General features: G+C 65.3%; 46 protein-coding genes (1 of these 46 running past the window's edge). 28 read left to right on the top strand and 18 right to left on the bottom strand.

The annotated features are described in order from the left end of the window. Positions 1 to 2,389 carry the 5' portion of a TM0106 family RecB-like putative nuclease gene (locus tag BH95_RS12340; protein WP_037182511.1) on the bottom strand. Its footprint begins 1,034 nt before the window's first position, so the window shows 2,389 of its 3,423 coding nt (coding positions 1-2,389); its start codon is at positions 2,387 to 2,389; the stop codon falls past the left edge of the window. 56 nt (positions 2,390 to 2,445) lie between these two features. On the opposite strand from BH95_RS12340, the gene BH95_RS12335 reads away from it, so the two are divergent. After that, positions 2,446 to 3,060 carry an alpha/beta hydrolase gene (locus BH95_RS12335; RefSeq protein ID WP_020113087.1) on the top strand — a complete coding sequence of 205 codons (615 nt, stop codon included), beginning with the start codon at positions 2,446 to 2,448 and terminating at the stop codon, positions 3,058 to 3,060. Positions 3,061 to 3,103: 43 nt separating this feature from the next. Here BH95_RS12335 and BH95_RS12330 read toward each other — a convergent pair whose 3' ends face one another. Further along, a complete protein-coding gene (locus BH95_RS12330; protein ID WP_037182509.1) occupies positions 3,104 to 4,891 on the bottom strand; it encodes an AMP-dependent synthetase/ligase in 1,788 nt (595 codons plus the stop codon). A 450-nt stretch (positions 4,892 to 5,341) separates the two neighbouring features. Here BH95_RS12330 and BH95_RS12320 point away from each other — a divergent pair, with 450 nt between their 5' ends. From BH95_RS12320 to BH95_RS12300, 5 genes are all read left to right on the top strand, one after another. Continuing rightward, entirely contained in the window at positions 5,342 to 7,033 is a 1,692-nt protein-coding gene (locus BH95_RS12320; RefSeq protein WP_170945279.1) for a DEAD/DEAH box helicase, read from the top strand. A 133-nt stretch (positions 7,034 to 7,166) separates the two neighbouring features. Next, positions 7,167 to 8,645, top strand: coding sequence for a carboxylesterase/lipase family protein (locus BH95_RS12315; RefSeq protein WP_020113084.1), 1,479 nt, complete (start codon positions 7,167 to 7,169; stop codon positions 8,643 to 8,645). 90 nt (positions 8,646 to 8,735) lie between these two features. Next, a complete protein-coding gene (locus tag BH95_RS12310) occupies positions 8,736 to 9,230 on the top strand; it encodes a 2Fe-2S iron-sulfur cluster-binding protein (protein ID WP_019665325.1) in 495 nt (164 codons plus the stop codon). Next, a complete protein-coding gene (locus tag BH95_RS12305; RefSeq protein WP_020113083.1) occupies positions 9,227 to 10,222 on the top strand; it encodes an FAD binding domain-containing protein in 996 nt (331 codons plus the stop codon). The genes BH95_RS12310 and BH95_RS12305 overlap by 4 nt, the downstream gene beginning before the upstream one ends. After that, positions 10,219 to 12,270, top strand: coding sequence for a xanthine dehydrogenase family protein molybdopterin-binding subunit (locus BH95_RS12300; RefSeq protein ID WP_037182507.1), 2,052 nt, complete (start codon positions 10,219 to 10,221; stop codon positions 12,268 to 12,270). Before BH95_RS12305 ends, BH95_RS12300 begins: the two co-directional genes overlap by 4 nt. A gap of 40 nt (positions 12,271 to 12,310) precedes the next feature. Here BH95_RS12300 and BH95_RS12295 read toward each other — a convergent pair whose 3' ends face one another. Genes BH95_RS12295 through BH95_RS12275 form a run of 4 tightly spaced genes read right to left on the bottom strand, consistent with a single transcriptional unit; the run spans position 12,311 to position 15,598 of the window. Beyond that, positions 12,311 to 13,057 carry an amino acid ABC transporter ATP-binding protein gene (locus BH95_RS12295; protein ID WP_019665322.1) on the bottom strand — a complete coding sequence of 249 codons (747 nt, stop codon included), beginning with the start codon at positions 13,055 to 13,057 and terminating at the stop codon, positions 12,311 to 12,313. Beyond that, complete coding sequence (locus tag BH95_RS28285) at positions 13,054 to 14,538, bottom strand: ABC transporter permease subunit (RefSeq protein WP_080733889.1); 1,485 nt, start codon at positions 14,536 to 14,538, stop codon at positions 13,054 to 13,056. The genes BH95_RS12295 and BH95_RS28285 overlap by 4 nt, the downstream gene beginning before the upstream one ends. 9 nt (positions 14,539 to 14,547) lie before the next feature. Next, the gene (locus BH95_RS12280; RefSeq protein ID WP_020113080.1) at positions 14,548 to 15,030 is read right to left on the bottom strand and encodes a RidA family protein; all 483 of its coding nucleotides are present in this window, start codon (positions 15,028 to 15,030) and stop codon (positions 14,548 to 14,550) included. Position 15,031: 1 nt separating this feature from the next. Continuing rightward, entirely contained in the window at positions 15,032 to 15,598 is a 567-nt protein-coding gene (locus tag BH95_RS12275; protein ID WP_019665319.1) for a histidine phosphatase family protein, read from the bottom strand. Between the two features lie 77 nt (positions 15,599 to 15,675). Between BH95_RS12275 and BH95_RS12270 the strand changes: the two genes are divergently transcribed. Further along, positions 15,676 to 16,851 carry an acyl-CoA dehydrogenase family protein gene (locus tag BH95_RS12270; RefSeq protein WP_019665318.1) on the top strand — a complete coding sequence of 392 codons (1,176 nt, stop codon included), beginning with the start codon at positions 15,676 to 15,678 and terminating at the stop codon, positions 16,849 to 16,851. 10 nt (positions 16,852 to 16,861) lie between these two features. Next, on the top strand, positions 16,862 to 17,959 hold the full coding sequence (locus BH95_RS12265; protein WP_037182505.1) for an acyl-CoA dehydrogenase family protein: 1,098 nt from the start codon (positions 16,862 to 16,864) through the stop codon (positions 17,957 to 17,959). 53 nt (positions 17,960 to 18,012) lie between these two features. Here the strand turns inward: BH95_RS12265 and BH95_RS12260 are convergent, their stop codons facing one another. Further along, on the bottom strand, positions 18,013 to 18,807 hold the full coding sequence (locus BH95_RS12260; protein ID WP_019665316.1) for an alpha/beta fold hydrolase: 795 nt from the start codon (positions 18,805 to 18,807) through the stop codon (positions 18,013 to 18,015). Between the two features lie 190 nt (positions 18,808 to 18,997). Here BH95_RS12260 and BH95_RS12255 point away from each other — a divergent pair, with 190 nt between their 5' ends. After that, positions 18,998 to 19,903, top strand: coding sequence for a phosphodiesterase (locus BH95_RS12255; protein WP_019665315.1), 906 nt, complete (start codon positions 18,998 to 19,000; stop codon positions 19,901 to 19,903). 1 nt (position 19,904) lies between these two features. Here BH95_RS12255 and BH95_RS12250 read toward each other — a convergent pair whose 3' ends face one another. The 4 genes from BH95_RS12250 to BH95_RS12235 all read right to left on the bottom strand — a co-directional run bounded on the left by BH95_RS12250 (position 19,905) and on the right by BH95_RS12235 (position 23,701). Beyond that, the gene (locus BH95_RS12250; protein WP_019665314.1) at positions 19,905 to 21,335 is read right to left on the bottom strand and encodes a stealth family protein; all 1,431 of its coding nucleotides are present in this window, start codon (positions 21,333 to 21,335) and stop codon (positions 19,905 to 19,907) included. 229 nt (positions 21,336 to 21,564) lie between these two features. Then, positions 21,565 to 21,924 (bottom strand): VanZ family protein, encoded by a 360-nt coding sequence (locus BH95_RS12245; protein WP_020113078.1) that lies wholly within the window; start codon positions 21,922 to 21,924, stop codon positions 21,565 to 21,567. Positions 21,925 to 21,934: 10 nt separating this feature from the next. Continuing rightward, complete coding sequence (locus BH95_RS12240) at positions 21,935 to 22,567, bottom strand: class I SAM-dependent methyltransferase (RefSeq protein WP_019665312.1); 633 nt, start codon at positions 22,565 to 22,567, stop codon at positions 21,935 to 21,937. 69 nt (positions 22,568 to 22,636) lie between these two features. Next, positions 22,637 to 23,701 (bottom strand): NADPH:quinone reductase, encoded by a 1,065-nt coding sequence (locus tag BH95_RS12235; RefSeq protein ID WP_080738102.1) that lies wholly within the window; start codon positions 23,699 to 23,701, stop codon positions 22,637 to 22,639. Positions 23,702 to 23,734: 33 nt separating this feature from the next. On the opposite strand from BH95_RS12235, the gene BH95_RS12230 reads away from it, so the two are divergent. Continuing rightward, positions 23,735 to 24,247 carry a mycothiol transferase gene (locus BH95_RS12230; protein WP_033188085.1) on the top strand — a complete coding sequence of 171 codons (513 nt, stop codon included), beginning with the start codon at positions 23,735 to 23,737 and terminating at the stop codon, positions 24,245 to 24,247. Here BH95_RS12230 and BH95_RS12225 read toward each other — a convergent pair. After that, positions 24,217 to 25,623 (bottom strand): MFS transporter, encoded by a 1,407-nt coding sequence (locus BH95_RS12225; protein WP_080738014.1) that lies wholly within the window; start codon positions 25,621 to 25,623, stop codon positions 24,217 to 24,219. The genes BH95_RS12230 and BH95_RS12225 overlap by 31 nt on opposite strands. 66 nt (positions 25,624 to 25,689) lie before the next feature. Here BH95_RS12225 and BH95_RS12220 point away from each other — a divergent pair, with 66 nt between their 5' ends. Beyond that, positions 25,690 to 26,340: a TetR/AcrR family transcriptional regulator gene (locus BH95_RS12220; RefSeq protein ID WP_037141296.1), complete on the top strand. Its 651-nt coding sequence runs from the start codon at positions 25,690 to 25,692 to the stop codon at positions 26,338 to 26,340. On the opposite strand, the gene BH95_RS12215 is transcribed toward BH95_RS12220, so the two are convergent. Both BH95_RS12215 and BH95_RS12210 read right to left on the bottom strand, forming a co-directional pair. Further along, entirely contained in the window at positions 26,322 to 26,822 is a 501-nt protein-coding gene (locus BH95_RS12215; RefSeq protein WP_019665296.1) for an SRPBCC family protein, read from the bottom strand. The genes BH95_RS12220 and BH95_RS12215 overlap by 19 nt on opposite strands. Next, a complete protein-coding gene (locus BH95_RS12210) occupies positions 26,819 to 27,640 on the bottom strand; it encodes an SDR family NAD(P)-dependent oxidoreductase (protein WP_037182501.1) in 822 nt (273 codons plus the stop codon). The genes BH95_RS12215 and BH95_RS12210 overlap by 4 nt, the downstream gene beginning before the upstream one ends. Positions 27,641 to 27,712: 72 nt before the next feature. Here BH95_RS12210 and BH95_RS12205 point away from each other — a divergent pair, with 72 nt between their 5' ends. Next, positions 27,713 to 28,735: an iron-siderophore ABC transporter substrate-binding protein gene (locus BH95_RS12205; protein ID WP_019665294.1), complete on the top strand. Its 1,023-nt coding sequence runs from the start codon at positions 27,713 to 27,715 to the stop codon at positions 28,733 to 28,735. Between the two features lie 5 nt (positions 28,736 to 28,740). Here BH95_RS12205 and BH95_RS12200 read toward each other — a convergent pair whose 3' ends face one another. After that, positions 28,741 to 29,208, bottom strand: coding sequence for a GbsR/MarR family transcriptional regulator (locus BH95_RS12200; RefSeq protein ID WP_020113066.1), 468 nt, complete (start codon positions 29,206 to 29,208; stop codon positions 28,741 to 28,743). 35 nt (positions 29,209 to 29,243) lie between these two features. Next, positions 29,244 to 30,722: a cryptochrome/photolyase family protein gene (locus BH95_RS12195; protein WP_019665292.1), complete on the bottom strand. Its 1,479-nt coding sequence runs from the start codon at positions 30,720 to 30,722 to the stop codon at positions 29,244 to 29,246. Positions 30,723 to 30,779: 57 nt separating this feature from the next. Here BH95_RS12195 and BH95_RS29795 point away from each other — a divergent pair, with 57 nt between their 5' ends. From BH95_RS29795 to BH95_RS12150, 10 genes are all read left to right on the top strand, one after another. Next, positions 30,780 to 30,914, top strand: coding sequence for a ParA family protein (locus BH95_RS29795; protein WP_167336906.1), 135 nt, complete (start codon positions 30,780 to 30,782; stop codon positions 30,912 to 30,914). 55 nt (positions 30,915 to 30,969) lie between these two features. Beyond that, positions 30,970 to 31,710 carry a GNAT family N-acetyltransferase gene (locus BH95_RS12190; protein ID WP_019665290.1) on the top strand — a complete coding sequence of 247 codons (741 nt, stop codon included), beginning with the start codon at positions 30,970 to 30,972 and terminating at the stop codon, positions 31,708 to 31,710. 62 nt (positions 31,711 to 31,772) lie between these two features. Beyond that, positions 31,773 to 33,443: an alkaline phosphatase D family protein gene (locus BH95_RS12185; RefSeq protein WP_037182497.1), complete on the top strand. Its 1,671-nt coding sequence runs from the start codon at positions 31,773 to 31,775 to the stop codon at positions 33,441 to 33,443. A 92-nt stretch (positions 33,444 to 33,535) separates the two neighbouring features. Continuing rightward, positions 33,536 to 34,378: an oxygen-dependent tRNA uridine(34) hydroxylase TrhO gene (trhO, locus tag BH95_RS12180; protein ID WP_020113064.1), complete on the top strand. Its 843-nt coding sequence runs from the start codon at positions 33,536 to 33,538 to the stop codon at positions 34,376 to 34,378. Continuing rightward, positions 34,371 to 35,267, top strand: a complete 897-nt coding sequence (locus BH95_RS12175) for a pseudouridine synthase (protein ID WP_037182495.1) — start codon at positions 34,371 to 34,373, stop codon at positions 35,265 to 35,267. Before trhO ends, BH95_RS12175 begins: the two co-directional genes overlap by 8 nt. A gap of 95 nt (positions 35,268 to 35,362) precedes the next feature. Then, positions 35,363 to 35,734: a hypothetical protein gene (locus BH95_RS12170; RefSeq protein WP_037182491.1), complete on the top strand. Its 372-nt coding sequence runs from the start codon at positions 35,363 to 35,365 to the stop codon at positions 35,732 to 35,734. Then, positions 35,724 to 37,253, top strand: coding sequence for a sensor histidine kinase (locus tag BH95_RS12165; protein ID WP_244164952.1), 1,530 nt, complete (start codon positions 35,724 to 35,726; stop codon positions 37,251 to 37,253). Before BH95_RS12170 ends, BH95_RS12165 begins: the two co-directional genes overlap by 11 nt. Continuing rightward, positions 37,250 to 37,909 (top strand): response regulator transcription factor, encoded by a 660-nt coding sequence (locus BH95_RS12160; RefSeq protein WP_019665284.1) that lies wholly within the window; start codon positions 37,250 to 37,252, stop codon positions 37,907 to 37,909. Before BH95_RS12165 ends, BH95_RS12160 begins: the two co-directional genes overlap by 4 nt. Further along, positions 37,906 to 39,405 carry an SLC13 family permease gene (locus tag BH95_RS12155; protein ID WP_037182489.1) on the top strand — a complete coding sequence of 500 codons (1,500 nt, stop codon included), beginning with the start codon at positions 37,906 to 37,908 and terminating at the stop codon, positions 39,403 to 39,405. Before BH95_RS12160 ends, BH95_RS12155 begins: the two co-directional genes overlap by 4 nt. Before the next feature lie 28 nt (positions 39,406 to 39,433). Continuing rightward, positions 39,434 to 40,654, top strand: coding sequence for a glycerate kinase family protein (locus tag BH95_RS12150; protein ID WP_033188091.1), 1,221 nt, complete (start codon positions 39,434 to 39,436; stop codon positions 40,652 to 40,654). 146 nt (positions 40,655 to 40,800) lie between these two features. Here the strand turns inward: BH95_RS12150 and BH95_RS12145 are convergent, their stop codons facing one another. Next, positions 40,801 to 46,269, bottom strand: coding sequence for an ATP-binding protein (locus BH95_RS12145; RefSeq protein WP_037182487.1), 5,469 nt, complete (start codon positions 46,267 to 46,269; stop codon positions 40,801 to 40,803). 801 nt (positions 46,270 to 47,070) lie between these two features. On the opposite strand from BH95_RS12145, the gene BH95_RS12140 reads away from it, so the two are divergent. From BH95_RS12140 to BH95_RS12130, 3 genes are all read left to right on the top strand, one after another. Further along, positions 47,071 to 51,768 (top strand): AAA domain-containing protein, encoded by a 4,698-nt coding sequence (locus BH95_RS12140; protein ID WP_037182485.1) that lies wholly within the window; start codon positions 47,071 to 47,073, stop codon positions 51,766 to 51,768. Positions 51,769 to 51,839: 71 nt separating this feature from the next. Further along, the gene (locus BH95_RS12135; RefSeq protein WP_052060189.1) at positions 51,840 to 52,490 is read left to right on the top strand and encodes an NAD(P)-dependent oxidoreductase; all 651 of its coding nucleotides are present in this window, start codon (positions 51,840 to 51,842) and stop codon (positions 52,488 to 52,490) included. After that, the gene (locus tag BH95_RS12130) at positions 52,483 to 53,676 is read left to right on the top strand and encodes a metallophosphoesterase (protein WP_037182480.1); all 1,194 of its coding nucleotides are present in this window, start codon (positions 52,483 to 52,485) and stop codon (positions 53,674 to 53,676) included. The genes BH95_RS12135 and BH95_RS12130 overlap by 8 nt, the downstream gene beginning before the upstream one ends. On the opposite strand, the gene BH95_RS12125 is transcribed toward BH95_RS12130, so the two are convergent. Next, complete coding sequence (locus BH95_RS12125) at positions 53,673 to 54,548, bottom strand: aldo/keto reductase (protein WP_037182478.1); 876 nt, start codon at positions 54,546 to 54,548, stop codon at positions 53,673 to 53,675. The two genes, BH95_RS12130 and BH95_RS12125, sit on opposite strands and share 4 nt — an antisense overlap. A 46-nt stretch (positions 54,549 to 54,594) precedes the next feature. Here BH95_RS12125 and BH95_RS12120 point away from each other — a divergent pair, with 46 nt between their 5' ends. From BH95_RS12120 to BH95_RS12110, 3 genes are all read left to right on the top strand, one after another. Next, the gene (locus BH95_RS12120; RefSeq protein ID WP_037182477.1) at positions 54,595 to 55,470 is read left to right on the top strand and encodes a Cof-type HAD-IIB family hydrolase; all 876 of its coding nucleotides are present in this window, start codon (positions 54,595 to 54,597) and stop codon (positions 55,468 to 55,470) included. Beyond that, positions 55,467 to 55,997, top strand: coding sequence for an LpqN/LpqT family lipoprotein (locus BH95_RS12115; RefSeq protein ID WP_037182475.1), 531 nt, complete (start codon positions 55,467 to 55,469; stop codon positions 55,995 to 55,997). The genes BH95_RS12120 and BH95_RS12115 overlap by 4 nt, the downstream gene beginning before the upstream one ends. A gap of 69 nt (positions 55,998 to 56,066) precedes the next feature. Beyond that, a complete protein-coding gene (locus BH95_RS12110; RefSeq protein ID WP_037182473.1) occupies positions 56,067 to 57,395 on the top strand; it encodes an IS1096 element passenger TnpR family protein in 1,329 nt (442 codons plus the stop codon). The last annotated feature ends 276 nt before the right edge of the window (positions 57,396 to 57,671 follow it).

Below are 57,671 nucleotides of genomic sequence, written 5' to 3'. Positions count from 1 at the left end.
CGATACGCCAGTGGTGATCGCGGACGAGCGAGGAGATGACCGCGGCCGCGGTGTAGGTCTTGCCGGTTCCGGGTGGTCCTTGCACGGCGAGGTACGAGTTGTCGAGATCGGTCAGTGCGCCGAGGATCGCGCCGATGTAGTCGCTGCCGACGACGGCGGGAAGCCCGGAGCCGGACCGCGTGCGAGGAGCCGACCGTGATGTCAGATCGGCGACTGCCGTTGCAGGGAGGTCGGGCAACGATGCCGCGAGTTCCTCGGCGGCAGTGACGATCGCCGCTTCGATGCTGACCGTGGGGATGGGTGAGACCGGCGCTGCGGCCATCGGCAGCGCCGACCACGGGTCCGCGCCTGCTGTCAGCTTCTCCTCGATCACGACGACGTCGTCCTCGGCCTCGACCAGGTCGCCTCGGCTGCACGCCCGGTACGACGGGTGAGGCTGTTCCAGGCCGTCGGGTGCGGGTGTGTCGTAGAGCAACCGGACCGACTTCTCGACGCTTCCCGCGCCCGTCAGTCTCAGTCGCCGTCGCAGCAACTTCTGCCGCGGCGTGGTCTTCGCCCATTCGCTCTCGGCTTCCGCCGAGTCGACGGTGAACACTCCCGGGGCGTCGGCCCACTCGTCGACGGGGCTCTGCAACCGGTCGAAGTGTGCCCACCAGAACGGCTTTCGTTCGCGTCGGTGGTATCCGATGGATCCGCCGTAGAGTGCGACGGCGTGCTGGAGATCGGACCTGTCGCCGGTGAGTCCGGCGAATTCGCGGAGCGATTCTTCCAGCGGGGTGGCTTCTTCCTCGGTGTCGGCGCCGATGTCCGCCGCGTGGCGGGGTGGGATTCCTGCGTCGGATGCCCTCTCCAGCAGCCAGTCTCGTAGTTTCAGGGTTGAATCGCAGTCGTAGCGGTTGTAGTCGGCGATCTCGTTCAGTAGTGCATCGGCTTCCTCGGCCCTGCCCTCGTCTCGGAGGTCGCACCAGTTGGCGTATTCGACGATCGACGCCGCGGCGTTGGTGACGTCGCCGTCGCGACCCGCGGGCATGTAGAGGGGTTCGAGTTTCTTGATGCTGTAGGAGCGTTCGCCGATGCGTAGCGATGCTCGTACGACGGGGTAGAGGTCGACGAGCACGTTGTCGCCGAGGAGGTCGTCGACGACCTCCTCGCCGACGCCGTATCGCCCGGCGAGCCTGAGCAGCGCGGTCTTCTCGTAGGCGGCGTAGTGGTAGACGTGCATGCCGGGAAATTGTTTCCGGCGTTCGACGACGTAGGCGAGGAAGTCGATCAGGGCCTGGCGTTCCTGTACGCGGTCGTGCGCCCACAACGGAAGAAACTGCCCGTCGGTGTCGAGAACGCCGAACAGATATTCCAGGCCCCACTCGGTGGATCCTGCCGGGAGTGCAGCCCGCGGATCGGCTCCTGAGGTTGGTTCTGCCCAGAGTGGGTCGCCTTCGAAGTCGAAGAAGATGTCGCCGGGATTCGGTTCGGGGATGGCGCCGAGCGCGTCGGCGTCGAAGATCTCGTACTCTGTTCTGCCGCTTGCGGACTGGGTGATCTGCAGACCTGCTTGCGCGCGCAGGTTGCCGAGGATGCGAGCCGAGATGCCGTCGATCGGGCCGTCGCCGGATGCCAGTTGGACGGTTGTGGTGACGTCGGCGTCGTGCAGATGCGCTCGGTGGCCTCCGGTCAATCCGGCGACGAGGAGGAGGTCGTCCCGTGCGACGACTTGCTCGTCGCACATCTCGCAGCGCCCGCACTTGGTGAAGCGAGGGTCGGCCCAGTCGACGGCGTCGCCGTCGCGCACGTGTTCGTCGAGGATGTCTTCGAGGTGGGCACGTTGGCGACGGTAGATCGGGAGTAGGTTCCGCCGGGCGTGGTCTGTGGTCGTTCCGTCGCCCAGCATGAGGTGCAGGGTGTCGGCGACATCGATTCCGCTCGATCCGAGTGCGTCGGCGTAGGCGGCGAGTTGCAGTAGTGCCGGGACGCGTGCGTGGCGGGACAGCTTGGTGTCGTACACGGAGTACCCCGCGTCCTCCTTGACGAGGAAGTCGCAGAATCCGAGGAACCGGCCGTCGAAGAATGTCGCCTGGTACAGGACGTCGTACCCCCACAGCGCGGTTTCGATGGTGGCGGCGTGCGCGTCGGCGAGGCCCTGCATGGTTCGTTCGGGGCGCGGCATGATGGACACGCCCGCGCCGAACCGTTTCCGGAACGCGTCGAGTTGGCGTCGTTCGTGGGCGAATCCGAGTTCCGACGTGCGTTCCAGCATCGGGTCGGGTGCGGTGGGGACCGGCTTCGTCCGGCCGAGTTTGGCGTCGAGGGTGCGCAGCAATGCGTATTCGCATTCGGCTGCGGCCGACAGGTCGCTGGCGCTGTAGATGACCTGATCACCGAGTACGAACACGCGCCCAACTGTAGGTGAATGCAGCGACAGGTCCGTCGAGAAGGCAAAATAGTCGAATGCCGTTTTTCGAAGGAGTCACCGGGGCCGTGCACTATCGGTCCTGGACCACGCCGCATCCCCGTCTCGTACTGGTGTTTCTGCACGGCTTGGGCCAGAACAGCGGCAATTATCATCGGTTCGCCCGCGTCATGAACACCGAGAACATCGACGTGTGGGCGGTCGATCACGTCGGTCACGGGCTGACCGAGGGCGAGTTGTCCGACGCGTCGCAGATCACCGGTCTTGCCGACAATGCCCTGCAGCTCGCGGACATCGCACGCTCCGAGCGTTCGGGTGTCCCGGTCGCGCTGATGGGCCACTCGCTCGGTGCCGCGACGGCAATCTCTGCGCTCGGAAAGAACCCGGACGGTTTCGCGTCGGTCGTACTGTGCGGAACTCCCAAGTCGACGACGGGCAAGCCGACCGATCTGAGCGATTCCACCTTGCCGCTGCTGGCGATGCACGGTGTCGACGACCGCATGGCGCCCATCGACGCAGTCCGGTCGTGGATCCCGAACGTGCCGGGCGCCCGCCTTCGTGAATTCGAGGACGCGGGCCACGATCTACTGCACGAGAAGGTTCACCGGACGGTTTCGCTCGAAGCCGCGGAGTTTCTCCTGACACACGTGTGACGGGCGGCCCGGTCCGGGTCCGCCCGCCACACGCAGAAACTGTCTACTTGGCGTAGATCGACTCGATCTCCGAGCCGCGCTCCTGGTGGATGATGTTCCGCTTGAGCTTCATCGTCGGGGTCAGTTCTCCCGATTCGACGGTGAAGTCCTGCTCCAGGATCTTGTACTTCTTGATCTGCTCGGCGTTGGACACCTTCTTGTTGGCGTCGGCGACGGCCTTGTCGATCTCGGCGACCAGTTCGGGGTGCTTCTTCAGGTCCTCGAACGAGATGTCGGTGAGGTTGTGCCGTTCCTTCCACCCGGGCAGGGCTTCGGGATCGAGGGTGAGAAGCGCGCCGATGAACGGCTTGGCGTCTCCGACGACGAGGGTCTGGCTGATCAGGGCGTGCGCGCGCAGTGCGTCCTCGAGCACGGCAGGTGCGACGTTCTTGCCGCCGGCCGTGACGATGATTTCCTTCTTGCGGCCGGTGATGGAGACGTATCCGTCCTGGTCGATGGCACCGAGGTCGCCGGTGTGGAACCACCCGTCGACGATGGACTCCGCAGTCGCCTTCTCGTTGTGCCAGTAGCCACCGAAGACGACCGGGCCCTTGAGCAGAAGTTCGCCGTCCTCGGCGATCTTGGCGGCGTGGCCGTTGAGCGGTTTGCCGACGCTGCCGATGCGCTGCTCGGCGGTGGTGTTGACGGTGATGGCCGCGCTGGTCTCGGTGAGGCCGTAGCCCTCGTAGACGGGGATTCCCACGCCGCGGAAGAAGTGACCGAGGCGTGCGCCGAGGGGGGCGCCGCCGGAGATTGCGCGGTCGCAGTTGCCGCCGAGTGCTGCGCGCAGCTTGGAGTAGACGAGCTTGTCGAACACGGTGTGCTTGATGTTCAGGAGCAGTCCGGCGCCGCCCTTGTCCTGGGCTTCGCTCCACTCGATCGCGGTGGCCGCGGCCTTGTCGAAGATGCCGCCCTTGCCGCCGTCGTGTGCTTTCTGTTTGGCCGAGTTGTAGACCTTCTCGAACACACGCGGGACGGACAGGATGAAGTCCGGCTTGAACGTCGCGAACTGGTCGAGCAGCGTGGTGATGTCCGAGGTGTGGCCGATGGTGGCCTTCGACTCGAATGCGCCGAAGGAGACAGCGCGCGCGAACACGTGCGCCATCGGCAGGAACATCAGGGTGCGGTTGCCCTCTTTCATCGAATCGTGCAGAGCGAGCTGTGTGGCCTGCACCTCGGCGTAGAAGTTGGCGTGCGTCAGCTGGACACCCTTGGGGCGACCGGTCGTTCCGGAGGTGTAGATCAGCGTTGCGGGCGCCGACGCCTTCACCTGGTGACGCCTGGTGTCGAGGTCCTCGTCGCTGATCCCTGCACCGCGGGTGGTCAGTTCGTCGATGGCGCCTGCGTCGATCTGCAGCACCTCGCGCAGGTCTGCTGCGCCTTCGGTGACCTCCTTCAGTGCCTCGGCATGTGCGGGAGTCTCGAGAATCAGCAGTTTGGTGGCGGAGTCCTCGAGGATCCACTGAGCCTGATCGGCTGCGGAGGTCTCGTAGATCGCGACGGTGCAGCCGCCTGCGGTCCAGATGGCGTAGTCGAGGACGACCCACTCGTAGCGGGTTGCCGACAGGATCGCGACGCGGTCGCCCAGCTCGACGCCGGAGGCGATCAGGCCCTTGGCGACGGCCTTGACCTCCTTGGCGAACTGCGCTGCGGTGACGTCGGTCCAGGTTCCGCCGACGAGACGCTGGAACGGTACGAGGTTCGGGGACTCCTTCTCGTACCGGAAAACGGTATCGGCCATCGAAGCATCGTCGGGAATGGTGAATGACGCCGGCACAGAATATTCGCGCACTGTAGGACCCCTCCGGGAAAATGACGTAACAGGTGTGCATTTCATCACATTCGGGGCCGTGTTGCACTACCGAGGGTGTCCGGTTTGCGAATTTTTCCGACCAGTCGTGTGGAGTTAGGTGTGACTCGCAGTGCACAATAACTGTTGCGACCGTCGATTTCGACAGCGAGTGTCGCCTCGGTCACCACGACACCGACGATGCTGGTCGGCGGGACGGGGCGTGGGAGGTGACGTCGACCGCTGATTTGCGACACTCGTCTGTCCGAGTCCGTGACAGGGACTAAGCTCGGCTGTATATGAGCACAATCGACTACTTGTTCAACACTGCCGAATCAGGATGCCGCTGTGACGACTGACGAGTCCACTTCGAGCGGGTCGGCATCGGCGTCCTCCGAAGCGACCCCCTCCGCCGAGTCCCCTTCCGAGTCTCCCACCACCACGTTCGCCGATCTGGGTATCGACGAGCGCGTGCTGAAGGCTCTGCATGCCGTGGGCTACGAGAGTCCGTCGCCGATTCAGGCGGCGACGATTCCGCCGTTGATGAACGGCAGCGACGTCGTCGGCCTCGCGCAGACCGGCACCGGTAAGACCGCCGCGTTCGCCGTGCCGATCCTGTCGCGTCTGGACGTAGAGCGGCGTGTTCCGCAGGCGCTCGTCCTGGCGCCGACGCGTGAGCTGGCGCTGCAGGTGGCCGAGGCGTTCGGCAAGTACGCGGCCAACATTCCGGGCCTGCACATTCTTCCGATCTACGGCGGCCAGGCCTACGGTATCCAGCTGTCCGGGTTGCGCAAGGGCGCGCAGATCATCGTCGGAACGCCCGGTCGTGTCATCGACCACCTGGAGAAGGGCACGCTCGATCTGTCGCATCTCGAGTACCTGGTGCTCGACGAGGCCGACGAGATGCTCAAGATGGGCTTCCAGGAGGACGTCGAGCGCATTCTCTCGGACACTCCGGAGTACAAGCAGGTTGCGCTGTTCTCCGCGACGATGCCGCCTGCCATTCGCAAGATCTCCAAGCAGTACCTGCACGATCCGGTGGAGATCACCGTCAAGACCAAGACGTCGACGGCACCGAACATCACCCAGCGGTACGTCCAGGTGGCGCATCAGCGCAAGCTCGAGGCACTCACTCGCATCTTCGAGGTCGAAGAGTTCGAGGCGATGATCATGTTCGTCCGTACCAAGCAGGCCACCGAGGAACTCGCGGAGAAACTGCGGGCCAGGGGCTTCTCGGCAGCGGCCATCAACGGTGACATCGTCCAGGCTCAGCGTGAGCGCACCATCGGTCAGCTCAAGAACGGCACCATCGACGTTCTGGTCGCGACCGATGTCGCGGCCCGCGGACTCGACGTCGACCGAATTTCGCACGTCATCAACTACGACATTCCGCACGACACCGAGTCCTACGTGCACCGCATCGGTCGCACCGGGCGAGCGGGACGTGCAGGCGAGGCACTGCTGTTCGTCGCACCGCGGGAGCGTCACCTGCTCAAGGCGATCGAACGTGCGACGCGTCAGCCCATCACCGAGATCCAGTTGCCGAGCGTCGACGACGTCAACGCCCAACGTGTCACCAAGTTCGGCGACTCCATCACCGAGAGCCTGAACTCGCCGAACCTGAGCTTGTTCCGCAAGCTCATCGAGGATTACGAGCGTGAGCACGACGTCCCGTTGGCGGACATCGCAGCGGCTCTGGCCGTTCAATCCCGTGACGGCGAGGAGTTCCTGCTCAAGCCCGAGCCTCCTGCCCCGCCGCGCGCACCTCGCGAGAAGCGCGAGCCGCGGCCGGCGCGGACGTTCGACGACGATGCCGCAAGCTCGCACCACCGCAAGACCGGCCAGGCGATGGCGACGTACCGCATCGCCGTCGGCAAGCGTCATCACGTCGCTCCCGGTGCCATCGTCGGTGCCATCGCCAACGAGGGTGGGCTCCGGCGCTCGGACTTCGGGCACATCAGCATTCGTCCCGATCACTCGCTCGTCGAGCTGCCCGCCGATCTCGCCGACGAGACGGTCGAGGCGTTGCGGCGCACCAGGATCAGCGGTGTGTTGATTCAGCTTCAGCCTGATTCGGGTCCTCCCGGTGGCCGCGGTGGCCCCCGCGGCGGCGGCAAGTTCAAGGGCCGTCGTCCCCGGGACTGACACGAGCACACGAGAAACCCCCACCCGCACGTCGGATGGGGGTTTTCTCGTGTCCACCGGGCCGGTGGTCCGCACCTCGAGAATTCGATCGACTTGTCGGGACGACGCACCGCCGGCAGGGGATCATGAGTCGGTGATCGCGCAGACACTGTATGGACAGGTGCAGGGAATCGTCGACGACGGTGTGGCCGTGTGGAAGGGAATTCCCTACGCGGCGCCCCCGGTGGGCGATCTGCGGCTGCGGGCACCGCGGCCGCCGACGGCATGGTCGGGCGTGCGCGACGCGACCGAGTTCGGGCACATCGCGCCGCAGACCGAGCACGGCCCCCTGCCCATCGACCCGGGCCTGACCGTCGGCGAGGACTGCCTGACGCTCAACGTGTGGAGCCCGGCCGGCGCCCGAGGCTTGCCGGTGATGGTGTGGATTCACGGCGGCGCGTACTACCTGGGCAACTCCGCGCAACGGGTGTACGACGGCAGGACGCTGGTCACCGACGGTCAGGTGGTGCTGGTGACGGTGGGCTACCGTCTCGGTGCGCTGGGGTTTCTGGATTTCTCGGCGTTCGGGGATTTCGATTCCAACGTCGGTCTGCGTGATCAGATCGCGGCTCTGGAATGGGTGCGGGACAACATTGCGGGCTTCGGCGGTGATCCGTCGCAGGTGACGCTGTTCGGGGAGTCGGCGGGCGGTGGGTCGGTCACCACCCTGATGGTCTCGCCTGCGGCTGCCGGACTGTTCCACCGGGTCATCGCGGAGAGCTCCCCGGCGACATCGGTGTACGGGGCGCAGAGGGCGTCGTCCATTGCGGAGCGTTTCCTGGAACTCGCGGGGGTGGAGGCGTCGGGACTGCGGGGGCTCGACATCGGGGACATCGTGCGAGCGACGGGTGAGTTGGTGCAGGAGATCCCGGCGAAAGTGCCGGGAACCTTGGCGCTGGCTCCCGTCGTCGACAGGGATCTGGTCCCGCACTACCCGGTCGCGGCCTTCCAGAAGGGGTACCAGCACGCGGTCCCTCTGTTGATCGGGACCAACCACGACGAATCGTCGATGTTCAAGCTGATGAAGTCGCCGTTGATGCCGATCACCCCGGACAAGGTGCACGAGATGTTCCAGGCGATCGCCGAGGATCATCCCGAGATGAGGTCCGACGAGGAAGTGGAGGTCACGTCGGCCTATCCGGGGTATCCGACGAAGCGGTCGGCGCTCGAAATTTCGCGCGATGCAGCGTTTCGAATGCCGACGCTGTGGATCGCGGAGGCGCACAGTCGTCGGGCACGCACTTTTCTGTATCGCTTCGACCAGGCGACTCCGTTCCTGAAGATCACCAGGCTGGGCGCGATGCACGGTACCGAGGTGCCCTATGTGTTCGGCAACTTCGGCGTCGTTCCCAAGGATCCGACGTTCAAGCTGGGTGGTCGCAGAACTGCAGAAGCGGTCGGTGAGCGTCTCCGGCGCCGCTGGGTCGATTTCGCGTACGGACGTGATCCGTGGGCTCCGTACGACGAGGCGACTCGGACGACTCTGTTGATCGACAAGCACGACACGGAGGTCGACGACCCGGACCGCGAACTCCGTCGGGCATGGGGTGAGGAGATTCTCGGGTTCACCTAGATTTACTCACATAGGCGAGGGAGGTTAGGCTGGCCTTTGTTGTGCGCCACTATGTTTGAGAATTCTACGATCCTGGGTAATTGCGACCGCATGACCAGAGTGACGCTGCGCGTGAACGGCACCGACCACGATTTCGACTGCGATGTGCGGACGACTCTGCTCGACGCACTTCGAGAACATCTCGATCTGATCGGCGCCAAGAAGGGATGCGATCACGGCCAGTGCGGTGCGTGCACCGTGCTCGTCGACGGCCGCCGCATCAACAGCTGCCTCGCCCTCGCAGTCGGCTACCAGGGCCGCGAGGTGGTGACCGTGGAGGGCCTCGCCGACGGTGACACGCTCCATCCTGTGCAACAGGCCTTCGTCGACAACGACGCGTTTCAGTGCGGATACTGTACGTCCGGGCAGATCTGCTCGGCCGTTGCCGTCATCGAGGAGGCGAAGCAAGGCTGGCCGAGCGCGGTCACCGAGGACGATCACCCACGCCTGACCCGCGAGGAAGTCCGCGAACGGATGTCCGGCAACCTGTGCCGCTGCGGTGCCTACGCCAACATCGTGCCCGCAGTGATGGAGGCAAGCGAATGAAGACGTTCACCTACGACGTCGCCACCGACGTCGCCGACGCTGTGAATCGGCTTGCGTCGGATCCGGATTCCGCGCTTCTGGGCGGTGGGACCAACCTGGTCGATCTGATGAAGCTCGGTGCGGCGCAACCGTCGTCGCTCATCGACGTGACGAGGTTGCCGCTCGGTGAGATCGACATTCTGGACGACGGGTCGCTTCGGGTCGGCGCAGCGGTGAGCAACAGTGATCTGGCTGTGCATCCGGTGGTTCGCTCGCGCTATCCCGTGTTGTCGCGTGCGGTGTTGTCCGGTGCGTCGGGTCAGCTCCGCAACATGGCCACCGTCGGGGGCAATCTGTTCCAGCGCACGAGGTGTGTCTACTTCATGGACACCTCCAAGCCGTGCAACAAACGTGATCCTGGTTCCGGCTGTCCGGCCATCGCGGGTGATCATCGCAACCTCGCCATCCTCGGGGCGTCGGATCATTGTGTGGCGACGCATCCGTCGGACATGGCAGTGGCGTTGACCGCGTTGGATGCGGTGGTGAACATTCAGGGCCCGCACGGGGCCCATCGTGTGCCGATCGGGGAGCTGTACCGGCTACCCGGACACGATCCCGATCTGGACACCACCATCGGCCACGACGAGATCGTCACCTCCATCGACATTCCTGCGCTGCCCGACGGCGCGGTGTCGCTGTACCGGAAGGTGCGCGACCGTGCGTCCTACGCATTCGCGCTCGCGTCGGTGGCTGCGGTCCTTCGGGTGGAGGGCGGTCAGGTCACCGAGGCGCGCGTGGCGCTCGGCGGAGTCGCGCACAAGCCGTGGCGTGCGATCACCGCGGAGGGTGAACTGCTGGGCAGGTCGGCGAAGCACGAGGCGTTTCGTGAAGCGATCGACTTGGAATTGAAGGCCGCGGTGCCGTTGCGGGACAACGGGTTCAAAGTTCCCTTGGTGCGCAATCTGGTGACCGAGGCCCTGACCGATCTGGCAGCCAGGAGTGTGCAGGAATGAGTACCGCATCGATAGGGCAGTCGATCCCCCGGACGGAGAGCGTCGCGAAGGTGACCGGCCGGGCGCGATACGCTGTCGAGCAGCATGCGGAGACGGCGCCGGCCTACTGCTGGTATGTCCCGGCGGAGATTCCTACAGGTCGCGTCTCCCAGGTGACCGCGCCGGCCGACGTCACGCTGCTGTGGCACGAGAACGCCGAGAAATTGGGTGAGATCGAGGACACCGAACTTGCTGTGCTGCAATCCGATCGAGTCGCCTACCGTGGTCAGATCGTCGCCGCAGTGGTGGCCGACTCCCTGGAGGCCGCACGCGAGGGCGCCGCGCAGGTTCGGGTGACGTACGCGGACGAGGCGCGGCCGGACAACGAACTGACGACGGATCACGCGTCGCTGTATGCGCCGGAGACCGTCAACGCAGGGTTTCCGACCGACGTGACCGTCGGCGATCCTGACTCGGCGTTGGCGTCCGCGGCCCACGTCGTCGACCGCTGGTACACGACGGCTCCCATGCACAACAGTCCGATGGAACCGCACGCGACGACAGCGCAATGGTCGGACGGCGTTCTGACGGTGTGGGATTCGACGCAGGCGCCCTCCGGAGTCCAAGGGGACCTCGCGACGGTGTTCGGTCTGGACCCGTCGAACGTCCGCGTCGTCGCCGAGAACGTCGGCGGCGGGTTCGGCGCCAAGGGCAGTACCCGGCCGAACGCGGTGCTGGCGGCCATGGCGTCGCGTGCCGTCGGCCGCACTGTCAAGCTGGCGTTGCCGAGGCAGGCGTTGTTCGATCTCGTCGGATACCGCACGCCGACGATCAACCACGTCCAGTTGGGTGCATCCGCCGACGGCACCCTCGCGGCGTTGGCACACGACACGTTTCAGCAGACGTCGCAGATCTTCGAATTCTGCGAGCAGACCGCGGAGTCGTCGCGCCACATCTACGCCTCGCCCCACCGTCGCACCACGCATCGACTGGCAGTGCTGGATGTCCCGACGCCGCGCTGGATGCGGGCACCTGGCGAGGCTCCCGGGATGTTCGCGGTGGAGACGGCGATCGACGAGTTGTCCTACGAGGTCGGAATCGATCCGATCGAGTTGAGAATACTGAACGAACCGGACGTGGACCCGGCGAGTGGCAACGCGTTCTCCTCGCGCAGCGTCGTCGAGTGTCTGCGTGAGGGAGCCGAGAGGTTCGGGTGGGCGGAGCGCGATCCACGTCCGGGGCATCGCAGGGAAGGGCGCAAGCTCATCGGTACCGGTGTCGCCACGGCGAGTTACCCGGTGCTGATCAGCCCGTCGACGGCGTCGGCGACGCGGGCCGAGGACGGCTCCATCACGGTGTCCGTGGCGGCGTCGGACATCGGTACCGGCGCTCGAACCGTGTTGCGGCAGATCGCCGCCGATGCCCTCGGTGTGTCCGCGGATCTCGTGGTCCTGAAGCTGGGTGACAGTGCGCTGCCGAAGGCCCCAGGTGCAGGCGGTTCCTCGGGCACGTCGTCCTGGGGGTGGGCGGTGACGAAGGCGTGCACGGAACTCGCCTCGAAGACCGGCCCGGCCGAGGTCACCGTCGACACCTCCGACGACCTGGACGCGCAGAAGGACTTCGCACGCATGGCGTTCGGTGCGCAGTTCGCCGAGGTCGAGGTGGACGTCGACACCGGTGAGGTGCGGGTCCGGCGAATGCTCGGTGTCTTCGGGATCGGGCGTGTGATGAATCCGCGCCTCGCTCGGTCGCAACTGATCGGCGGCATGACCTTCGGGATCGGCATGGCGTTGATGGAAGCGGGAAACACCGATCCGGAGTTCGGCGGATTCTCCAACCACGACTTCGCCGAGTATCACGTTCCGGTGTGCGCGGACATTCCCGTCGACATCGAGGCGACCTGGGTCGAGGAGCACGACGACGAACTGAGCCCCATGGGAGGCAAGGGAATCGGCGAAATCGGTACGGTCGGTTCCCCCGCAGCGATCGGTAACGCCGTCTTCCATGCCACCGGCGTGCGGGTCCGGGACCTTCCCATCACTCTGGACAAGGTCCTTCCGCACCTCTAGTCACGTGCGCGGAAATGTAGGCCAATGCCTACATTTCCGCTCACAGGAGCAGACGGCTGAGGAACTGCCTCGTTCGGGCCTCGGCGGGGTTCTTCAGTACGTCGGCGGGAGTTCCGCGTTCGACCACGACGCCGCCTTCGATGAACAGCACCTCGTCGGCGACCTGCTCGGCGAACCGGATCTCGTGGGTCACGATGACCATCGTCCAGCCCTCGGACGCGAGTTGTTTGATGACGGCGAGGACTTCGCCGACGAGTTCGGGATCGAGTGCCGACGTCGGTTCGTCGAACAGCATCAGTTTCGGTTTCAGCGCCAATGCCCGTGCGATGCCGACGCGTTGCTGTTGGCCGCCGGAGAGCTGGAACGGGTACTGATCGGCCTTGGCGTCAAGGCCGACCTGGTCGAGCAGGCGGTGTGCGTCGGCTTCGGCGTCCGCGCGGGGGCGCTTCTGCACGATGACCGGGCCTTCGGTGATGTTCTGCAACACGGTCTTGTGCGGGAACAGGTTGTGCTGCTGAAACACCATTCCGCTCTGGGCGCGATATGCGCGCAGAGCTGCGGCGGAGGGGTTCGCGCCGAAGTCCACGGTCACGTCGCCGATGCGGACGATGCCTGCATCGGCGGGATCGAGAGCGTTCAGAGATCGCAGAACCGTGGTCTTGCCCGATCCCGACGGGCCGATGATGACGGTGACCGTGCCCGACGGCACCGTGAAGGAGACGTCGCTGAGGACGTCGATCGGGCCGAACGACTTTCGCAGAGACTTGACTTCGAGAAGATCTGTCATTTGGCCACGTACCTGTCGAGTCGGACTTCGAGTTTGCCTTGGAAGAACGAGAGGATCATGCAGATCACCCAGTAGTAGAGGGCGGCGACGCTGTAGAGCGCGAAGAAGTCGAAGGTGGGTGCGGCGGCGAGCTGGGCGACGCGCAGAAGTTCGGTCACGAGGATCGTTGACGCCAGCGAAGTGTCCTTCACCAGCGAGATCAGTGTGTTCGACAGCGGAGGGACCGCGGTACGCAGGGCTTGGGGAAGGACGATGCGCTGCAGCGTGGTCCGGTAGCCCATGCCGATGGTCTGCGACGCTTCCCACTGGCCCTTGGGCACGCTGAGGATGGCGGCTCGGATGACTTCCGCGGCGTATCCGCCGACGTTGAGGGAGAAGGCGATCACCGCGGCGGGGAACGGATCGATCACGACGCCGAACTGAGGCAGTGCGTAGAAGACGATGAACAGCTGCAGGAGCAGGGGAGTGCCGCGAATGATCGAGACGTAGAACCGGGCGGCCGACGAGAGCGCTGTGGTGGACGAGATGCGCGCCAGCGCGACGCCGAGGGCGATGACGAGTCCGACGACGAAACTGATGGCGGTGAGCGGAATCGTCATGGTGACGGTGGCCTTCAGCATCGGCCAGAGGTTGTCGAGGATCAGGTCGAACTTCGACTGTTGTTCGCTCGCAGCGCCGTCGGACGTCGGAGCCTGGGTGTCCGCGGTGGGTGCAGCGACGGCCGAGCCGAAGTACTTCTCGGAGATCCGGGCGAGTGTGCCGTCGGCCTGAAGGGTGTCGATCGCGGCGTCGATGTCGTCCATCAGTCCGCTGTCCTTGCGGGCGGCGAACGCCTGATAGCTGGTGTCTCCGGTTTGTGCGGCGACCTTCACGCCGGTGTCGCCGGTTTCCTTCAGATATTCGGCGACGGCGAGGCTGTCGTTCACGGTGGCGTCGACTCGGCCGTCCTTCACCAGGGTGACCGCTTGGACGAACCCTTCGACAGCCTCCACGTCGGCACCGGCATCGGCGGCCACCTCGGCCCAGTTGCTCGTCGACGACTGCGCGGTGGTCTTGCCGGCGAGGTCGGCGACGGAGGTGATGGAAGTGTTGTTCGCCGCGGTGAGGATCTCTCCTTCGGAGACTGTGTACGGCTTGGACAGGTCGTACGCGCTCTGCCGTTCGGGGTTGATGGTGACCTGGTTGGCGATCAGGTCGAAGCGCTGCGATTCGAGGCCGGCGAAGATCGAATCGAACGGTGTCTGCACGAATTCGACGCCGACCCCGAGTTCGCCGGCGACGGCATTGACGACGTCGATGTCGTACCCGGTCAGTTGGCCGTCGGAACCTTGGAAGCTGAACGGACTGTAGGTCCCTTCGGTGCCGACGACGATCACGCCGTCGTCGCGGATCTTGTCCAGTACCGAACCGGACGATCCGCAGCCGGCCACGGCGAGCAGAGCGACGATCGCGGCCAGTAGAGCGAGCGCTTTTCGGTGCACTGGAAAAACCTACCCGTCGATTTCCAATTCCGCCGACACAACCACGGCATTGTTCATCGGTAGCGCGGCCACGCCGATCGCGCTGCGGGCATGGGCCCCGATCTCGGGGCCGAACACCTGAAGGACGACGTCGGAGAAACCGTTGATCACGGTGGTGGTCTGTGTGAAGCCGTGGTCCGCATTCACCATCCCGGAGACGGTCAGCCAGGCCGAGACGCGGTCGAGGTCGCCGACGGCGCGACGGACGCTGGCCAGCACCGCGAGAGCCGCGTCTCGCGCCGCGTCGGTGGCCGCGTCGAGGGAGATGTCCGACGGCACCGCACCGAACGGGCCTGCGAGGGAGCCGTCGGGACGCTGCGGTGAGTGACCGGATACGTACACGCGGTTGCCGCGGACCCGGGCCCAGTCGAAGCAGAATTCGAATCCGGGAGGTGCCTGCGCCTCGGCGGGGAGGACGAAGCCGAGTTCTTCGATGCGTTTCTCGATGTGCATGTCACCACAGCCTCGTCGTCGGGACACCGTTGATCGTCTCGACGGTCCATCCGGATCCGTCGTGCAGGAGCGTCGAGACGCCCGCGTTGAGGATCCGTGGGGACGTGACGCCCCGGATGGCGTCGAGAATGCCGCGGATGACTCCGCCGTGCGCGACGGCGATGACCGAGGACTCGGGATTCGCGGCCGCGATCTCGTCGACCGCGCGCACTCCGCGGACGATCATGTCGCGTCGTGGCTCGAGGCCGGGATACATCCCGTGCGGCCAGTGGGAGTACGCGTCGTAGTCGGTGAACCCCTCCGCGGCGCCGAAGTGACGTTCGGCGAGATCGGGGTAGGTGGCGGTGCGGGAGATACCGAGGTGCGAGCCGATGATGTCGGCCGTCTCGGCCGCACGCGAGAGCGGTGAGGAGACCAGCAGGTCCCACGAGTGTTCGGACAGTTCGTACACGGCTTCGCGGGCCTGTGCGCGTCCGGTGTCGTTGAGTGGGATGTCGGAACTGCCCTGGAGACGGCCGTGAAGATTCCAGTCGGTTTCTCCGTGCCGGACCAGTGCCAGAAAAGTCATAGTGAAGAGAAGATTATCGCAGTTACCGCAGAGTACGGTCGAAGAGGACATACGTGGTCGATATCGGAGGCACCCCTATGAATCTTGCCCTGACAGAGGAGGAAGCCGCATTTCGCGACGAGATGCGGACGTTCTTCACCACCGAGATTCCCGCGGAGATCCGCGAGAAGAACCGGGTGGGCATCGAACTGAGCCGTGAGGACATGGTGACGACGATGCGAATTCTCAACGCCAACGGCCTCGCGGTCCCGCACTGGCCCAGCGAGTTCGGTGGCAGGGATTGGACGGCAGTACAGCATCACATCTGGCTCGACGAGATGCAGCTGGCATCGGTTCCCGAGCCGCTCGCGTTCAACGCGTCGATGGTCGGGCCGGTCATCGCGACGTTCGGTTCGCAGGAACAGAAGGAGAAGTTCCTCCCGAAGACCGCGAATCTGGACATCTGGTGGTGTCAGGGATTCTCGGAGCCGGAGGCAGGTTCGGACCTCGCGTCGCTGCGGACGACGGCACTGCGTGACGGAGACGACTACATCGTCAACGGGCAGAAGACGTGGACGACGCTGGGGCAGTATGCGGATTGGATTTTCGCGCTCGTGCGGACGAATCCTGATGCGCCGAAGAAGCAGGCAGGTATTTCCTTCCTGTTGATCGATCTGCAGACGCCGGGCATCACGGTGCGCCCGATCAAGTTGATCGACGGCAGCGTCGAGGTCAACGAGGTGTTCTTCGAGAACGTGCGCGTTCCCGCGGAAAACCTTGTGGGCGAGGAGAACCAGGGCTGGAGTTACGCGAAGTTCCTGCTGGGGAACGAGCGGACGGGTGTCGCCCGCGTCGGCCACACCAAGGTTCGGCTCGAGCGCGCGAAGGAGTACGCGGCGGCGACGAAGGTCGGCGAGGGTACGTTGCTCGAGGACCCGCTGTTCGCGGCGCGGTTCGCGGAGCTGGAAAACGAGGTTCTGGCACTGGAACTGACTCAGCTGCGATTGGTGTCGAGTTCCGCCGACGGCAAGCCCAACCCGGCGTCGTCGATTTTGAAGCTCCGCGGTTCGGAATTGCAGCAGTCCGCGACGGAGGTGTTGATGGACATCGCCGGTCCGGATTCGTTGCCCTACGAGGCCGGTGACGACATCGAGAGTCCCGGCTGGGCTCAACGTTCGGTTCCGACGTATCTGAACTATCGCAAGGTCTCCATCTACGGTGGCTCCAACGAAGTTCAGCGGCAGATCATCGCGTCGACGATTCTCGGACTGTGAGGGTAGGGCAATGGATTTCGAACTGAACGAAGAGCAGAAACTTCTCCGCGACACCACGCGTGAGGTGCTCACCCGCGCGTACGACACCGAGAAGCGCAACAAGATCGTGGCCGCTGATCCGGGGTGGTCGACGGACGTGTGGAAGCAATTGTCCGAGGTGGGGTTGCTCGGGTTGAGCTTCAGCGAGGACGACGGCGGCATGGATGCCGGTCCGGTCGAGATCATGGCCGTCATGACCGAGGTGGGTCGACGGCTCGCCCCGGAGCCGATTCTCGACGCCGTCCTCCTTCCCGGTGGGCTGATCTCCGCGGTCGGTTCTGCCGATCAGCGCAAGCGGGTGCTGCCGGGGGTTTCGGAGGGATCGACGTTGCTTGCGTTCGCGCACAACGAAACCGGCAGCCGGTGGCCCGACGTCGAGGTGAAGGTCGCTGCGGCGGAGGACGGTGGATCCTGGTCCTTGAGTGGTGTCAAGAATCCGGTTCCGCACGGCGGTTCGGCGAACGTGATCGTGGTCAGTGCGGCGCTTCCGGGCGGCGGAACGGGACTGTTTCTGGTCGACGGTGACGCAACGGGTCTCGAGCGAAAGAGCTACGTGACGCACGACGGCGGCCGGGCGGCGCAGCTGTCCTTCACCGACGTCGCGGCCGAGCCGTTGGGTGACGGATCGGACGCGAGTGCTGCGATCGTTGCTGCCGAGGTCAAGGCGCAGGCTGCCCTGGCGGCCGAGGCTGTCGGCGCGATGGAGGAAGCGCTGCGTCTGACGACCGATTATCTGAAGCAGCGCAAGCAGTTCGGCGTTCCGCTCGCCAAGTTCCAGGCGCTCACGTTCCGCGCCGCGGACATGTACGTGCTGCTCGAACTGGCGCGCAGCATGTCGCTGTACGCGACGATGAACCTGGCCGACGACGTGGTCGATCAGATGGTGGCGTCGCGCACGAAGCTGCAGATCTCGCGGTCGTCGCGCAAGATCGGGCAGGAAGCGATCCAGTTGCACGGTGGTATCGGCGTGACCGCCGAGTACCCGGTGGGTCATTACGTGTCGCGGTTGACGGCGATCGAGCACACCTTCGGTGGTGCGGACGAGCACCTGCGCATTCTGTCTCGCTGATCCCACGTGCGCGGAAATGTAGGCCCTGGCCTACATTTCCGCGCACAGCGGAGTCAGGACGCGTCGACGATCAGGTCGACGACTGCACCCGGGTTGGACACGAGGATCGCGTGCGAGCCCGGGACCTCGGTGATCTCTGCGCCTGCGCGTTCGGCCATGAACTTCTCCGAGGCCGGCGGAATGATCTGGTCCTGCTGGGGGATCAGTGCGTAGCTCTTGGTGTCCGCCCAGGACGGCGGTTCGCTCGGCTCGATCAGGGCGGTGGCCGCGATCGACTTCTGGCTCGCGATCATCTTCGCCGCCTGCTCGTCGCTGACGTCGGGAGCGAAGTACTGCTTGAACAGACTCGGCGAGATGTAGCCGTCGACGTTCTTGCCGAGGATGTTGGTCGAGTCGTCGACGATGCCGAGGCCGAGCACCGGCGGCAGCAGCGATGTCAGACCGAAACGGAACGGGTCGAGTGCCAGCGCGGCGGGTTCGCCCGCGGCGGGTGCGAAGGCCGCGACGTACACCAAGGATTCCACGTTCGACGCGTGCACGTTGGTGATGACCGAGCCGCCGTAGGAATGCCCGACGAGCACTACGGGCCCGTCGATGCCCTGGACGACCTTCTCGACGGCTGCGGAGTCGTAGCCGGGCCCACGGAGCGGGTTGTCCGGAACGACGACGTCGTATCCCCGAGCGCGTAGGTCTGCTGCGACGCCGTCCCAGCTGGAGGTGTCGGCGAAGGCGCCGTGGACGAGCACGACGGTGGGCAGGTCTTGCGCAGCTGCGGTTCCTGTGCCGAGCAGCAGGCTTGCTGCCAGTGCCGCGGTGGCAGCGGCGACTTTGGATCGAGTGAACTTCATGGGCGGGATCCTCTCGTAGGGAGTGGACCCAAATCTAGGCCACTGCGCCGGTGCCGGGACTCCCGGCAGATGTTCGTTCCATGTTGGTGTGACGTACCCGCGCTATTTTCCTCTGGAGTCTTGGCTAGGGTTGAGGAAGAGGACCACGCGATCAGCGTGCCCACCACGGCCGATCGGAAGCGAGTTACCGATGAAGGCTCGGACGGCGGAGTATCCACGCCCGAATCACTGCTTGTTGCACGTCAGCGATACCCATCTGGTTGCCGACGGAGATCTGTACGGCGCAGTGGACAGTACTGCCAGGTTGACCCGTCTTCTCGCCGACGTCGAGGCGTCCGGTGTTCGCCCCGACGCGTTCGTCTTCACGGGGGATCTGACCGATCGAGGGGAGCCGGGCGCGTACGACACCTTGCGCCGCCTCGTCGAACCCGTTGCCGACGCCTTGGGTGCGACGGTCGTCTGGGCGATGGGCAATCACGACGATCGGGCGACGTTTCGGTCGCGGCTGCTCGATCAGGAGCACGCGTCGGGGTCGGTCGATCGTGTCCACGACATCGACGGCCTCCGCGTGATCACCCTCGATTCGACGGTCCCCGGCGCACATCACGGTGAAGTGACGGCCGCGCAGTTGGATTGGCTCGCCGATGTTCTCGCCACCCCGGCCGAGTTCGGGACCATTCTCGCCATGCATCATCCTCCGGTTCCGACGGTGCTGGATCTGGCGGTGCTCGTCGAACTGGTCGATCAGCACAGGCTGGCCGACGTGGTCCGCGGCACCGATGTTCGGTCCATCATCGCCGGGCATCTGCATTATTCGACGACGGCGACGTTCGCCGGAATTCCGGTGTCGGTGGCGTCGGCGACGTGTTACACCCAGGACTTGAGTGTGGAGCCGGGCGCGATCCGTGGCCGGGACGGGGCCCAGGCGTTCAACCTGGTGCACGTCTACGACGACACCGTCGTGCATTCGGTGGTGCCGATAGGCTCGTACGACACCGTCGGCGAGTACGTCTCGGCCGACGAGGTCGCACGGCGGCTCGACCGCGCGGGCGTGACGATTGCCGACAGCACTCGCCACTCGAGAGTGGACGTCTAGTTCACTCGGCCCGAGCCGAACTTTCCCACGGCGCGACGATGGGGAAGTAGCGGTCGAGGAACTCGGTGACGCGATGGGTGCGCACTTCGAGATCGACCTCCGGAAAGCTGCCGTCGTTGAGACAGAAGAAGTCGACTGCGCGTTTGGGCAGCATCGATTCCATCCGGTGGAGACCGGCGTATGCCGTGGTGTCGATGTAGGTGACCTTCGCGTCGCGTTGCACCACCGCTCGGCCGCTCATCAGGGCGTAGTAGTGGTAGAGCGAGTTCGTCACCGAGATGTTGGTGCTCGCACGGAACACGCTGGCCGCGGTGGACGCGAACTCGTCGGGAAACTCGTTCTCCATCTCCTGCATGACGCTCTTGCGCAACGGGGTCGCTGCGTGTTCGAGGTGGCGGGTGGTCGTCATGCCGAATCGGTCCTGTAGGAGCCGACGGTTGACGCGGGCGGCGTTCTCGAATCCGCTCCGGTCGGCGTCGTTGTAGCCCAGTCCGATTCGGATGGGGGCTTCGATGAACATGCTGATGCCGCCGGGGGAGAAGAACATCTGCGGTCCGACGGGTCGACCGAAGAACATGTCGTCATTGGAGTAGAGGAAGTGCTCGGACAGTCCGGGGATGTGGTGCAGCTGGCACTCGACAGCCTGTGAATTGTGGGTCGGCAGTACGGACGTGTCGACGAAGAAGGTCTCGCTCGGCACGAACGTGACGCGTGGATCGTCGGCGAGCCACGACGGCCGGTCGGAGTCGGTTGCGACGAAGATTCGCCTGATCCACGGTGCATACATGTGGATCGATCGGAGGGCGTACTTCAGCTCGTCGATCTGACGGAAGCGTGCGGCGGACGCGTCCCCCTCGCCGACGACGTAGTTCTGCATGCGCTTCGCGCGTTGGGCCTGGAATTCCGCCGACGAACCGTCGACCCAGGAGAACACGATGTCGATGTCGAAATTGATGTCGGACGCGTGGTCGGCGAACATGTTCTCGATGGTCGGCCACGTCTTGCCGAACCGGTCGACGGTGCCGCGTACCGCTTCCTCGGGTTTGATCGTTCGGCGGGTCAGAGAGTTCTCGACGGGCAGAACGATGTCCGACGCCGAGATGTCCCACAGTTCGATCTGTACCGCGGTGGACGCGCCGTAGTTCAAACCGCTCGTCGGTTCTGCGCGGGGTCGGAACAACCGGAAGATTCGTGCGTTGGGTGAGTCGTCGAGTCCTCCGTCGGCGACGAGCACTGCCTTGCCGCGTTTGACGTCGACGGTCTTGCAGTAGAACGGCTCGGCGGTGCATGCCGCCACCAGTGCGTCCCGAAGAGCAGCGCGACGCGAATCGTCGATGGCGACGACCGGACGTTCGTCGTTTCCTCGCACCAGGAGGTACGGGATCGCTGCGTCGTCGAGCACGGCCCGAACGAACAGAAGATCCTCGACCATCGCCTGGTGAGGCGTCGTCGAGGTGATCTTCAGTGCGAACCGACCGCCGAACGGAACGATGTCCGCGCGGCCGGTGAGGCGTGCAGTCGTATCGGCCGACGCGCCGAGGACGGGTTCGTCCGAGTCCTGCTCGGGAGGAACGAGGTAGATATCGTGCGGAGCGGACGTCGAGGTGATGGTGAACCTTCCGGAGGTGGCGTGCGAGCCGAGGACCCCCGGAGCAGTGTGCTCAGTGTATAGCCGACCGGGCCGGAAGGACGCGGACGGCGATCAGCAGGCCTGCGCAGACGCCGAGGACGTCGAAGACCGCGTCGAGTGCCGACCCGCTGCGCCCCAGTGGAAGCAGAGCCTGGAGGACCTCCGACGCCGCCGCGAACGCCACCGTCCAGGCGAGGGTCACCCGCACGGTGATACCGGCGAATCGCGACGAGTACGCCAGCGCCGCGAACAGGAGGAAGTGAATGATCTTGTCGCTGTGCTGAAAACCACTGGGCACGCCGGACGCCGGTGTGAACAGGATGATCATCGCCGCCGACAGCGACACGGCCAACGGGGCGTAGTACTTCAGCGGCATGTACTTCAGCGGCATTCGGTCGAGTCTAGGTGCGTTCCGTCGGCTGGGAGCGACGCAGGAGGACCACCGTGTCGGTGCGCTCGGCGGGTGTGCCGTCCGGGTCGATTCCGGGACGGGCGCGGTCCTCGGCGACGACCGTCGTCCACTGGTCCTCGTCGAAGAGGGCAGTGATGGTGTCGACGTCGAACAGCATCTGCGCGTGCTGGTGGTGCGACGCGAGGTGGTCGTTGGGGCTGTGCCCGACGATCAGCAGGTGCCCGCCGGGGGCCACCGCGGTACCGAAACGCTGGAACGCGGGGCCGACCTGATGGGGAGGCAGTTGGAAGAAGTGCGCAGTGACGAGGTCGTACCGTTCCTCGGGCTCCCACGTCAGCAAATCGCGGTGCAGCCACGTGATGGTGCGGTCGCCTTGTGTCTCTCGGGCGCGCTCGATGGCAACCGCCGAGATGTCGGCGCCGGTCGTCGTCCACCCGTTGTCGGCCAGCCAGCGTGCGTCGCCGCCCTCGCCACTGCCGATGTCGAGCGCAGTTCCCGGGATGAGCTCGGAGGCCTCGGTGATCAGGACTGGGTTGGCGTTCCCGCTCCAGCGCTGCGCCTGCTCGGTGTAGAGATTGTCCCAGAAGGCCTGATCGAACACGGGCTCGTCATGTGTGTGCATGGGTCCAGGATGCAACTCCTGTCGAGATTCCGCAACACCTTTTGCTGTTTCGGCAACACTCACATAGGGTCAGAGGTCTATCAGCACCTTTCCGACGGTGCCGTTTTCCACGGCATCGTGGGCAGCTGCGGTGTCTGCCAGGGAGAAGCGGTGCAGAGGTAGGCCCGCGTCCCGACCCACCTCGAGGACGCCGGCTGCAGCAGCGGCTGTGACGTCTTCTTCGGCGGCTTTCAGCGCGTCTGCACCGACGGTGTAGAGCAGCACGAACTGGTAGCGGGCGTTGGTCACCATGTTCGGCCGAATGTCGAGGGTGAAGCTGTCGCCGCCGTTGTTGGCGTATATCGCGATCGATGCGCGGTTCGCGGCGACGGCGGCGTTCAACTCCGCGTTCTGCGCGGGCGCGACCTCGACGATCAGGTCCACTCCGTTCGGTGCGATCGCGCGGATTTCGGAGGCGGCGTCGCCGGTCTTGTAGTTGACGACGTGGTGGGCTCCCGCGGCTGTCGCGAGGGCGGCCTTCTCGGGTCCGCTGACGGTGGTCACGACGGTTGCTCCTGCCCATCGGGCCAGCTGGATCGCCGCGTGCCCGACGGCTCCGGCGCCACCGGCCACGAGGACCGTCTTGCCGTCGAGGGCGGAGGGGTGCAGTCGTGTCGGTCCGTCCTCGGAGACCGTCAGGGCGCGGTGAGCGGTCATCGCGGGTACGCCGAGGGATGCGCCAACGTCGAAGGAGACGTTCTCGGGTAACCGGACGACGTGGTCGGCGGACACGACGGTGTACTCCTGGGCGGTGCCGGAGGGGCGTTGGTACTGGGAAAGATAGAGCCAGACGCGGTCGCCGTTGGCGAGGCCTTCCACTCCCGGTCCGGTGGCGTCGACGGTGCCTGCGCCATCCTGGTTGGGGGAGACCTCGTCGAAGGCGAGTTCGCCGGTCGCGCCGCTTCGGTTCTTCCAGTCGGTGGGGTTGACGCCGGAGACGGCGACCTTGACGCGCACTTCGCCTGGTCCTGGTTCAGGGATGTCGCGGTCCTCGAGGGTGAGTACGGATGAGTCGCCGGTCCGGGTGTACCTGATTGCCTTCATGCTCGGTGCAACGGGCGCACGGGTGATGGAAATTCCGGTGACAGAATTCATCGTGGGGTATGCATGAGATGTGCCGACGAAAGGATGCTCGTGAATCACGCCGAAGTACTGGTGGACGCTTTCGAACGTGTCAAGGGTGTCGTGCACGACACCCTCGACGACATCCCGGAGCAGGCCCTGACGTTCCGCGCCGACTCCGAGGCCAACACGGTTGCGTGGTTGATCTGGCATCTGACGCGTGTGCAGGACGATCACATCGCCGGGGTGGCGGGTTCCGAGCAGGTGTGGACCGCCGATGGCTGGAGTGACCGGTTCGCGCTGCCGTTCGACGACGATACGATCGGTTACGGGCAGTCGTCCGACGACGTCGCAGCGGTGGCGAGCAGTGCTGATCTGCTGCGCGATTACCACGACGCCGTCCACGCGAAAACTGTTGCTTACGTGCAGTCTCTGGGTGCCGAAGATCTGGATCGGGTGGTCGACGACAATTGGGATCCGCCGGTGACCCTCGGTGTTCGCCTCGTTTCGGTCGTCTCCGACGATCTTCAGCACGCAGGCCAGGCTGCCTACGTTCGGGGGCTCGCGGAAAGAGCGTGATCGACAGCAGGTTTCGGAAATCCGAGGGACAGGACGAATCCGACGGCGAGTAGTCCTGCGCAGGCGAGCAGGGCGAGGCTGTATCCGTGTACGAGGTCGGCGGGCTGGGAGCTGGTTGTCGCTCCGGCTGCGACCGACACCAGCACGGCGAGACCGATGGATCCACCGATCTGACGCGACGTGCTGAGCAGTCCGGACGCCATTCCGACCTCGTCGGGCGGTAGGTCGGCGGTCGCGATGTTGGACAGTGGCATGAAGCTGAGTCCGACGCCGACGCTCAACAGGATGGATGGACCGAGCAGTGTCGCAACGAAATTGCCCTCGACGTCCATCAGCGAGAACCAGAACAGTCCGGCGGATGCCAGGGCGGTGCCGACGGCCAGGAGCGGCTTGGCGCCGATGCGGGTGAGCAGTGCGGTGGAGACGACGATCGCGAACACGAGGCCGACGCAGAACGGTAGGAACGCGATGCCGGTGCGGGTAGGGGAGTAGCCGAGTCCGCGTTGTAGGTACAGAGATACGAAGTAGAAGCCACTGAACTGTGCTGCGCACAGGACGCACATGATGATGTTCGCCATGGCGATGCGTGGTCGACGCAGGGTGGCGAAGCGGACGAGGGGCTCGGTGGCGCGCGTCTCCGCGAGGACGAAAGCGACGAGAAGCAGGACGCTCGCGCCGAACCCGAGAAGCACGTACGCTTCCGTCCATCCGCGCGACTCGGTCTGAATCACGGTGTAGGCCAACAGCACTATGGCTCCGGTGGCCAGTACGGCACCTGGAACGTCCAGGCTGCCCACGCGCTCGTCGGTGTGGTGCGGCATCCCGATGTAGGCGGCGATGCCTGCGATGACGGCGAACGGCACTGCCGAGAACATCACGAGCCGCCAGTCGACGGCGTCGGTCAGCAGTCCGCTGAGAACCACGCCGATGGCGCCGCCTCCGGCGGATGCCATGGCGCCGATTCCGAAGGCCTTGGCGCGTTGCTTGCCGGTCGGGAACGCCGAACTCAACGCGGCCAGGCCTGCGGGGGCGATCAGTGCTGCGCCGAGGCCCTGTACGGCACGTGCGGCAACGAGCATCCAGGGCTGGGTGGCCAGCGCGCCGAGCACGCTCACCACTCCGAAGACGGTGAATCCGGCGAGTAGCACCGCGCGGGTGCCGACGACGTCGCACAGTCGCCCGCCGAGCAGCAGCAGCCCGCCGAATGCGAGGGCGTAGGCGTTGACGACCCAGGACAGGTCGGCGTCGCTGAATCCGAGCGAGGACTGGATGTCGGGAAGCGCGACGTTCATGACGGACATGTCGAAGGCGACAAGGAACTGGGCGAGGGCAGCCGAGGTCAGAATCAGACCCGGACTAAATATACGGTCGCTCATAATTAATTAGGATTACCTGATTCGGTTTCGGATGGCAACACCGTCGACTCGTGGTTCACTGAAACGGTGAGCACACGCACCCCGCGCCTCGGGCGTCCCCCGACGGTCTCTCGCGAGCAGATCGTCGCCGCGGCGAAGGCTCAGCTCGACGCCGGCGGTATCGACGGATTCAGCATGCGGTCCCTTGCAGCCGACGTCGGCGTCTCACCCATGGCGATCTATCGGCACGTCGGCGATCGTGAGCAGCTTCTGGCCCTCGTGCTCGACGAGGTGTCCGAGTCGTTCCCGTCGATAGATCTGCCGCAGGAACCGCGTCGGCGAATCGTGGTGCTCATCGGAGACGTGTTCGACGTGCTGGTCGCCGATCGCTGGATCGCCGACGTGTTGCGCACCGGCAACAGGGGCGGTGCGGGCGCATTGTGGCTGGTGGATCGAATGCTCGGTGCGGCTGGGGAACTCGGTCTCACCCCGGGAGAGTCGATGGTGATGTACCGAGGGTTGTGGAACTATACTCTCGGCGCCGTGTTGAACCTGGCGTCGGCGCAGCCTCGTGCTGCCGACGATCCGTCGCCGATGACGGTGCGCGTGCAGCAGATCGGGGCCGCCGAGCTCCCGCATCTCGTTGCTGCGTCCGGGATCGACCTGCAGTCGAGCGCCAAGGATCTCTACATGCAGGGCATCGAGTTTCTCCTCGACGGCTACTTGCGGGCGAAGTGAGTTCGCAGGTTCTGTAACGTCTTCCGGATGTTACGACGCTGGAACTCGGGGAAGGTCTTGCCGCTCGTGACGATCTTGTCGAACACGAATGCCACTGCATCGGGCCATTTTCGACGATCGTCGGTCCAGGTTTCGGTGACTTTCGTTCCCTGAGGCGTGGGCTCGAAATCGTATCGCCACGTCGCGTTCGCGCCCTTCAGGCGAGGAGATTTCACGCCGATCGCGAAGACTCGAAACTCGAACGTCTTCCCGGGGTCGGCGACGGTCACCGTCGAGCGTGTCACCCACTGCGCCCGGCCCCGCTTGTTGCGGCCGTCGAATTGCATTCCCACGTAGGCGGAGTCGCGCGGGTCGAGCACGACGGCGCCGAGGTTCTCGGGACTCCACGATCCCATGTGTGTGGGGTCGCTGATCGCGTCGTACAGTTCCTCGGCGGTGGCGTCGACGACGATGCTGTCGGAGACGGTGAATTCGCGCGTCATGACGACGTTCCCTTTCGAAGGCCCGGATGGCTGCGGGCGAGGACGGGTACCAGCAGTGTTCGCGGCGTGACTGCCGCGAAGATCGATGCGACGCGGTTGATCAGTCCTGGGATCGCCACCATCTGCCCCCTGGCCATTCCGTCGACGGCGGTCTTCGCGACGGCATCCGCAGACACCCACATGACGGGCGGCAACGCTGCTTCGGCGTCTTCCTTGGCGAATCCGGCGGTTTCGCCGAAACCGGTGTCGACGGGGCCGGGGCACAACGCCGTCGCGGTGACACCGGTCCCTTTCAGTTCGCCGCTCAGGCTCTGGGTGTAGGAGAGCACGAAGGCTTTGCAGGCGCCGTATCCGGCCTGTCCGGGAAGCGGCTGGAACGCTGCGGTGGAGGCGACGTTGAGCACGGCCCCGCGTCGCCGAGCGGTCATTCCGGGGAGGAATCGACTGCACAGGTCGGCGACGGACGCGACGTCGACCTCGATCATGTTCAGCTCGGCGTCGGGATCCGAGGCGGCTACGGGGCCGAGGGTGGATAGGCCCGCGTTGTTGACGAGGATGTCCGGGACGAGCCCGAGGTGCTCGATCCGCTGCAGCAGGTCAGCCCGGTCGGACCTGACCGACAGATCGGCAGGAAGAACCTCCACGCGGACCCGAGCGCTCAGTTCGTCCGCCAGCTCCCGTAACTTCTCCGCCCGTCTCGCGACGAGGGTGACGCCGTGGCCCCGCGAGGCGAGTTCGCGTGCGATGGCTTCGCCGATGCCCGACGAGGCGCCGGTGACGACGGCAGTGCGGTCCGGAGCGGGACGGGGAAGGCTCATGTGCACCACCGTAGCGTCTGTGAACTTTCATTCGATTTGAAAATTCGAGATAGGTTAGCCTATGGTCAATCGATGATCATCGCCTCTCGCCGGCGCGCTGCGGCGCTGTCCGGACTCGTCGCTACTGCGTTGGTTCTTGCTGGGTGTGGGTCGACCGAACCCGCGGAGTCGGACACCTCGGGCGATTTCGCCGCCGTCACGATCGATTCCGCGCTCGGCCAAGCCGTCATCACCGAGAAACCGGAACGCATCGTGACGCTCGGCATGGGATCGGCCGAGACGGCGATCGCACTGGGCACCGTTCCCGTCGGAGTCGAGGAATATCCGTGGGGAAGTGACGATTCCGGGTATCTGCCCTGGATCGACGAGGCGCTGGACGACGACCGGTTGCCGCAGCAGTTCACCGGCGGAACCGAGCTGAACATCGAGGCGATCCTCGCACTCGACCCGGATCTGATCCTGGCGCCGTGGTCGGGAATCACGCAGCAGCAGTTCGACGCACTCAACGGCTTCGCTCCCGTGGTCGCGTACGAGGAGCAGCCGTGGACCATCACCTGGGAAGACCAGATCTCCGTGATCGGCAAGGCCATGGGTGAGCAGGAGCGCGCGGCGGAGGAGATCGACAAGATCAAGAGCCGGTTCGCCGACGCCACCGCCTCGCATCCGGAGTACGAGGACGTCTCGTTCTCCTACATCTACAACACCGGCCCCGGCACGCTCGGTGTGTTCCTCGCGGAGGAGCAGCGGGTCGCGATGGTCCGTGCACTCGGACTCCAGGTCGATCCCGTGGTCTACACCCTCGACGAGACCGAGGGCACCGATTCCGCGGTCATCGGGCTCGAGAACGCCAACCTGTTGAACGATTCGGATCTGATCTTCACGTTCTACTCGGACGCGCAGAACCGCAGCGACACAGAAGCGCAGCCGGCGTACAACCAGATCCCCGCGGTGAATCGCGGATCGGTCGTGGCGCCCACCGAGCAGCCGTTCGTCACGGGCTCCTCGATCATCAACCCCCTGACCGTTCCGTGGGCGCTCGAGCGATACGTCCCGATGATCGACGAGGCCATCGCGAAGCTGCCCGCTCGGGGTTGACCGAGCTAGGAATCCCGTTCTTCCTTGAACCGATTCCACTCGCTGCGCAGCATCCGGTTGTCGATGATCCACCCCATGTAGTCACGCATGTTGAGCACACGGAGATACGCCGGCCCGCTCGGGTCGGCGTATTTCAGTGCTTCGGTGGCCAGTGCGCGCTGATTCTCGAGGTAGGCATGTTCGGTTTCGAGGAATCCGCCCCAGACGTCCGCGTCCATGACGTAGTAGTGCGTCCGATCCTTCGGTCGCCGAACCTGTTTGACGAATCCGCGCGTGATGAGGCGTCGGATGTAGTTCGATACCGATCCGCGTGAGGTGTTCAGAGCCTCGGCGAGTTCGGCAGCACTCACGCCCGGTGTCTCGTCGATCAGCAGATATCCCATGATCCTGCCCTCGATGCGCGACGCCCCGCCGGACTGCCAGTAGTCGGCGAAGCGCTCGACGAACCACTCGGGGAATCGACCGTCGTTCATCGATGATTCTCTCGTTCCAGCACGGAACGATTGTGTCAGAATACCTCTCGCTGTGCCTCCTGCTCGAGGACCTGGTCGAGGTCGGACAACCTGTTCATCGAGGACACCTGGCGTGCCGTTCGGTGGTTGTGAGACAACCGATCTCGATGGCGGTGCACGAACGCCCAGTATCCGGCCGTGAACGGGCACGCGTCGCGCCCGAGTCGCTTCTTGGGGTTGTACTCGCATCCACCGCAGTGATCGGTCATTCGGTTCAGATAGGCGCCGCCGGATGCATACGGTTTCGTGGCGATGAGACCGCCGTCGGCATGCTGGCTCATGCCGATGACGTTGACGGGCATGACCCACGCGAACCCGTCGACGAAGGCGGTGGCGAACCACTCGGTGAGGGCGCGAGGGTCGTAGCCGCGCTGCAGTGCGAAGTTGCCCAGGATCATCAATCTCGGGATGTGATGCACCCAGCCGCGGTCGCGGAGTTCGGACAGCGTGTGCGCCAGGCAGGCGGCGATCGGCTCGTCACCGTCGAGGTCGGTGAACCACTTCGGCAGCGGGACGTGAGCATCGAGTTCGTTCCGATCGATGTACTCGGGTCCGAAGTGCCAGTACAGATGCCACACGTACTCACGCCATCCGAGTATCTGCCGGACGAACCCCTCGACCGACGCCAGCGACGCGTCGCCGTCGCGCCAGGCCTTCTCGGCGGCCTCCGCCACGTCGATCGGCTCGAGCAATCCCATGTTCAGCGGCACCGACAACAACGAATGCGCCATCGTCCAGTCCTGCGTCATCACGGCGTCCTCGTACTTGCCGAAGTCCTGAAGTCGGTAGGACACGAAGTGCTCCAAAGCCTTTCGTGCCTCGGCTGCAGTCACCGCGAACAGTCGGGGGCCGTCGTTGCCGACGGTGTCCAGCTCCATCGCGTCCAGATCTGCGCGTACCTGCTCGTCGATGTCGTCCTCGGTCGGCCACCACGGCGGGTCGACGCCGAGCGTCGCCTGCTTCTTCGGTGGTGGCTCACGGTTCTCCTCGTCGAGATTCCAGACACCCTGCACCGGTTCGTCACCGGACATCAGGATCTCGAAGCGTCGCCTCTGATCGCGATAGAAGGTTTCCATCCGGAACTGGTGACGATTACCTGCCCACTCCGCGAAATCCGCTCGACTCAGCGCGAACATCGGCGTCGGCAACACGTCCTCGACGAGACCTTCCTGGAACAACCCGTCGACGAAGGCCTCGGCTGCGTGCGATGTCGGCTCGAAGACCACGACGGGCTTGCCGAACTGTTCGAGCGCCTCCCGATAGGTCTCGGTTCTGAGATAGGTCGCGCGGTCTCCCAGCTCGTCGGCCAGGTGCCTCATCCCGGACAGCACCAGGTGGAGCTTCTGCCGGTGGAAAGGCCGTCGTCGGAGCACGCGTGCACTCTCGATCAGCAGAACCTCGCGGTCACGGAAGTCCGGCGTGGAATGGAAATGCGGACCGAGTTGATCGCCGAACAGCCAGAGCGGGGAGTTCATGCACGGCAGAATGCTCCCATCCATAGGCCTGCAAACCCGCTTGCTGTGTGCTGAACTGTGCGCGATACAGAGAGGTGGCCTGCACTGGCGACTGTCATCGGCACGATCGATCCGAAGGGCGGCGTCGGGAAGTCCACGACGACTGCTGCCGTGGCCGAGCGCATCATCGCGACCGCCGGTGTGTTTCTGTAGTAGTCAGAATCTTGCTGATCGCAACCGGTGACGGAGGCAGCGGCGGCTCCTAGCCTTGGTCGACGTGACCGTCGATCTACCCCGGAATCCAGGATCAGCAGTACGTGAGAGCGCACATCCGCTCGACGACGCCGTGCGGGAAGCGCTGCTCGGCGAGCATGCGCGTTTCGCGCAGTGGCGAGGCCGAATCGGTCGCTATCACCCTGATGTCGCGGGACACCTCGGGCACCCACAGCAGCTGTCGACACAGGACTGGGACGACCTGGCCGGCATAGTCGGTCCCGGTGAGGAGACCTCGGTCCGAGGGTTCGGTCACGAGGTACCGGCAGGGTGGGAGGTCGTCGGCGGGTTCGATTCGGTGCAACTCGACGGGTCCGCGCTCGCCGTCGACCACGACCCCGACGCCGTCGTCCTCGGCGCCGACGACGTCCCGGACATCCTCGACCTCGTCGGCCGCACCAACCCCGGCCCGTACCGCATCCGGACCGTCGAGATGGGTCGGTACGTCGGAATTCGGGTCGACGGTCGTCTGGTCGCGATGGCAGGAGAGCGACTTCACCCACCGGGATGGACCGAGATCAGTGCTGTCTGCACGGACCCGGCCTTTCGTGGTCGAGGTCTGGCCACGAGGTTGGTGCGCGACGTCGGTGCAGGCATCGTCGACCGCGGCGAGACCCCGTTCCTGCACGCTCTCGCGTCGAACGTGACGGCGATCAGCCTCTACGAGACGCTCGGTTTCAAGCTGCGCAAGCGCTCGTATGTCACTCGGGTACGCACACCGGCAACGGATCGGTGAATTTTCCGCCGCTGTGGCCAGCCCGACTTGACCGGGGCCCGAAGTTCGCATGAACTGGCTCGGTGATCGTGAACGAGGGCGTGTCCAGACGAGGGTTTCTTCGATCGTCGACGGTTGCGCTCGCAGCTGCGGGGGCAGCGTCGGCGTTGCCTGCCGTGGCGCACGCTCAGGGTGAGGATTTCGTACCGTTCCAGCACGGCGTCGCGTCGGGGGATCCGACGCCGGATGCGGTGATTCTCTGGACTCGTGTCACTCCGGAGCCCGGTGCAACCCCGGGCTCGGGCCTCGGCCCGGCCACGACCGTGCGGTGGCGCGTGGCCACCGACGCTCAGTTGACGAACCTCGTCCGCAGCGGCGCTGTGACGACCGACGCCGGGGTCGATCACACCGTCAAGGTGGACGTCGACGGGCTGACGGCGTCGACGACGTACTACTACAGCTTCGAGATCGCCGACGGTGACGCCGCGGGTGTGCAGTCGGTCGTGGGTACGACGTCGACGGCTCCGGCGAACGACGCGGACGTCGAGCGAATCAGGTTCGGTGTCGTGTCCTGCTCCAACTGGGAGTCCGGGTACTTCGGTGCCTACCGACATCTGTCGACGCGGACCGATCTGGACGCGATCATCCACCTGGGCGACTACATCTACGAGTACCGCACCGGCGAGTTCGCCGGAAAGAACGGCGTCATCCGCGTCCACGATCCGGTCCACGAGATCGTGAGTCTCGCGGACTACCGGACCAGGCACGGCCAGTACAAGAGCGATCCCGACCTGCAGGCCGCGCATCTGGGGGTGCCGTGGATCTGCACCTGGGACGACCACGAAAGCGCGAACGACGCCTACGACGGCGGCGCCCAGAACCACCAGCCGGAGACCGAAGGGCCTTGGAACGTCCGCAAGGCCAACTCCGTCCAGGCCTACTACGAGTGGATGCCGGTACGAGCGGCGGGAACACCGCAGAATCGGCACCTCTATCGCAGACTCCGCTTCGGCAATCTGCTCGAGTTGTCGATGCTCGACCTGCGGACCTACCGATCCAAACAGGTTTCGCCGACGGCGGGAGCCGAGGTCGATTCACCCAACCGCACCATCACCGGCGCAGACCAGATGCAGTGGCTCACCGACGGCCTGATCAGCTCACCGACCCGCTGGAAGATCGTCGGCAATCCCGTCATGATCACCCCGGTGCTGGTTCCGCCGCTCGAAAGCGAAGCTGCGCGGGCGTTGACCGGGCTGCTCGGCATCCCCGAAGGCGGAGTGCCCTACATGGCCGACCCCTGGGACGGCTACACCGCCGACCGCAGGAAGCTGCTCGCCGCCATCGCGGACAACGGCGTGAACAACACCGTCTTCATCACCGGCGACATCCACTCCGCCTGGGCATGCGACATCCCTCAGGACGCTGCCCGCTACTTCGAAACCGGTGGCGTCGCGACGGAGCTCGTCGTCACCTCCGTGTCCTCGGCCAATGTCGACGACCTCACCAAGACCCCGCCGCATACCCTGGGCCGAGTCGCGGAGGCCGCGCTGACCACCCTGAACCGACACATCCGATACGTCGAACTGGACAGCCACGGGTTCGGAGTCTTCGACGTCACCCCGTCGGGCGTCCAGATGGACCACTGGTTCCTCGACGCCAAGGAGGACCCGCTCACCGGAGTGTCCTGGGCAGCAGGCTTCACCGTCGGCGACGGCATCGCCCGCGTCGACCCCGCTCCACTCCCCGTCCGCTAGCCGACCCCTCTTTTTTCGGACCGAACGTACCGTTCGGTCACTCTGAGTGAGCGAATGTGCCGTTCGGTCACCACGGGCGGCATACTTGCACCATGGCTGTACCGAAGATTGTGCTGTTCTACGTGTTCACTCCGCTGCCGGATCCCGAGGCGATTCGGCTGTGGCAGCACACCTTGGCAGCGTCGAACAACCTCACCGGGCGCATTCTGATTTCGGAGCACGGCATCAATGCGACGGTCGGCGGTGATGTGGAGGACGTCAAGAAGTATGTCCGCGGCACCCGAAGCTATGCACCGTTCAAGGCAGCCGACATCAAGTGGTCGGAGGGGCTGGGGGACGATTTTCCGCGCCTGTCGGTGAAGGTTCGGCCGGAGATCGTCACGTTCGGGGCGCCGGAGGAGTTGAAGGTCGACGAGAACGGGGTGGTGGGCGGGGGAGTGCACCTCAGTCCGCAGCAGGTCAACGATCTGGTTGCCGAGCGCGGCGATGACGTTGTGTTCTTCGACGGCCGCAATGCGTTCGAAGCGCAGATCGGCAAGTTCAAGAACGCCGTCGTCCCGGATGTGGAGACGACGCGGGATTTCGTGGCGCAACTGGACTCGGGCGAGTTCGATCACCTGAAGTCCAGCCCGGTGGTCACGTACTGCACGGGCGGCGTCCGCTGCGAGGTGCTGTCGTCACTCATGCGTTCCCGCGGATTCGAGGAGGTCTACCAGATCGACGGTGGAATCGTCCGGTACGCAGAGACTTTCGGCGATGATGCATTGTGGGAAGGATCGTTGTACGTGTTCGACAAGCGGATGACGGTCGACTTCTCCGACCACACCGAGGTGATCGGGAGATGCACGGTGTGCAGCAACCCGACCTCGAGATATCAGGATTTCGACGGCGACGACGGGCGGGGCCTTCGCTTGGTATGCGTGGACTGTGCCTGAGCATTCACAGCCTCCTCTGCCGTATCGGGACGGTCTCGCGCCGTTGAGAATCCGCCTTCCGCACGACGACTCGTCCGTACTCGTTCTCGACTACCTGCAGCGTGAGCATCCCGGAGACGACTGGGTGACGATGTTGACCGGCGGCGAGGTGGTCGACGAGAAGGCTCGGCCTTGGACCGTCGAGAGTCGTTACGCACCAGGGAGGTTCGTCCACTTCCATCGCGTGCCGGCACCCGAGACTCCGGTGCCGTTCGAGCTCGACGTTCTGTACGACGCGGAGGGCATCGTCGTCGTCGACAAACCGCATTACCTCGCGACGATTCCTCGCGGAATGCACGTCACCGAGACCGCGACCGTCAGACTGCGTCGCCTCCTCGGTTGCGAGGACCTGACGCCCGCTCATCGTCTGGACAGAGCGACGGCAGGAGTGTTGATCTTCACCCGCTCGCGGGAGCTTCGGCGTCCGTACCAGGAACTGTTCTCCTCGCGGGCAGTGCTCAAGGAGTACGAGGCAGTCGCTGGATTCGATCCGTCTCTGGAATTCCCCCGGGTGGTGCGTAGCCGGATTCTGAAGGATCACGGTGTGATGGTCGCCCGCGAGGAACCGGGGGAGCCCAACAGCGAGACCCGCATCGAACTCGTCGAACGGTTCGGTGACACTGCTCGCTACCGGCTCTTCCCGCACACCGGCCGTACTCATCAGCTTCGGATTCACCTGTCCTCGTTGGGTATTCCCATCAAGGGCGACTCCTATTATCCGATCTACACCCGGACTGCAGCCGACGATTTCGACTCGCCGTTGCAGCTGCTCGCCCGTGCGGTGGAGTTCGACGACCCCATCACCGGTGGGCGTCGCAGATTCGTGAGCCGGCGGACCCTCGCGGGCTGAGCCGGAGTCGAGCCGCCGCAAGAACAAGACGCAGATGAAGAAACCTTCATGTGCGTCTCATGGGTACGTCATGGATTCCCGGCATAGTTCTACCCATGCACTCCTCCCGACCGCTCGCCGTCGGCGCGATACTCGCAGCCGTCGCGTTCGTCTTGGCGGCAAGTTTCCTCCTCACCCGCGCCCCTGATCCGGAGTTGGATCCGGCGCCGGTGGTGGTGAGCGTCGTACCGACTGCAACCCAGCCGACTGCGACCCAGCCGACCACGACCCAGCCGACCACGACCCAGCCGGCCCCGCAGCCGCCGACCGAGCTGCCGCCACCGCCGCCTGCCCCTGCCCCAGCCCCAGCGCCTGCTCCAGCGCCTGCTCCTCAGGCTCCCGCGCCGGCTCCTCAGGCACCGGTGATTCCGTACGACGACGACTGGGACGACGACGGCGACGACGGTGGGGACGACGATGACGACTGATACGACAGCTCCCGACTCGACTGCTCCCGATTCGACTGCAGTGACCAGGCGCGGATCCTCCCTTCCGGCTCGCTGGAAGATCACGGCCTGGATCATGCTGACGACGCTTCTGCTTCTGGTCGTCGTTCTGGTCACGGCTCGTAATCTGCTGCTGCGTGACGTCGACGTGCGAGCCAACGACGACATCGTGCAGGAGGCAGACGAGTTCAGGACGTTCGCCGCGGAAGGCGTCGACCCGACGACGACGCGCCCGTTCGTGTCCGTCGAGCGGCTGCTCGAGGTCTATCTGGCGCGGCAGTCGCCCAGCCTCGGTGAGGTGATGATCGGAGTCGTCGGCAACGACGTCGTCGGACAACCTCGTGGGGATGTCCCGGACGCGTTGATGCAGGATCCGGGACTGGTGCGTTCGTCGATCGACTCGGCGCAGCCTGCCGGCGTCGTCGAGACGGTGTCGGGTCAGATGCGCTGGGGACGAGTCGATGTCGACGACGTCGCCGGGACGGGCGGAACGTTGTTCGTTGCGGTGTTCACCAAGTCCGGACGCGACCTCGTGGGCCGCACGATGCAGACGATGGCTCTCGTCGGCATCGTCGGATTGTCGCTCACGGCAGGCGTCGCGTATCTGGTGGCAGGCCGCATCCTGGCACCGGTGCGCACCGTGCGTACCGTTGCCGCGGAAATCGGTGAGACGGATCTGACCGCGCGGGTGCCGGTGCACGGTCGTGACGACATCGCCGACCTCGCCGAGACGTTCAACGCGATGCTGGATCGGCTCGAGAGCGCCTACACGACGCAACGCCAGTTCGTCGACGACGCCGGCCACGAATTGCGGACCCCCATCACGATCGTCCGCGGGCACCTCGAGCTGATGTCCGATGACCCCGACGAGCGGCGCAAGACGTTGGCGTTGGTGGACAGCGAGCTCGGACGAATGGGCCGGATCGTCAGCGATCTGCTCATGCTGGCGAAGGCGGAGCAACCGGACTTCGTCGTCCGCAAGACCGTGGACGTAGCGCAGTTGGTCCTCGACATCGAGTCGAAAGTGCAGACGATCGGCGATCGGCAGTGGTTGCTGATGGAGGTCGCGGAGGGAACGTGCAGTCTCGACGCGGAACGTGTGACGCAGGCGATGGTGCAGATGGCCGCCAACGCGGTGGGACACACCGCGGTCGGGTCTCGAATCCGGCTGGGGTCGCGCTTCGACGGCGACGGAGACGGAAGGGTCTTCTCGTTGTGGATCACCGACGACGGCCCCGGTGTCCGGCCCGAGGACGCGCCGCTGATCTTCGAACGATTTCAGCGAGGGTCTCCGGCCGATCGGACGACGCCGCAGCAGCGCTCGGGTGCGGGACTCGGCTTGGCCATCGTCCGAGCCATCGCCGACGCGCACGGCGGGTCCGCCTGGGTGCGCAGTGTGCACGGCGAGGGCGCGACCTTCGGCCTCGACCTGCCGAGCCCGGGACACACCGTCATCACCGAACAACAGTACGACGACACCGCCACGAAGGAGATCTCATGAGCCGCATACTCATCGCCGAGGACGATGTGCACATTGCGTCGTTCGTCGGAAAGGGCCTGCGCGCCGCTGGATACAGCACCGAGCATGTCGCCGACGGTGAGACGGCGCTCATGATGGCCCGCGAGGGCGGGTTCGACATGGTGGTGCTCGACATCGGGCTCCCGTCGATGGACGGCTTCACTGTTCTTCGTCAACTGCGGGGTGAGGGCGTGAGCACTCCGGTCGTCGTCCTGACGGCCCGTGACAGTGTCCGAGACACCGTAGCCGGACTCGAAGGCGGCGCGAACGACTACATGACCAAGCCGTTCCAGTTCGCGGAATTGCTTGCACGCGTGCGCTTGAGATTGCAGGACGACGTGTCGATCGGTGCGGAGTCGTCGCTGGTGCTGCGGGATCTGAGCTTGGACCTGCGGTCTCGCCGAGCGCAGATCGGCGATCGGGTGGTCGATCTGACGGCACGTGAGTTCGCGTTGCTCGAAGTCTTTCTCAGACACGCCGACCAGGTGCTCTCCCGGGAGCAAATTCTTGGTCAGGTGTGGGGTTACGATTTCGATCCTGCGTCCAACGTCGTCGACGTCTACGTTCGGGCGCTGCGCTCGAAGATCGGTGCCGAGCGTGTGGAGACGGTGCGCGGCATGGGATATCGATTGCGATGACCGAGACACGTTTCGCAACAACCCCGCCCACCAAGCTCGGCCGCACCGGGCCCAGTCGCCCGAGGATGCGGATCCCCGCGCCGACGCTGCCCATTGCGCTCAGCGGTGTCGTCGTCCTGCTTCTCTGCGTTCGCGTGGTGTTCGCCGGTGTCGCCGGGGACCTCTCGTTCGACGGAACGGTCACGGTGCTTGTCTTCCTCGTCGCGGTGTGGATGTGGATTTTCGCGCCGGTGGACGACACGTACGTCGCTCTCGGCGCGGCACTCACTCTCGTCCTGGCAGGTCCGGTCGACGCCGAGACGTTCACCGGCACCCTGGGCGACACCGTTATCTGGCTGTTGGTCGGATCCTTCGTCATCGCCGCAGCAGTCACGGCGAGCGGACTGGCGTCGTGGGTCGCCGCGCGGGTGTTGTCCGCGGCACGCACTCCGCGCCAACTCGTCCACCTCGTGACCATCGTTCTGCTCGTCACCACCTACGCGATTCCAGCGACGTCGGGGCGGGCTGCCCTCGCACTCCCGGTGTTCCTGGCGTTGGCCGCCGTCCTGCGGCACCGTCCGAAATTGGTGCTGGCCTTGGCGATCGTGTTTCCGTCGGTGATCCTGTTCTCGGCCGTCGGTTCACTGCTCGGTGCAGGAGCGCATTTGATCACCAGCGAAATCCTGCGGACCGCCACGGGCTCGGGAATCGGCGTTCTGCAGTGGATCCTCCTCGGTCTTCCTCTGGCGATCGTGTGGTCCCACATCGCGGCCGAGATCGCGCTGTCGCTCTTCACCGACCGATCCGAGCGTGCAAATCCGATCACGCTGAGCACGAACGCATTCGGTGTCAGCTCGGCCGCACCCCTCACCAGGCCGCAGCGTCGGCTCGTCGCGTTGCTCGGCGTCGTGATCGTGCTGTGGTCGAGTGAACCGCTGCATGGCATCGACCCGGCGATCGTGGCGATGATCGGAGCGCTGTTGGCGGCGGCTCCGCGCCTGGGTGCTACCACGCTGCCTGCCGCGCTCAAGACCATTCCGTGGTCGCTGTTGCTGTTCATGGCGGCGACGCTGTGTCTGGGTGTCGCCCTGACCACCAGCGGTGCCGCCCAGTGGTTCGCCGACCTTGCGTTCGGCCCGGTTCGCGGAATGGGCGGGTCGGCAGCCACGTCGTTCGTGGTGGTCGTCGTTCTGGTGTCGCTGGTGTCCCACTTGGTGATCCAATCGCGTTCGGCTCGGTCCGCGGTGCTCGTCCCCATCGTGATCGCCACGGCACCTGCCTTCGGAATCGATCCTGCTGCAGCGGCATTCGCATCGACCGCCGCCGCGGGATTCTGTCTGACTCTCACCAGTTCTGCCAAGCCGGTTGCCATGTTCGCTGCCTCGGACACCGTCCCCGGCTACTCCGGATCACATCTGCTTCGGATGTCCGCTGCCCTCGCTCCGGTATCGGTGGCGCTGATCCTCGCCTGCGCGTTGTGGGTCTGGCCCGCACTCGGGCTGTCCCTGCATTCCTGATCGTCCACGTCCCCAGAGGAGAACCCCCATGTCCAATCGCGTCCCGCAGAGAATTCTCGTTGCTCCCAGCGGTTTCAAGGAAAGCCTGTGCGCAGAGTCGGTGGCGACCGCCATCGCTGCAGGTGTGCGACGCGTACTGCCCGGGGTGCGCGTCGACACCGCGCCGATCGCCGACGGCGGGGAAGGCACTGCACGCACTCTGGCCGCCGCGACGCGAGGACAACTGCACGACGCGGTGGTGACGGGACCCGTCGGACAGGCGGTGACCGCGCAGTGGGCAACCCTCGGTGGTTCGGCGACCGGCGTCGCCGTCGTCGAAATGGCTGCGGCCGCTGGGCTTTCGCTCGTACCGGCCGACATGCGTGACCCGGGGGCGACGACGACGTACGGCGTCGGGCAGCTCATTGCGGCCGCACTCGACGCCGGGGCCGAGCAGATTCTCGTCGGCTGTGGGGATTCCGGGACGTGCGACGGTGGGGCCGGAGCACTGCAGGCGCTCGGTGCTCGGATTCTCGACGCCGAGGGGATCGAGATCGGCCTCGGAGGAAACGAACTGACCCGAGCCGTGTCGATCGACCGGAGCGGACTACATCCGAGGTTGGCCGACGTGGAAGTGGTGTTGGCCTGCAACCCGCACAACGTCCTGTGCGGTTCGGGCGGGGTGGCACGCGTGTTCGGGCCACAGAAGGGCGCGTCCACGACGCAGGTGGAACGCTTGTCCGAGGCCCTGGACAACTGGGCCGACGTCCTCGAACGCGACGGAGTCCACGACGGCGACATCCGGCACGGCCTCGGTACAGGAGCGTCGGGAGGGCTGGGCGCCGGTCTCGCAGCCGGTGTCGGTGCCGCCCTCCGGTCTCGATTCGACGCCCTTCTCGATTCGGGACTGTCCGGAATCGACCTCGACCGCCGAATTCGCAAGGCGGACCTGGTGATCACCGCCGAAGGGTCGATCGACTTCCAGACCCCGAAAGGCAAAGTCCCCGCCGAAGTGGCGCGGCGCTGCCAACGACTCGGCGTACCTCTCATCGCGCTGGCAGGATCGCTGGGACAGGGTGCGCCGGCTGTCCACGACGTCGGCATCGCAGCCATCGCATCGATCATCACGGTCCCCATGCCCCTGGCCGAAGCCGTAGCCAATGGCGAGTCCCTGCTCACCGATGCAGCGGAGCGAACGATGCGGATGATTCTCCTCGGCGGCGCCGTCTCCGCACGGTCCGGTGGCAAACGACGCAAGGGTGCCGCCTAGCCGCCGCGCACCCCCTTTGGGTGGGACCGAATGAACCGTTCGGTCACTCCAAGTGACCGAACGTCACGTTCGGTCCGGAAAATGGAGGCCAGCCCGGACACGACTGCGCCCCCTGACCAACGGTCAGGGGGCGCAGCGGTTGGAGGTTATGCCTGTGCGCGGGCGATGCCTCGTTCGATGGCTGCGATGATTTGTGGTCGCAGTTCGGCGGCGGGGACGATGTGGTCCACGGATCCGACTTGTTGTGCTCGCTGGATGTTGTGGATTGCTTCGAATTCCGCGGCGACTTCGCCGAGTTTGGCGTTGCGGACGTCGGCCTTGGTCGAGGCCAGTTCGACGCGTAGGTGTGCGCGTTCGGCGTCGGTGTCGGCTGCGGTGAGCCGGGATTCGAGTTCCTTCACCGCGTCGTCGGCTGCGGTGCGGGCGTTGACGTCGCGGGTGAAGACGACGGCTGCGGCGGGTGCACCACCGAGGACGGAGGCGAAGGAGCCTTCGACGGCGAGAACTTCCATGTTGTCGTTGAGTGCTCCGGAGAACACCACGAATGCGCCGCCGTGGTAGCGGGAGACGACGCAGAACACGATGGGTCCGTCGAAGTTGACGATGGCCCTTCCGATTTCGGCGCCGTATTCGAGCTGGATGTTGCGCAGCGACTCGGGTGAACCGTCGAAGCCGGACAGGTTGGCCAGCACCACGATCGGACGTGATCCGCTGGCGGCGTTGATGGCTCGTGCGGTCTTCTTCGACGAGCTCGGGAACAACGTGCCCGACGTCCACTGGTCCGGTCCGTCGGCGGGGAACCAGCCCTTACGGGGGATGGCCCGGGATTCGATGCCGATGACCGAGACGGGGATTCCGGCGAGGTGTGCATCGAAGACGACGGAGGTGTCGGCGTCGGCCATGTCGGCCCAGCGCTCGAGGACCGAGTGATCCTGGTCGACGACCGCGCGCATGACGGTGCGGATGTCGAACGGCTTCTTGCGGTCCGGGTTGGTTGCGCTGGAGAAGATGTCGCCGACGGTGGTGAAGTCGCTCGACGGGTGCACGTGCGGGTAGCTGCGCACGTCGCGGTCGGACGGGTCGGCGGTGACGGCGCGGCGTGGGAAACGTTCGCCGGGCAGCGCGTATGCGTGGTCGTAGTGCGCGAACAGAACTTCCACGGCGGCACGCAGGTTCGGTGCCCAGTACTGGGCCTGGCCGTTCGGTCCCATGACGCGGTCGTAGCCACCGATGCCGAAGTTGTCTTCGGCGGAGACTCCACCGGAGTAGTCCAGGGACTGCTTGCCGGTGAGCACCATGGCGCTGTCCGGGGTCATCACGAGGATGCCCTTGGTGTGGGCGAGCATGGTCGCTTCGGCGTTCCAGTACGGCTGGGCGCCGACGTTGATGCCTGCGACGATGATGTTGATCTCGCCGCCGCCCTGGGTGAACGTGATGATCCGGCGCAGGCCGCGCGAGACCCAGTCCATGTTCTCGGTTCCGGTGGCCATCGAGATGGTGGCGCCGGAGGACAGGGCGAACCATTCGACGGGTGCGCCGATCTTCTCGGCGAGGTCGATGGCGGCGACGATGCGGGAGCATTCTGCTTCGGCGACGGTGCCGAGTGCCTTGGTCGGGTCACCGAACAGGGCGACGCGGGTGATGCCTTCGGGGTAGCGCTCGCTCGGTGTGGTGACGACGCCGGCGATGATGCCCGCCTTGTTCTTTCCGTACGGACGGTCGACGGCGCCGAACGTGCCTGTTTCGTCGAAGTCGTATTCGGTGAACGTTCCGCCTGCTTCGGTCAGCAGAGGGATCAGCTCGTACGGGTACACGGTGCCGCGTGCCTGCGAACGCTGAACCTTCTGGGTGTACTCGTCGATCGGGCGCAGCGGCTCGGTCGGCTTGTCGGTGACCTTGGCGACGATGCCCGCGCCGGAGCGGTAGGAGAAGCGGACTGCGACGTCGCGGGGGACGGAGTTGACGCCGTCCTTCAGGCGCGCGATCAGGGTGATCTCTTCCAGGCCTGCGCCGATGGTCGACGGCGCGATGTGGCGTGCGATGGTCGCCAGGCGGTCCTCGGGTACGTCGAGCACAGGCCAGACGTAGAGGGTGACGCGGTTGGCGTCGAGGCGCTTCTTTCCGCGCTGTGCCTGGAATCGACGGATGCCGTCGAGGCATGCTGCGACGGTGCGCTCGATTTCGGGGACGGCGACGACTTCGCCGTTCTCGTCGAGTTGGGTGGTGACACCGCGGATTTCGGCGAGAGCCATGAGGCGCTCGTCGGACGGGTTCTCTTTCGCCTTGAGCTGGAAGAGGTACGTCCCCGGCGTGGCAGGCAGACGCTTGCCGTCGAAGTTCTTCAGGCGCCACAGATCCAGTCGCTGCCCGGTGAGCGGGTGCATGTCGCGGATGACGATGTCCTCGGCGAGCGGTTCGGAGCCGTCGACGTTGGGTCGGCGGAACGTCACGTTGCGAACGTCGTCGCCGCAGACGGTGATGGTGATGCGACGCCATCCACGTGTGCGGGGATGCTCGGACAGCACGGCGTGAATGGTCGACGAGATCTCGTCGCCGTCGGCGGGAGCGTCGGGCCAGGAGAGGTAGAGGTCGACGGCGAGGTGCTCGGGGGTGGGGCCTGCGATGTCGTCGATGGCGTCGAGAGTCGCGCGCAGTTCCGCGAACGACGTTGCGGTGGAGACCAAGTGGAGACGCTCACCGGCGAGTTCGAAGTTGCCGGTGACGAAGTGCTTGCCTTCACGGTCGAACGCCTTGACGTCCTCGAGCGTGCGGATCTCGTAGAACTGCCTGGTGATGACCTCGAGCAGGGCGCCGGGGTTCTCGATACGGGATGCGAGGAGGTCGATCAGTGGTTCCGGCGTCGAGACCAATGCGTCGATACGTGCCGCGTAATCGTGGGCGTCGGGGTTCTCGGCGAGGTACTGCAGGCTGCCGCGAACTCCGTCGTAGACCTGGTCGCGTGCACGTGCGATCTGCGGGGCGTCGAACAACCGGAACCGCAGGTTGCGGGCGACGTCGCCGATGACCGGGTAGCGAGCCTGGGTGGCGACGATGAGTCGCTCGAGCACGTCGCCGATCGCGGATTCGCTGGCTTGCTGGGCAGCGGAGTCGGTCAACCAGTGGTCCAGCAGAGCAGCGACGACGGGAACCTGGTTCTCGATGCGTTGGAGTGCGAGGAAGACGCGGTAGACGGCCTCTTCGAGCTCGGGGCCGCGTTCCAGATCGCCTGCGTCGTAGTGTCGAAGTGCACGAGAGAGCTTGCTGCGGAACGCATCCGGCAGTCCTTGGACGTCGGCGTCGAGTGAGCCGAGGAACGAGTGGAAGTGCTCACGCGGGGAATGGACACGCTCGTCGGTGTTCTCCTCGTCCATCGTCGGACGATTACGGGAGAGCTCGCAGATGTCGGCGAAGGTGTTGAGCAGAACCAATTCTGCATCGACGACGCTGCGGTCGTCGCGTGGAACGTCGGCACGCAGGGTTTCGTACTCGGTCAGCAGGGTGCGCGCACGCGATGCGCTGACGTCGAATCCGGTGATCAGGGCGGACAGTTCCTCGAGTACGCCCAGCGCCTGGCAGCTCGCCGACGCACCGGATGCGAGGTCCGCCGTGCGGAATTTTACCCGTGCCGTCTGGCTGGCGGCCTTCTGCTCGCCTGCCTGGTCGACACGCAGCAACGCGGCGCCGGAGTCGACCTGGCCGTTGACCGAGGCGAGTACCTCGCGGACCTTGCCGGCGTAGGGGGAGCGGACCGCGGTTTCCATCTTCATGGATTCGAGTACGACGAGGGTCTGCCCTGCCTCCACGTCGTCACCCACGGCGACGGGGACTGCGACGACGACGGCAGGTGCGGGGGCGCGGACGAGGCCCGCCTCGTCCTGGCTGATCTGGTGGCTGATGCCGTCGACCTCGACGAGGAAGTGCGCGGCCTGCGCGACGGTCACGACGGAGTATCGGCGGCCACCGAGGACGAGTCGGCTCTCGTATGCGCCGAGGCGTTCGACATCGACCTGCAGGTCTCCGCTGTCACCGTCGACGCGGTAGCTGTGCGGTCCGGTCTGGCCGACGGTCAGCTTGTAGGCCTGACCCTGGTAGCTCAGTTCCACGGTACGGCCGACGGTGTGGCTGGCGCGGGGGCGTCCGCCGCGGGCTGAGGTGAGGAACGACGCACGTTCGTGTGCTTCCTCGGCGTCGTAGGCGTCGATGGCCGCGGCGATGATCGCGATGTCGGCTGTGGCCGTCGGGCCTGCGGGGGTGCCTGCGTCGGTGCGGTCGAGCCAGCCGGTGTCGGCGGAGGCGGTGATGACCTCTTCCTTGTCGAGCAGGCCGAGCAGGAACGACTTGGTGGTGGTACCGCCGTCGATGACGACGGTGGTCTCGCGCAGTGCGTTGCGAAGGCGGGCGAAGGCCTCGCTGCGATCGCGGCCCCAGGCGATGACCTTGGCGACCATGGAGTCGTAGTCCGGGGGAATGACGTCGCCCTGGGCGATACCGGTGTCGACGCGGATGCCGGTGCCGAGCGGGAACTTGAGCAGTTCTACGCTGCCCGGTGCCGGTGCGAAGCCGTTGTCGGCGTCCTCGGCGTTCAGGCGTGCCTCGACGGCGTGACCGAACTCGGCTGGGCAGTCTCCTTCGAGGCGGTGGCCGCCCGCGACGAGAATCTGCAGCTTCACCAGGTCGATTCCGGTGGTGTACTCGGTGATCGGGTGCTCGACCTGCAGTCGAGTGTTGACCTCGAGGAACGTGAAGATCTTCTGCTCGGGCTGGTACAGGTACTCGACCGTGCCTGCGCCTGCGTATTCGGCTGCGCGGACGAGTTCGGCGGACACGGACCGCAGGTGGTCGGACTGTTCCTTGGTCAGCAGCGGCGAGCTGGACTCCTCGATGACCTTCTGGTTGCGGCGCTGGATCGAGCAGTCGCGTACGCCCGGAGCCCAGACATTGCCGTGGTTGTCGGCGATGACCTGAACCTCGACGTGGCGGGCGTCGGTGACGAGACGTTCGATGAACACGACCGGGTCACCGAAGGAACGCTCGGCCTCGCCCTGGGTGCGCTCGAGTGCGAGTTCGAGTTCGTCCTCGTGGAAGACCTTGCGGATGCCGCGGCCACCACCACCGGAGCGGGCTTTGATGATCAGCGGGTAGCCGATCGCCTGGGCGTGACGACGAGCGTCGGCGCGGGTCTCGACGGGTCCGCCGGACCACGGTGCCACGGGGACGCCGACTTTCTCGGCGAGGAGCTTGGCTTCGACCTTGTCGCCGAGCAGGCGCATCGCGCTGGACGACGGACCGATGAAGGTGATGTTCAAGCGAGCGACGATGTCGGCGAACGCCGGGTCCTCGGCGACGAATCCCCATCCGACCCACACCGCGTCCGCGCCGGACTCGACGAGGGCGGCCTCGAGCACCTCGTAGTCGAGGTAGGCGGAACCGGACGCGGGCTTACCCAGGGTGACGGCCTCGTCGGCTTGGCGCACGAACATGGCCCGACGCTCTGCTTCGGTGTGCAGCGCGACCGTCCGGATGCCGTAGTCGTGCTCTGCGTTGAGTTCCTTGACGGCCCTGATCAGGCGTACTGCCGCCTCGCCTCTGTTGACTACTGCAATCCGCTTGAACAACGTGTCTCTCTTCGTCTCGGGTGAACTCGGTCTGTCTCACGTCGGGCACTACTTTTCGAGCCCGTCGGGTTCTATCAGATCTTCGGTCGGCGCCAGGGCCGATTCGGGGAATCTGCTTCGTCGTGGTCGGTCGAACGGTGCTGTTGGGTGGTCACACTGTGCCGATGTGTCCTTGCGGTGGCGACCACGCCCGATTCTCCGATCTCGACGGCTTGTACTCGTGGCCCGTCGATATCGGATGGGCCTGTCTGAATGTCGACTTATTCTAGCCGCTCACAGCACGTTTGCGATGTCAACTTCCGACTCGGTGGATGTGACAGATATCGCGTTGTTCAAACCTCAACCACCGCAGGGCATTTCACGAGCTATTCGCGATTCCTCTATGAATTGTCACGGAAGACTTGACGGCATACTGGCGAGTAGCGTTGGCAGAAGCCGACTTTCACGTTGTGGAACGTTCCCGGTTACCGGCCGGTACATTACCAGCGGGTAGGGGTGTCGGTGGGTCCCGCCCGACACTTCGACGCGGGCTCGATCGCCCTTGGTTGGCCTGTGAGTGCGGCCGACGTCGAACAACGCGCGTTGTGAACTTGCACGATAGACCGGGCAACCGGTTCGGAGACCATGACCATTACCGTCCCGGAGACTATTCTGGCGGTTCAGTGCAAGCATCCGACCTGTTCCAGGATGGCCGTTTCGAAGAGTGCAGAGGTAGTGGCAGTGTCGACTTCATCGGTTCCGGGCCGCGGTCATACGGGCCTCGGTCACGCAGGCCTCGATGGTCAGAATGTGGAAGGCCGAGTGCTTCGGCTGCTGCAGTTCCTGCGGGAGATCGTCACGGCACGTACCGAGCCGACGCTGGATTACGAGGATCACCTGCGGGTTCAGTGGATCGACGGCGAGACCGGTGCGCTCCGGCTCGACAGGAACGCCAGGGCAGGTGGCGTGGTGTTCCGAGCGGGACGCGTCGACGTCTCCGAGCCACCCGAGCTGCCGGCTCTGCTGAAAGGGCTCGTCGACCCGGCGATGATCGGCGACAGCCGCTACCGCGCGCTCGACCTGGAGGAATCGAAGGACACCGAGGCGGGTTACAGCGACACCGATGCGGATTTCGACATCCGCCGGGCGTACGAGATTCGCCAGGAGTTCGCGTCGTATTCAGCCAAGTGGCGTGTCTGGGCGGAGAACGATCGAAAGGTCAGGCCCCAGGCGTCTCTCTACGAGTCGCTGCAGCTGATGATGCAGGAGGTCGCCTCGCGGCCGGAGTCGGTCGAAGTCGTCGTCGCATCCGGTCTGCTCGGTCTCGCCGCGACGGATTCGTCGGCCGCGATCCGCACTCACGTCCTGACGCAGTCGGCGACCATCGAGAGGGACGTACGCACCGGGGACCTGCTGGTCACGCTCGCCGCGCACGCTCAGCCGCATCTGGAGGATTCCAGATTGCTCGCATCCCACCCTCGATTCGACGTCTCGGGGTCGGTCGAGCTGCAGCAGACGCTCGCGTCGTCGGTGTCGTCTCCTCTCGCACCGCCGGTTCGGGAGTATCTGGTGGACTGGGCTCGGCGCACTCTCGACGTCGACCTGGAGGTGCGGGCCGAGCTGGACCGCCCGGCGACGTTCGGGGTCTCGGACAAGCCGACCCTGACGCTGTCTCCGGCAGTGGTGATGCGCAAACGAGACTCCTACGCCCTGCTGGACTACTACGAGCAGATGATCGCCGAGCTCGGACGAGACGGCGCGACGGCACCTCTCGGTCTCGCTCAGCTGGTCGAGCCCATCGAGCCGGCGGATCGGTTGGCGTGGCTGGAGCGGTCGGGCGCGGCGGACCCCCGCGAGATCGCCGAGGACCCGATGTTCCCGCTACCGGCGAACGCGGAGCAATCCCAGATCGTGCATCGCCTCGGACGTGACAGTGGGGTCGTCGTGGAGGGCCCACCGGGAACCGGGAAGACGCACACGATTGCCAACCTGATGTCCTCGCTGCTCGCGCGGGGGCAGAGGGTTCTGGTCACTAGTGAGAAATCACAAGCATTGCGTGTGCTGCGGGACAAGCTTCCTCCTGATCTACAGGAGTTGTGCGTGTCCATCACCGACCTGTCGCGCGGCGGGTCCGAGGAACTCAGTCGCAGCGTGGCTCGCATCGCGGATCGAAAAGCGGCCTACAACGACATCGACGACGCCGAGAAGATCGACTCCCTCGTCGCACGTCGCGCCGAAGCTCTCGCCCGACGCGATGGGTTGTTGGATGCGGTCGCCGAGGTGAGGGCGGCAGAAACCGTTGTACACCCGTATATCTCGGATGGATTCGAGGGGACAGCTGCGACCGTCGTGCGCAAGGTGAGTTCGCTCGAGGGAGCCCACGAGTGGCTGCCGGGCCCCCTGTTCGGTGAGCGCCCACCACTGAGCGGGACCGAGGTCGATCGGCTGCGCCGCTTGATCGCGACCGCACGTGAGGGCAGGGATGTCAGGACTGGACAGGCTCTTCCCGCGCTCGAGACGATGCTGCCCAACTCGGCCGAGCTGAGAGCCCTGTGCGAGCGCGCGAGCGCGACGGCACCGACGACGTCCGATCAATCCGCTCAGCTGGTCGAATTCCTCGGTGGGGTCGATCCGGCGGCTGCGTTCGACATCCGCAGACTCTGCGAGGAGCTCGACGCTCGTGTCCGCGATGTCCAGGAGCTCGACGCCGTGTATCGGCAGTTGACCGATTCCGTTCTGTCCGGCGAAGCCGCTCATCTGTGGTCGAGAGTCAGCGGAACAGTGTCGACGGTCGACGTCGCGGCGCAGTCGGACCGTTTCGTCGGCGCGCACGACGTGCGCAGTTCGCTGACGTCGAACGCTGCGTTCCAAGCTCTCGAATCCTTCGCCGTGGCACTGGAATCGGGCTTGGAATGGAAGGGGAGATTCCGCAAGAGCGAGCAGCAGAAGGCCGTCGAGCAGCTGGGCATCGTGGCGGAGGTGGACGGGACGGCTGCTGCCTCGGCCGCGGCCGTGCGTCTCGTGGCCGAGCATGTCCGTGCTCTCGACATCGTTCGTACCGCGTCGGTCCTGTTGGCCGACTTGGGAATCGAGGTGTCCACGGACGGATCCCGGTCACGACAGGTCAACGATCTGCAACTCGTCGCCAGCAAGCTCGTTCGCGTGTCGGGTGTTCTCCATGCACGTGACGCCCTGGTCGAGCGTTTGTATGCAGTGTCTCCGTCTGCCCCGTGGATCCGAACCCTCGACGACGCGCAGAAGTTCGCGGGGTCCGCCGGTGCCATCGCGACTCGTATCGATGCGGACGTCGCTCGCGCCGAGTTGGAGCGGGTGCTGTACGGCGTTGCGGTCCAGATCGACAGTGGTCCGTCTCCGGAGGGTAACGCGCTGGTCGCCGCGATCAGCTCGGCCGACGCCGACGCGGTTGCCGCCGCGTGCGATTCCTACCTTCTCGCCTGCGCCGAGCAGAAGGATCAACTCGAACAGGATGCGTTGTCCGCGAGGCTTATCGCGACCGCACCAGCGTTGCACGAGCTCGTCGTGGAGACTGCGGCCGACCCTGAATGGGACGAGCTGAGTTGGCAGATGTCCAAGGCGTGGGCGTGGCGCCGGGCGCGTGAGTGGGTGTCCGAACAACACGACTCGGGCCTCGAACACCGTCTCGACGCCGAGCTGAACGCGGCCGAGGCGGACCTGTCCTTTCTCACCGCCAAGCTCGGTGCGGCCATGGCGTGGCGTGACTGCCTCGAACGGATGACGGCCGTGGAAGTTCGTGCCCTGCAGACCTATCGGGAGCACATTTCCGCGATCGGCTCGGGTGCGGGAAAGTACGCGGAGACCTATCGAAGTGCGGCTCGATCGGCCATGCGCGACGCACAGAGTGCCGTGCCGGCGTGGGTCATGCCTCTGCAACAGGTCCTCGCGTCGGTGCCGCCGGTCGCGGACAGCTTCGACGTTGTCATCGTCGACGAGGCCAGTCAGGCGGACATCAGCAGCCTGTTCCTGCTGTACCTGGCTCCGCGCGTCATCGTCGTCGGTGACGACCGTCAGTGCGCGCCGGCGGATGTTCCGCAGACCGGGACCCTGGAGGACGTCTTCACCAGGTTGGACGTCTATCTTCCCGATCTGCCGGAACACGTTCGCGCAACTCTGACGCCGCGATCGAGTCTGTTCTCGATGCTCCGGACGAGATTCGGCCAGGTCGTCAGGCTGCGGGAGCACTTCAGGTCGATGCCGGAGATCATCAACTGGTCCAGTCAGCAGTTCTACGGTGATTCCCCACTCGTCCCGGTGCGGCAGTTCGGGGCGGACAGGCTTCCACCGTTGCGGCACACGTACGTGCCGGATGCCACCGTCGTCGGCAAGGGCGCGACGCTGGTCAATCGCGTGGAAGCGTTGGCCATCGTCGGCCAGATCGTGAAGTGTCTCGCCGATCCCTTGTACCACGGCAAGACATTCGGAGTCGTTGTACTGCAGGGGAGTTCGCAGGTCGACGAAATTCGCAACGAGCTCATCAAACGTATCGGCATCGACCAGTGGGAGGATCGCCGACTCCGTGTCGGCACGCCCCCGGACTTCCAGGGAGACGAGCGCAGTGTCGTGTTCCTGTCCATGGTCGTCTCGCCGAGCCAGCCGTTCGTCGCGTTGACGGCAAATCAGTACAAGCGTCGGTTCAACGTCGCGGCGTCGCGTGCGCAGGACCAACTGTGGCTGTTCCATTCGGTCACCGTGGACCGGCTCAAGCGCGCGGACCTGCGTAACAGTTTGCTCGGGTACATGACGTCGGTGTCGCCTGCATCGGTTGTTCCGATGCCGCTCGGAGTGGACGCTGAATCACGCCACACAGATTTCGCGTCGTTGTTCGAGCAGCGAATCTTCGTGGAACTTCGCGATCGGGGTTACCACGTGACTCCGGGAGTCGAGGTGAACAACCGTCGGATAGATCTTGTCGTCACCGGGCAGGCCTCGCGGCTGGCGGTCGAGTGCGACGGTGACACGGTCCTGGACAGTCCGGAGCGGCTACGGGCAGACCTCCAGCGCGAACAGGAACTGAAACGGTGCGGCTGGACGTTCTGGCGAGTGCGCGAGTCGGAGTACTACCTCGACCCCGAGGCCGCCATGAGCACCCTGTGGTCGACGCTCGCCGCCGGTGGTATCGAACCCGATTCGGTGCGCGCCGACCCGGACCCGATCCGGACGATGGAGTGGACACCGTTGGACCTCGAACCGCGCAAGGAGGACATCGTCACCGAGGTGGCGTTGCCCGGTCGGGCTCCACGGCCGGCGGACGAGAATTCGTCGTGGAACGGGTGGCTCGGGCGATCGCGGGAGGACGAGGACGTGGACGTGCCGGCGGAAGCCGTCACCGAGGTCTGGACGATGCCCGCGGATGTCCGCGCGAGTTCCCCCGCGGATGTCCGCGCAAGTTCCCCCGCGGATGTCCGCGCGAGTTCCGAGGACGACGGCATCGTCGACGTGGAACTGCCGATCAACGGATTTCACGGTCGACGACGGTCGTAGCGGCAGGACCGGCGCGTCCGTGGCCGTGCGTTAGCGTGGAACACGACCTGTTTCCATTCGAGGGAGTGTTCATGTCCAGAGTTGCCATCTTCGGAGGCCACGGCAAGATCGCACTACGTCTGGCGCCGTTGCTCGTCGCACGGGGGCACGAGGTCGGAGCGATCATCCGTAATCCGGAACACGTGAACGACGTCGCGAATGCCGGTGCCACTCCGGTCGTCGCCGATATCGAGACTCTCGACGTCGAGAAGATCGCTGCGCTGATCGACGGTTTCGACGCAGTCGTCTGGTCGGCAGGCGCGGGCGGCGGAGACCCGAAGCGCACCTACGCCGTGGATCGCGATGCAGCCATTCGATCGATGGACGCGTCGGGCCGCGCGGGTGTGTCGCGATACGTCATGGTGTCGTACTTCGGTGCGGGGCCGGACCACGGCGTGGATCCGGACAAATCTTTCCACGCGTATGCGGACGCCAAAGCCGCAGCCGACGAATATCTGCGAACGACGTCGCTCGAGTGGACCATTCTCGGTCCGAGTGCCCTGACTCTGGAACCAGGTACCGGTTCCATCACGACGCGTGACGCCGGTGCGACGGGGGCGTCCGTGACCCGTGACGACGTCGCAGCAGCGATCGCAGCGGCATTGGACGACGAGTCCACCGTCGGCCGTTTCATCGAGTTCGACAACGGTGACACCCCCATCGCCGACGCGTTGCGTGGGTGATCGGACCGGGCGGCCGGTAGAGGCGCCGAACCGGCCACCGCTCGTGCGTCGGTTGACGGTGTCGTCCGTCGTTCTGTTGGTCGTGGTGCTGCTCTTCGGCGTTCCGTTGTGGACGCTGTTCTTCGCGGGTACGGATTGGCCGGCGGCCGTGTCGGTCGCGGGATGTGTCGGAATCCTTCTGGCTGGGATCACTCTGCCCACGGCGATGGTCCTGGGGCACGCGCGAGGGGACGACCGTGCGGCGCGAGTCGGCGACACGGTGCTCGGCGCTGTGTGGGTGCTGTTCGTGTGGAGTGTTCTGGGCAATCTCCTCGGCGCGGTGCTGGCTGTCGCCGGGATCGAGGATCCGTTCCGCTCCAGGCTCGTCGCGTGCGCGGTGGTCGTCGTCGTGGTCGCGCTGCTGGTGTGGGGGCACTACGAGGCGATGAAGGTGCCTCGCGTCGTCGAGAAGGACGTTCATCTCGAGCGACTCGGCGCGGACCTGGACGGGTTGCGAGTGGTGATGATCACCGACACCCACTACGGTCCGATCGACCGCGCCGGATGGTCGGCCAGGGTGGTGGAGAGAATCAATGAGCTCGACGCCGACGTCGCGTGTCACATCGGTGATCTGGCCGACGGGTCGGTCGCCGCGCGCCGGCATCAGGTGGAACCGTTACGGCACGTTCGTGCTCGGTACGGGCGGGTGTACGTCACGGGGAATCACGAATACTTCGGCGAGGCTCAGGCCTGGCTCGATCATATGGAATCGCTCGGGTGGACAGCGCTGCACAACGACCGCATCGAGATCGGTTCCGGGAGCAGCGCTCTGGTGATCGCGGGCGTCGACGATCGGACGGCGTCGGGCTCGGGGACGGACGGGCACGGCGCGGATCTGGATCGGGCCTTGGACGGGGCGGACCCGCAGTTGCCGGTCTTCCTGCTCGCCCACCAGCCCAAACAAGTCGACGACGCGGTCAGGCGCGGAGTGGATCTGCAGGTGTCCGGGCACACTCACGGTGGGCAGATCTGGCCTTTCCGGTACCTGGTTCGGCTGGATCAGCCCACCGTGCGAGGTCTCAGTGCGCACGGTCAGCGGACCCAGCTCTACACCTCGCCCGGTACGGGCTTCTGGGGTCCGCCGTTCCGGGTGTTCGCGCCGAGCGAGATCACCGTTCTGGTTCTCCGTGCTCGGACTGCGGGCTAGTCCGGCGCGCCGAGATTCAGCTCGTCGGGGTGGGCACCGACGCGTGCGTTGTCGTCCAAGGTGGCAATCTCGCTGAGGTCCTCAAGCGTGAGCTCGAAGTCGAACACATCGATGTTCTGTGAAATCCGTTCGTCGTGAACGGATTTGGGGATCACGATCAGGCCGTTCTGCAGGTGCCAGCGAATCAACACCTGTGCTGCGGATTTACCGTGACGCTCGCCGATGGTCGTGATGACCGGGTCGGTGAGCAGGGTGTTGGGCTTGGATGCCTTGCCCCACCCGGAGTTGCTCGTTCCACCGAGCGGACTCCACGACTCGACAGCGATACCGTGCCGAGCGGCCGTGTCCTTTATCGCCTGCTGGGTGAGATGGGGGTGTAACTCGACCTGATCGACAGCGGGCAGCAGGCCGCCGCGGTCGATCAGCAGCTGTAGGTGGCGAGGCTCGAAGTTGCACACTCCGACTGCTTTCGCCTTGCCGGATTCTGCGATCTGTTCGAGCGCCTCCCAGGTTCGGAGCAGTCGATCGTCGTTCTGCAGCGGCCAATGGATGAGATAGAGGTCGACGTAATCGAGGCCGAGTTTGCTCAGGCTGGTGTCGAAGGCTGCCAACGCGGGCTCGTAACCCTGATCGGCGTTCCACAGCTTGGTGGTGACGAAGATGTCTTCACGCGCGACGTCGGCCGACGAGATGCCTCGCCCGACGGCTTCTTCGTTGCCGTACGCCGCGGCGGTGTCGATGTGGCGATAGCCGGCTTCGTCGAGCGCGTACCGGACAGCGTGCTCGGTCTCGCTGTCGGCTGCCTGCCAGACTCCCAGGCCGAGCTGGGGGATCGTGGTTCCGGAATTGAGGGTCAGGTTCGGAGTGCTCACACGTTCAAGGCTAGCGCCGTCCACTGTCCACCATGCCCGCATTGCCGTGGCCGGTGCGAGCGCTGGCATCATCGTGGGTGTGACGGTTCGTTTGCTTGCCACAGACCTCGACGGGACTCTGTTGAATTCGGAGCGTTCTGTTTCGGCACGAACTGCAGCGGCGATGGCCGCCGCCCGGGCCGCCGGGATCGAGGTTGTCTGGGCGTCGGCCCGGGCCAGGCACTCCATCCACGAGTTGGCCCAGTCCTGCGGATTCACGGGCAAGGCGATCGGCGCCAACGGAGCTGTTGTTCTCGATCTCGCCGACGGCACGCCCGTCATCTCCGGGACGACGTCCATCGACGCGACTGCGGTCGCGACGGCGATGAAGAGGGTCCGTGACGTCGTGCCGGGGGTCGTCTTCGCGACGGTCGGTGCGACTCGATTCGTCGCCGAGCGCGGATACGCCGCTCTGTGCGTGTTCGCCGACCATCATCGGCACCCCCACGAGATGGATGTCCGGTCGACGGTTCTGTCCGACGAGCCGACGGTCAAGATCGTTGCTCGTCACCCTGATGTTCCCAGCGTGGAGCTGTACCGAACGGTGTTGGCCGCAGAGGTCGACGGCGTCGAACTGACCCATTCCGGCGCACCGTACATCGAGATGTCGGCGACAGGGGTGTCCAAGGCCAGCGCGCTGGCGCGGTTGTGCGAGGAGTTGGGCATCGATCGGACCGACGTCGCAGCCGTCGGTGACGCGTTCAACGACGTTCCGATGCTCGAATGGGCAGGAACCGCTCTGACCACCGAGAACGCGATGCTGGAGATCAAAGAGATCGCGGACAGAATCCTTCACTCCAACGACGACGACGGGGTGGCTCGGTACCTGGAAGAGCTGACAGAAGACCGTGCAGGACATTCGACAGAAGGAGCCCCCTCATGACTTCCGGCAGCGGTGACTTGACTGTCGCCCAGTATCTTTCGTCGAACGGCATTCAGGTGACGCCGATCGGGCGCGACGCTGCGGCCGCCCTCGGGGTGGTGGCGCACACCCCGGCCGGGTGGGAGGCGGCACCTGCCGAGCAGTTCCCCGGCGCGACGGCCGTGCTCGTCGAGACTTCGCTCGTGGAGAACGGATTCGCGCCGAACGCCGTGCTTCTTGTCGGAAAGCTTTCCACGGCGGTCGATTCCGGTCCGTTACTCGACTGCAGCTTCACCGATGCTCGACTGATGCCGGGGTGGTCCGAGGCATCGGCAAGCGCCGAAGACCTCGGACCGTGGCCGGCACGGTTCCTTGCTGGGTCGTTCACTGCGGAGCAACTGGAGTTGAACGTCACGACGCGGTACGCCGTTCTCGGTGTCGACGAGCAGTATCTGGTGCAGTTGACGGTCACCATCCTGGCCGGCCAAGCCGAGAAACTCGCGTTCGACGTCGCCGCGATCAACGACGGACTGTTCGATTTGGGATAGCTCACCCGTTCTGATCGGACCCGATCGGTGCGACGCACAGTCACCGTACAGTTCACTACAGTCGGACACATGCCGAATCGCACCGGACGCGCACGGCACCTGACGCTGGTGCCGGACCTCCCGACCGAGCCGCGTCGGGAACTCGAGTTCGCACGAGCCGTACGCGACGTACCCGCCGACGGGGCGTCGGGGATCGTGCAGTTGACGCTGCACGTCGAGCTTCTGTCGTACGTCCCGACGGTGTGGCGACGCTTGAGACTTCGGTCGGACTTGTTACTTCCTGAACTGCATGCGCTGATCCAGGCCGCGATGGGCTGGCACGACGAGCACTATCGGCTGGACTCCGCGTCGGACACGTTCGTTCCCGCTGGCTTACGAGACGGAACCGACGCGGCGGGCGATCACGTGCGCGTGGACGCGGTACTGGCCCGCCCCGGCGATCGTGCTTACTACCGGTTCGATGAAGCGCGTGGCTTGTCGGTGCAGGTCATGGCGGTGGACATGGACATCGACGACCTACGGCCGACGTGCGTGGGCGCCGAGAACATCTGCCCCGGCCACGGGGCCGACGCGGATGCAGTATCCGGCAGATCCTCGGCGCCGACAGTGGACGAGATCAACACACGTCTGCGCGGAGCCAGAGAAGTTCGCTCGTCGGAGACCGAAAGCGCAGCTGCATCGGCACTGGTTGCGAGGCTGTTCAGTCGAAGCGGTGCCGTCCCGAAGCCTCGTTTGCTGGAACTATTGCCTCGATGCGAGCTGACCATCGAGAGTTCCGTCGACCTGCCGGTAGCTGACACCGCCATGGCGAAAATGATGTGGCTGCTTCGGAAAGTCGGTGACTCCGGCATCGCACTGGCCGGCGGCAGATTGCCGCCCCGTGTAGTGGAAGCCGTCCGCGACGAGCTGGACTGGGGAATCGGCTGGGTAGGCGACAGTCTCTTCGAAGCCGACCACCACCAAGCAACGGACCTGAGGGAAGCCGCGAAGGCGCTGGGTCTCGTTCGCGTGTTCAAGGGGGAGCTCGTTCGAACCAGAGTCGGCACCGCATTGGTCGACGACCCGGTCGGGCTCTGGCACCACTGCGCAGCTCGGCTGCCTCTCGGAAAGCAACCTCATGAACAGGACGCCGGAACGCTCTTCCTGATCGCGCTCGCCGCCTCGGCTTCACCCGCCCAACGGGACGCGATGATCGTCGAAGTCACGGGTGCACTCGACTGGGTGACCGGAGACCACGGCGCATTCGAAGCGCAGAAGATCGCGCACCCGACCGTTGCATTTCTGGATCTGATCGGTGCACACGGGCCGTTGTTCTATCTCGGAGGAGGGGGAGCGGAGTCCCCGATCTGGGCTCGACGGTTCGCTCGGGACGCGCTTCGGACTAGCCGACGCCTCTGACCAGGCGATTTGGAGTTCGGCGAGTCGTCGCGTAACTTTTGTCGAGTCAGAGCGACACGGACACCGACTCCAGCCGAGAGGTTGGAGACAACGAGGTTGTACGGTAGCTTTTGATTGGTTTGTCCCCCAAGAGTCGGAGCTTGCATCCGAGACCAAGCTGGGATAGGCTGGAACAGTTGCCCTTGATGCTGGTAGGCGTGAGTCTGCGGGTGGAGAGTGTGTGCGTGTTCTTTGAGAACTCAACAGTGTGTCGATGAATGTCAGTGCCGAATGTTT

The sequence above is a fragment of the Rhodococcoides fascians A44A genome, assembly GCF_000760735.1.
GTDB classification, from domain to species: Bacteria; Actinomycetota; Actinomycetes; order Mycobacteriales; family Mycobacteriaceae; genus Rhodococcoides; species Rhodococcoides fascians_E.
The sequence above is the reverse complement of the archived record's forward strand: the minus strand, read 5'-3'. Positions and strand labels throughout refer to the sequence as shown.

Bases quoted from the DNA above. Each gene is read 5' to 3' on its own strand.
- BH95_RS12155 (WP_037182489.1), top strand. From the start codon at position 37,906: ATGACCGAGACACGTTTCGCAACAACCCCGCCCACCAAGCTCGGCCGC.
- BH95_RS12135 (WP_052060189.1), top strand. From the start codon at position 51,840: ATGTCCAGAGTTGCCATCTTCGGAGGCCACGGCAAGATCGCACTACGT.
- BH95_RS12275 (WP_019665319.1), bottom strand. From the start codon at position 15,598: ATGACTTTTCTGGCACTGGTCCGGCACGGAGAAACCGACTGGAATCTT.
- BH95_RS12335 (WP_020113087.1), top strand. From the start codon at position 2,446: ATGCCGTTTTTCGAAGGAGTCACCGGGGCCGTGCACTATCGGTCCTGG.
- trhO (WP_020113064.1), top strand. From the start codon at position 33,536: ATGGCTGTACCGAAGATTGTGCTGTTCTACGTGTTCACTCCGCTGCCG.
- BH95_RS12305 (WP_020113083.1), top strand. From the start codon at position 9,227: ATGAAGACGTTCACCTACGACGTCGCCACCGACGTCGCCGACGCTGTG.
- BH95_RS12215 (WP_019665296.1), bottom strand. From the start codon at position 26,822: ATGACGCGCGAATTCACCGTCTCCGACAGCATCGTCGTCGACGCCACC.
- BH95_RS12200 (WP_020113066.1), bottom strand. From the start codon at position 29,208: ATGAACGACGGTCGATTCCCCGAGTGGTTCGTCGAGCGCTTCGCCGAC.
- BH95_RS12300 (WP_037182507.1), top strand. From the start codon at position 10,219: ATGAGTACCGCATCGATAGGGCAGTCGATCCCCCGGACGGAGAGCGTC.
- BH95_RS12150 (WP_033188091.1), top strand. From the start codon at position 39,434: ATGTCCAATCGCGTCCCGCAGAGAATTCTCGTTGCTCCCAGCGGTTTC.
- BH95_RS12110 (WP_037182473.1), top strand. From the start codon at position 56,067: ATGCCGAATCGCACCGGACGCGCACGGCACCTGACGCTGGTGCCGGAC.
- BH95_RS12270 (WP_019665318.1), top strand. From the start codon at position 15,676: ATGAATCTTGCCCTGACAGAGGAGGAAGCCGCATTTCGCGACGAGATG.
- BH95_RS12265 (WP_037182505.1), top strand. From the start codon at position 16,862: ATGGATTTCGAACTGAACGAAGAGCAGAAACTTCTCCGCGACACCACG.
- BH95_RS12170 (WP_037182491.1), top strand. From the start codon at position 35,363: ATGCACTCCTCCCGACCGCTCGCCGTCGGCGCGATACTCGCAGCCGTC.
- BH95_RS12230 (WP_033188085.1), top strand. From the start codon at position 23,735: ATGCTCGTGAATCACGCCGAAGTACTGGTGGACGCTTTCGAACGTGTC.
- BH95_RS12225 (WP_080738014.1), bottom strand. From the start codon at position 25,623: ATGAGCGACCGTATATTTAGTCCGGGTCTGATTCTGACCTCGGCTGCC.
- BH95_RS12255 (WP_019665315.1), top strand. From the start codon at position 18,998: ATGAAGGCTCGGACGGCGGAGTATCCACGCCCGAATCACTGCTTGTTG.
- BH95_RS12245 (WP_020113078.1), bottom strand. From the start codon at position 21,924: ATGCCGCTGAAGTACATGCCGCTGAAGTACTACGCCCCGTTGGCCGTG.
- BH95_RS12235 (WP_080738102.1), bottom strand. From the start codon at position 23,701: ATGAATTCTGTCACCGGAATTTCCATCACCCGTGCGCCCGTTGCACCG.
- BH95_RS12160 (WP_019665284.1), top strand. From the start codon at position 37,250: ATGAGCCGCATACTCATCGCCGAGGACGATGTGCACATTGCGTCGTTC.
- BH95_RS12205 (WP_019665294.1), top strand. From the start codon at position 27,713: ATGATCATCGCCTCTCGCCGGCGCGCTGCGGCGCTGTCCGGACTCGTC.
- BH95_RS12295 (WP_019665322.1), bottom strand. From the start codon at position 13,057: ATGACAGATCTTCTCGAAGTCAAGTCTCTGCGAAAGTCGTTCGGCCCG.
- BH95_RS12240 (WP_019665312.1), bottom strand. From the start codon at position 22,567: ATGCACACACATGACGAGCCCGTGTTCGATCAGGCCTTCTGGGACAAT.
- BH95_RS12195 (WP_019665292.1), bottom strand. From the start codon at position 30,722: ATGAACTCCCCGCTCTGGCTGTTCGGCGATCAACTCGGTCCGCATTTC.
- BH95_RS12310 (WP_019665325.1), top strand. From the start codon at position 8,736: ATGACCAGAGTGACGCTGCGCGTGAACGGCACCGACCACGATTTCGAC.
- BH95_RS12165 (WP_244164952.1), top strand. From the start codon at position 35,724: ATGACGACTGATACGACAGCTCCCGACTCGACTGCTCCCGATTCGACT.
- BH95_RS12115 (WP_037182475.1), top strand. From the start codon at position 55,467: ATGACTTCCGGCAGCGGTGACTTGACTGTCGCCCAGTATCTTTCGTCG.
- BH95_RS12280 (WP_020113080.1), bottom strand. From the start codon at position 15,030: ATGCACATCGAGAAACGCATCGAAGAACTCGGCTTCGTCCTCCCCGCC.
- BH95_RS12250 (WP_019665314.1), bottom strand. From the start codon at position 21,335: ATGGTCGAGGATCTTCTGTTCGTTCGGGCCGTGCTCGACGACGCAGCG.
- BH95_RS12210 (WP_037182501.1), bottom strand. From the start codon at position 27,640: ATGAGCCTTCCCCGTCCCGCTCCGGACCGCACTGCCGTCGTCACCGGC.
- BH95_RS12260 (WP_019665316.1), bottom strand. From the start codon at position 18,807: ATGAAGTTCACTCGATCCAAAGTCGCCGCTGCCACCGCGGCACTGGCA.